This is a genomic window from uncultured Pseudomonas sp. (assembly GCF_943846705.1).
In the GTDB taxonomy this organism is placed as follows: Bacteria; Pseudomonadota; Gammaproteobacteria; order Pseudomonadales; family Pseudomonadaceae; genus Aquipseudomonas.
The window spans coordinates 56,612-112,158 of record NZ_OX044366.1 but is presented as its reverse complement, the minus strand read 5'-3'; the positions used below and the strand labels follow the sequence as shown (position 1 = coordinate 112,158).

General features: G+C 59.1%; 52 protein-coding genes (2 of these 52 running past the window's edge). 28 read left to right on the top strand and 24 right to left on the bottom strand.

All coding sequences use genetic code 11. From position 1 onward, the window contains the following. Positions 1-1,156, top strand: the 3' portion of a protein-coding gene (locus Q0V31_RS00545) for a pyridoxal phosphate-dependent aminotransferase (protein WP_298182994.1). 26 nt of this gene lie to the left of the window's left edge; the window shows 1,156 of its 1,182 coding nt (coding positions 27-1,182); the start codon falls outside the window, past its left edge; the stop codon is at positions 1,154-1,156. Further along, a complete protein-coding gene (gene sfsA, locus Q0V31_RS00540) occupies positions 1,146-1,853 on the top strand; it encodes a DNA/RNA nuclease SfsA (RefSeq protein ID WP_298182991.1) in 708 nt (235 codons plus the stop codon). The genes Q0V31_RS00545 and sfsA overlap by 11 nt, the downstream gene beginning before the upstream one ends. A 74-nt stretch (positions 1,854-1,927) precedes the next feature. On the opposite strand, the gene Q0V31_RS00535 is transcribed toward sfsA, so the two are convergent. Then, entirely contained in the window at positions 1,928-2,830 is a 903-nt protein-coding gene (locus Q0V31_RS00535) for a LysR family transcriptional regulator (protein WP_298182988.1), read from the bottom strand. Positions 2,831-2,913: 83 nt separating this feature from the next. On the opposite strand from Q0V31_RS00535, the gene Q0V31_RS00530 reads away from it, so the two are divergent. Further along, positions 2,914-4,035, top strand: a complete 1,122-nt coding sequence (locus tag Q0V31_RS00530; protein WP_298182984.1) for an SRPBCC family protein — start codon at positions 2,914-2,916, stop codon at positions 4,033-4,035. Between the two features lie 4 nt (positions 4,036-4,039). Here the strand turns inward: Q0V31_RS00530 and cysZ are convergent, their stop codons facing one another. Then, positions 4,040-4,792 carry a sulfate transporter CysZ gene (gene cysZ, locus Q0V31_RS00525; RefSeq protein ID WP_298182982.1) on the bottom strand — a complete coding sequence of 251 codons (753 nt, stop codon included), beginning with the start codon at positions 4,790-4,792 and terminating at the stop codon, positions 4,040-4,042. Positions 4,793-5,064: 272 nt separating this feature from the next. Here cysZ and trxB point away from each other — a divergent pair, with 272 nt between their 5' ends. Continuing rightward, positions 5,065-6,012, top strand: coding sequence for a thioredoxin-disulfide reductase (trxB, locus tag Q0V31_RS00520; protein ID WP_298182979.1), 948 nt, complete (start codon positions 5,065-5,067; stop codon positions 6,010-6,012). A gap of 88 nt (positions 6,013-6,100) precedes the next feature. On the opposite strand, the gene Q0V31_RS00515 is transcribed toward trxB, so the two are convergent. The 5 genes from Q0V31_RS00515 to folM all read right to left on the bottom strand — a co-directional run bounded on the left by Q0V31_RS00515 (position 6,101) and on the right by folM (position 8,530). Beyond that, positions 6,101-6,445 carry a HopJ type III effector protein gene (locus Q0V31_RS00515; protein ID WP_298182975.1) on the bottom strand — a complete coding sequence of 115 codons (345 nt, stop codon included), beginning with the start codon at positions 6,443-6,445 and terminating at the stop codon, positions 6,101-6,103. Next, positions 6,442-6,735, bottom strand: a complete 294-nt coding sequence (locus tag Q0V31_RS00510) for a DUF1244 domain-containing protein (RefSeq protein WP_298182972.1) — start codon at positions 6,733-6,735, stop codon at positions 6,442-6,444. Before Q0V31_RS00510 ends, Q0V31_RS00515 begins: the two co-directional genes overlap by 4 nt. 129 nt (positions 6,736-6,864) lie before the next feature. Then, positions 6,865-7,236, bottom strand: coding sequence for a dihydroneopterin triphosphate 2'-epimerase (gene folX / locus Q0V31_RS00505; protein ID WP_298182969.1), 372 nt, complete (start codon positions 7,234-7,236; stop codon positions 6,865-6,867). Continuing rightward, positions 7,236-7,796, bottom strand: coding sequence for a GTP cyclohydrolase I FolE (gene folE, locus Q0V31_RS00500; protein ID WP_298182965.1), 561 nt, complete (start codon positions 7,794-7,796; stop codon positions 7,236-7,238). The genes folX and folE overlap by 1 nt, the downstream gene beginning before the upstream one ends. A gap of 23 nt (positions 7,797-7,819) precedes the next feature. Then, the gene (folM, locus tag Q0V31_RS00495) at positions 7,820-8,530 is read right to left on the bottom strand and encodes a dihydromonapterin reductase (RefSeq protein ID WP_298182960.1); all 711 of its coding nucleotides are present in this window, start codon (positions 8,528-8,530) and stop codon (positions 7,820-7,822) included. 263 nt (positions 8,531-8,793) lie between these two features. On the opposite strand from folM, the gene Q0V31_RS00490 reads away from it, so the two are divergent. Beyond that, entirely contained in the window at positions 8,794-9,090 is a 297-nt protein-coding gene (locus Q0V31_RS00490) for a DUF6482 family protein (protein ID WP_298182957.1), read from the top strand. Between the two features lie 5 nt (positions 9,091-9,095). Here Q0V31_RS00490 and Q0V31_RS00485 read toward each other — a convergent pair whose 3' ends face one another. Next, on the bottom strand, positions 9,096-9,518 hold the full coding sequence (locus Q0V31_RS00485; protein ID WP_298182954.1) for a thiol-disulfide oxidoreductase DCC family protein: 423 nt from the start codon (positions 9,516-9,518) through the stop codon (positions 9,096-9,098). Positions 9,519-9,606: 88 nt separating this feature from the next. On the opposite strand from Q0V31_RS00485, the gene Q0V31_RS00480 reads away from it, so the two are divergent. Both Q0V31_RS00480 and Q0V31_RS00475 read left to right on the top strand, forming a co-directional pair. Continuing rightward, on the top strand, positions 9,607-10,560 hold the full coding sequence (locus tag Q0V31_RS00480; protein ID WP_298182951.1) for a MerR family transcriptional regulator: 954 nt from the start codon (positions 9,607-9,609) through the stop codon (positions 10,558-10,560). A 206-nt stretch (positions 10,561-10,766) separates the two neighbouring features. Continuing rightward, positions 10,767-12,545 (top strand): acyl-CoA dehydrogenase C-terminal domain-containing protein, encoded by a 1,779-nt coding sequence (locus tag Q0V31_RS00475; protein ID WP_298182948.1) that lies wholly within the window; start codon positions 10,767-10,769, stop codon positions 12,543-12,545. 147 nt (positions 12,546-12,692) lie between these two features. On the opposite strand, the gene Q0V31_RS00470 is transcribed toward Q0V31_RS00475, so the two are convergent. Beyond that, positions 12,693-13,301, bottom strand: coding sequence for a hypothetical protein (locus tag Q0V31_RS00470; RefSeq protein WP_298182946.1), 609 nt, complete (start codon positions 13,299-13,301; stop codon positions 12,693-12,695). A gap of 51 nt (positions 13,302-13,352) precedes the next feature. Next, positions 13,353-13,814: a PAS domain-containing protein gene (locus tag Q0V31_RS00465; RefSeq protein WP_298182944.1), complete on the bottom strand. Its 462-nt coding sequence runs from the start codon at positions 13,812-13,814 to the stop codon at positions 13,353-13,355. Between the two features lie 112 nt (positions 13,815-13,926). On the opposite strand from Q0V31_RS00465, the gene Q0V31_RS00460 reads away from it, so the two are divergent. The 7 genes from Q0V31_RS00460 (at position 13,927) to Q0V31_RS00430 (ending at position 24,773) form a co-directional block, all read left to right on the top strand. Next, positions 13,927-14,379 (top strand): flavodoxin, encoded by a 453-nt coding sequence (locus Q0V31_RS00460; RefSeq protein WP_298182942.1) that lies wholly within the window; start codon positions 13,927-13,929, stop codon positions 14,377-14,379. A gap of 148 nt (positions 14,380-14,527) precedes the next feature. Further along, positions 14,528-15,310 carry a class II aldolase/adducin family protein gene (locus Q0V31_RS00455; protein ID WP_298182939.1) on the top strand — a complete coding sequence of 261 codons (783 nt, stop codon included), beginning with the start codon at positions 14,528-14,530 and terminating at the stop codon, positions 15,308-15,310. Continuing rightward, on the top strand, positions 15,307-16,197 hold the full coding sequence (locus Q0V31_RS00450; RefSeq protein WP_298182935.1) for an alpha/beta hydrolase: 891 nt from the start codon (positions 15,307-15,309) through the stop codon (positions 16,195-16,197). The genes Q0V31_RS00455 and Q0V31_RS00450 overlap by 4 nt, the downstream gene beginning before the upstream one ends. A 189-nt stretch (positions 16,198-16,386) precedes the next feature. Further along, positions 16,387-17,298, top strand: a complete 912-nt coding sequence (locus tag Q0V31_RS00445; protein ID WP_298182932.1) for an SDR family oxidoreductase — start codon at positions 16,387-16,389, stop codon at positions 17,296-17,298. Between the two features lie 462 nt (positions 17,299-17,760). Beyond that, positions 17,761-21,096 carry a DUF2126 domain-containing protein gene (locus Q0V31_RS00440; protein ID WP_298182929.1) on the top strand — a complete coding sequence of 1,112 codons (3,336 nt, stop codon included), beginning with the start codon at positions 17,761-17,763 and terminating at the stop codon, positions 21,094-21,096. 195 nt (positions 21,097-21,291) lie between these two features. Then, the gene (locus tag Q0V31_RS00435; protein WP_298182926.1) at positions 21,292-23,847 is read left to right on the top strand and encodes a circularly permuted type 2 ATP-grasp protein; all 2,556 of its coding nucleotides are present in this window, start codon (positions 21,292-21,294) and stop codon (positions 23,845-23,847) included. Continuing rightward, complete coding sequence (locus tag Q0V31_RS00430; protein WP_298182923.1) at positions 23,844-24,773, top strand: transglutaminase family protein; 930 nt, start codon at positions 23,844-23,846, stop codon at positions 24,771-24,773. The genes Q0V31_RS00435 and Q0V31_RS00430 overlap by 4 nt, the downstream gene beginning before the upstream one ends. A gap of 9 nt (positions 24,774-24,782) precedes the next feature. On the opposite strand, the gene Q0V31_RS00425 is transcribed toward Q0V31_RS00430, so the two are convergent. From Q0V31_RS00425 to Q0V31_RS00405, 5 genes are all read right to left on the bottom strand, one after another. Then, positions 24,783-25,589, bottom strand: coding sequence for a transglutaminase family protein (locus tag Q0V31_RS00425; protein WP_298182920.1), 807 nt, complete (start codon positions 25,587-25,589; stop codon positions 24,783-24,785). Next, positions 25,586-26,536: an alpha-E domain-containing protein gene (locus Q0V31_RS00420; RefSeq protein WP_298182917.1), complete on the bottom strand. Its 951-nt coding sequence runs from the start codon at positions 26,534-26,536 to the stop codon at positions 25,586-25,588. The genes Q0V31_RS00425 and Q0V31_RS00420 overlap by 4 nt, the downstream gene beginning before the upstream one ends. Before the next feature lie 16 nt (positions 26,537-26,552). Then, positions 26,553-27,962, bottom strand: a complete 1,410-nt coding sequence (locus tag Q0V31_RS00415) for a circularly permuted type 2 ATP-grasp protein (RefSeq protein ID WP_298182914.1) — start codon at positions 27,960-27,962, stop codon at positions 26,553-26,555. Positions 27,963-28,407: 445 nt separating this feature from the next. Then, positions 28,408-29,946 (bottom strand): sigma-54-dependent transcriptional regulator, encoded by a 1,539-nt coding sequence (locus tag Q0V31_RS00410; protein ID WP_298182911.1) that lies wholly within the window; start codon positions 29,944-29,946, stop codon positions 28,408-28,410. 69 nt (positions 29,947-30,015) lie between these two features. Further along, a complete protein-coding gene (locus Q0V31_RS00405) occupies positions 30,016-30,315 on the bottom strand; it encodes an I78 family peptidase inhibitor (RefSeq protein WP_298182909.1) in 300 nt (99 codons plus the stop codon). 168 nt (positions 30,316-30,483) lie between these two features. Between Q0V31_RS00405 and Q0V31_RS00400 the strand changes: the two genes are divergently transcribed. The 7 genes from Q0V31_RS00400 (at position 30,484) to Q0V31_RS00370 (ending at position 36,686) form a co-directional block, all read left to right on the top strand. Further along, positions 30,484-31,413, top strand: coding sequence for an ABC transporter ATP-binding protein (locus tag Q0V31_RS00400; protein WP_298182906.1), 930 nt, complete (start codon positions 30,484-30,486; stop codon positions 31,411-31,413). Then, complete coding sequence (locus Q0V31_RS00395; RefSeq protein ID WP_298182904.1) at positions 31,410-32,171, top strand: ABC transporter permease; 762 nt, start codon at positions 31,410-31,412, stop codon at positions 32,169-32,171. Before Q0V31_RS00400 ends, Q0V31_RS00395 begins: the two co-directional genes overlap by 4 nt. A gap of 243 nt (positions 32,172-32,414) precedes the next feature. Next, complete coding sequence (locus Q0V31_RS00390) at positions 32,415-32,834, top strand: HPF/RaiA family ribosome-associated protein (RefSeq protein ID WP_298182902.1); 420 nt, start codon at positions 32,415-32,417, stop codon at positions 32,832-32,834. A 224-nt stretch (positions 32,835-33,058) separates the two neighbouring features. Then, positions 33,059-33,871 carry a CAP domain-containing protein gene (locus Q0V31_RS00385; protein ID WP_298190828.1) on the top strand — a complete coding sequence of 271 codons (813 nt, stop codon included), beginning with the start codon at positions 33,059-33,061 and terminating at the stop codon, positions 33,869-33,871. Positions 33,872-34,169: 298 nt separating this feature from the next. Further along, complete coding sequence (locus tag Q0V31_RS00380; protein ID WP_298182900.1) at positions 34,170-34,397, top strand: glycine zipper 2TM domain-containing protein; 228 nt, start codon at positions 34,170-34,172, stop codon at positions 34,395-34,397. 227 nt (positions 34,398-34,624) lie between these two features. Then, entirely contained in the window at positions 34,625-35,662 is a 1,038-nt protein-coding gene (locus Q0V31_RS00375; RefSeq protein WP_298182897.1) for a sterol desaturase family protein, read from the top strand. A gap of 103 nt (positions 35,663-35,765) precedes the next feature. Then, positions 35,766-36,686 (top strand): haloalkane dehalogenase, encoded by a 921-nt coding sequence (locus Q0V31_RS00370; protein ID WP_298182894.1) that lies wholly within the window; start codon positions 35,766-35,768, stop codon positions 36,684-36,686. Positions 36,687-36,739: 53 nt separating this feature from the next. Here the strand turns inward: Q0V31_RS00370 and Q0V31_RS00365 are convergent, their stop codons facing one another. Further along, positions 36,740-37,435 carry a GNAT family N-acetyltransferase gene (locus Q0V31_RS00365; RefSeq protein WP_298182891.1) on the bottom strand — a complete coding sequence of 232 codons (696 nt, stop codon included), beginning with the start codon at positions 37,433-37,435 and terminating at the stop codon, positions 36,740-36,742. A gap of 272 nt (positions 37,436-37,707) precedes the next feature. Between Q0V31_RS00365 and Q0V31_RS00360 the strand changes: the two genes are divergently transcribed. From Q0V31_RS00360 to Q0V31_RS00350, 3 genes are all read left to right on the top strand, one after another. Next, entirely contained in the window at positions 37,708-37,986 is a 279-nt protein-coding gene (locus tag Q0V31_RS00360) for an EF-hand domain-containing protein (protein WP_298182889.1), read from the top strand. Positions 37,987-38,207: 221 nt separating this feature from the next. Continuing rightward, the gene (locus Q0V31_RS00355) at positions 38,208-39,194 is read left to right on the top strand and encodes a YHYH protein (protein WP_298182886.1); all 987 of its coding nucleotides are present in this window, start codon (positions 38,208-38,210) and stop codon (positions 39,192-39,194) included. A 120-nt stretch (positions 39,195-39,314) separates the two neighbouring features. Then, positions 39,315-40,061, top strand: a complete 747-nt coding sequence (locus Q0V31_RS00350; RefSeq protein ID WP_298182883.1) for a class I SAM-dependent methyltransferase — start codon at positions 39,315-39,317, stop codon at positions 40,059-40,061. A 454-nt stretch (positions 40,062-40,515) separates the two neighbouring features. Here Q0V31_RS00350 and Q0V31_RS00345 read toward each other — a convergent pair whose 3' ends face one another. The 4 genes from Q0V31_RS00345 to Q0V31_RS00330 form a co-directional block, all read right to left on the bottom strand. After that, the gene (locus tag Q0V31_RS00345; RefSeq protein ID WP_298182879.1) at positions 40,516-40,962 is read right to left on the bottom strand and encodes an ASCH domain-containing protein; all 447 of its coding nucleotides are present in this window, start codon (positions 40,960-40,962) and stop codon (positions 40,516-40,518) included. After that, positions 40,955-43,123, bottom strand: a complete 2,169-nt coding sequence (locus Q0V31_RS00340) for a GNAT family N-acetyltransferase (RefSeq protein WP_298182876.1) — start codon at positions 43,121-43,123, stop codon at positions 40,955-40,957. Before Q0V31_RS00340 ends, Q0V31_RS00345 begins: the two co-directional genes overlap by 8 nt. Before the next feature lie 144 nt (positions 43,124-43,267). Then, positions 43,268-44,518, bottom strand: a complete 1,251-nt coding sequence (locus Q0V31_RS00335; protein WP_298182874.1) for a ribonucleotide-diphosphate reductase subunit beta — start codon at positions 44,516-44,518, stop codon at positions 43,268-43,270. Positions 44,519-44,896: 378 nt separating this feature from the next. Next, on the bottom strand, positions 44,897-47,806 hold the full coding sequence (locus tag Q0V31_RS00330) for a ribonucleoside-diphosphate reductase subunit alpha (RefSeq protein WP_298182871.1): 2,910 nt from the start codon (positions 47,804-47,806) through the stop codon (positions 44,897-44,899). 786 nt (positions 47,807-48,592) lie between these two features. Here Q0V31_RS00330 and Q0V31_RS00325 point away from each other — a divergent pair. Together Q0V31_RS00325 and Q0V31_RS00320 are read left to right on the top strand one after the other, a co-directional pair. Continuing rightward, on the top strand, positions 48,593-49,315 hold the full coding sequence (locus Q0V31_RS00325) for a response regulator (protein ID WP_298182868.1): 723 nt from the start codon (positions 48,593-48,595) through the stop codon (positions 49,313-49,315). A gap of 7 nt (positions 49,316-49,322) precedes the next feature. Beyond that, positions 49,323-50,927 carry an ATP-binding protein gene (locus Q0V31_RS00320; RefSeq protein WP_298182865.1) on the top strand — a complete coding sequence of 535 codons (1,605 nt, stop codon included), beginning with the start codon at positions 49,323-49,325 and terminating at the stop codon, positions 50,925-50,927. A gap of 229 nt (positions 50,928-51,156) precedes the next feature. Here the strand turns inward: Q0V31_RS00320 and Q0V31_RS00315 are convergent, their stop codons facing one another. The 4 genes from Q0V31_RS00315 to minC form a co-directional block, all read right to left on the bottom strand. Further along, the gene (locus Q0V31_RS00315) at positions 51,157-51,792 is read right to left on the bottom strand and encodes an RluA family pseudouridine synthase (protein WP_298182862.1); all 636 of its coding nucleotides are present in this window, start codon (positions 51,790-51,792) and stop codon (positions 51,157-51,159) included. A 56-nt stretch (positions 51,793-51,848) separates the two neighbouring features. Further along, entirely contained in the window at positions 51,849-52,103 is a 255-nt protein-coding gene (gene minE / locus Q0V31_RS00310; protein ID WP_025165363.1) for a cell division topological specificity factor MinE, read from the bottom strand. Then, positions 52,100-52,915: a septum site-determining protein MinD gene (minD, locus tag Q0V31_RS00305; protein ID WP_298182859.1), complete on the bottom strand. Its 816-nt coding sequence runs from the start codon at positions 52,913-52,915 to the stop codon at positions 52,100-52,102. The genes minE and minD overlap by 4 nt, the downstream gene beginning before the upstream one ends. A gap of 91 nt (positions 52,916-53,006) precedes the next feature. Continuing rightward, complete coding sequence (minC, locus tag Q0V31_RS00300; protein ID WP_298182856.1) at positions 53,007-53,732, bottom strand: septum site-determining protein MinC; 726 nt, start codon at positions 53,730-53,732, stop codon at positions 53,007-53,009. Between the two features lie 159 nt (positions 53,733-53,891). Between minC and Q0V31_RS00295 the strand changes: the two genes are divergently transcribed. Then, positions 53,892-54,818 (top strand): lipid A biosynthesis lauroyl acyltransferase, encoded by a 927-nt coding sequence (locus tag Q0V31_RS00295; RefSeq protein ID WP_298182854.1) that lies wholly within the window; start codon positions 53,892-53,894, stop codon positions 54,816-54,818. 124 nt (positions 54,819-54,942) lie between these two features. Beyond that, positions 54,943-55,547, top strand: partial view of a patatin-like phospholipase family protein gene (locus tag Q0V31_RS00290; RefSeq protein ID WP_298182851.1) — the 5' portion only. It continues 598 nt past the right edge of the window; only the first 605 of its 1,203 coding nucleotides appear in the window; it begins with the start codon at positions 54,943-54,945; its stop codon lies beyond the right edge, outside the window.

Here is a 55,547-nt window from a genome sequence, read left to right as displayed (position 1 = left end):
CCGCGCCATAGAACCTTTTCACGTGATGGCGCTGCTGGCTCGGGCCAATCAATTACAGGCCGACGGCCATGATGTGATTCATCTGGAAATCGGTGAGCCGGACTTCACCACGGCCGCGCCGATTGTCGCCGCCGGGCAGGCCGCGTTGGCCAATGGGCATACCCGTTACACCGCCGCACGCGGTTTGCCGGCCCTGCGCGAAGCGATTTCTGGCTTCTATGCCGAACGTTACCGCCTGGATATCGACCCGCAACGCATCCTGATCACGCCGGGCGGTTCGGGCGCGTTGCTGTTGGCCACCAGCTTGTTGGTCGACCCCGGTAAGCACTGGTTGCTGGCCGATCCGGGCTACCCCTGCAATCGGCACTTCCTGCGCTTGGTCGAAGGCGCCGCGCAGCTGGTGCCGGTCGGCCCGGAGGTGCGTTATCAGCTCACTCCAGATCTGCTGGCGCGGTATTGGGATCAGGGTAGCGTCGGCGCGCTGGTGGCTTCGCCGGCCAACCCGACTGGCACCTTGCTCAGTCGTGATGAGCTGGGCGGGCTGTCGCAGGCGCTGAAGGCCCGCGGCGGGCATTTGGTGGTGGATGAGATCTACCATGGCCTGACCTATGGCGTAGACGCGGCCAGTGTATTGGAAGTGGATAACGACGCCTTCGTGCTCAACAGCTTTTCTAAGTATTTCGGCATGACCGGCTGGCGTCTCGGCTGGCTGGTGGCACCGCCAGCCGCTGTGCCGGAGCTGGAAAAACTGGCGCAGAACCTTTATATCAGCGCGCCGAGCATGGCCCAGCACGCCGCACTGGCGTGCTTTGAGCCGCAGACCCTGGAAATTCTCGAACAGCGCCGTCATGAGTTCCAGCGCCGTCGCGACTTTTTACTGCCGGCACTGCGCGACTTGGGCTTCAAGATCGCCGTGGAGCCAGAAGGTGCCTTCTATTTATATGCCGATATCAGCGCTTTTGGCGGCGATGCCTTTGCCTTTTGTCAACACTTCCTGGAAACCGAGCACGTAGCCTTTACCCCGGGTCTGGATTTTGGCCGCCACCTGGCCGCTCAACATGTGCGCTTTGCCTACACCCAGGACCTGCCGCGCCTGCAGCAGGCGGTTGATCGGATCAAGCGTGGCCTGAACAGCTGGAAGCCCCATGCAGTTTGATCCGCCCCTGGAAGAAGGTCGGCTGCTGCGCCGCTATAAGCGCTTTCTCGCCGATATCGAGACCGCCAGTGGTGAGCTGCTGACCATTCACTGTGCCAATACCGGCTCGATGCTCAACTGCATGAGCGAAGGTGCGCGCATCTGGTTTAGTCGCAGCCATGACCCCAAGCGCAAGTTGCCGGGCACCTGGGAAATCGGGGAAACCCCGCACGGTCGCCTCGCGGTGATCAACACCGGGCGGGCCAATGCCTTGGTTGAAGAGGCGCTGCGCGCCGGGTTAATTGCCGAACTAAATGGCTTTACCGGGCTTAAGCGCGAGGTGCCTTATGGCCAGGAGCGCAGCCGTATCGATTTTCGCCTGGACTACCCAGAGGGCGCCGCGTTCGTTGAGGTCAAGAGCGTTACCCTGGGCTTTGCCGACACGCGGGTTGCCGCCTTTCCCGATGCGCGCACCGAGCGCGGCAGCAAGCATTTGCGCGAATTGGCCAGCTTGGCGCGCGCCGGCACCCGCGCGGTGCAGCTGTATTGCGTCAATCTGTCGGGGATCGAGGCGGTGCGCCCCGCCGAGGAAATCGATCCCGCCTATGCCGCCGCCCTGCGTGAGGCCTTCAGTGCCGGGGTTGAAGTGCTGGCCTATGGTGCAACTGTCAGTGCGCAGGGCGTGCGGTTGAGCAAACGCCTAGATGTGCTGCTCTAGCGCTGCCGCTGTTTGAATCGCTCGATAGTTCTGGCCAGCCCTGCTGGAGCCGGGTTGCACTTGCCTGATTAGCCTCACACAAGCAGTTCGATCAGTTGCTGACGCAGCCAGGCGTGCGCCGGGTCGAGTTGCTGTTGGCGATGCCAGATCAGGCTGACCTGTACCGGTGGCATATCGAAGGGCAGCGGCGCGGTCTCTAGGGCATGCGCCGGGGCGAACGCTTCGGCCAGGCGCGCAGGCACGGTGCCGAGCAGGTCGCTGTGGGCGACGATTGCGGGGATCGGCAGGTAGTTCGGCAGATGCAGGGCGGCCTGACGGCGTACCTTGGCCGAGCCGAGGACAATTTCCAGCGGCGAGCCGCGTCCGGCGCGCGGTGTCACCGTGACATGCCGGGCCTGCTGGTAGTCCTCCAGGCTCAGCCCGCCGGCAAAGGCCGGGTGCCCGGCGCGGCCGATTACCACCAGCGGCTCTTCACGCAAAGGCGTGTAGTGCAGGTCAGGCGAGTCAAAATGTAAATAGTCGATGGCCAGGTCCAGCGCACCGCTTTCCAGGCGCGGCACCAGGCTGTCGGCATCATCGCGCTGTACCAGCAGCTCGACCCTCGGCGCGATGCGCGACAAGTGCGCCTGCAACATCGGTAGCAGTGCGGCTTGGGCGTAATCGTTGAGCGCTAGGCTGAAAGCCTGTGGCGTCTGCGGGTCAAAGGGTTCCGCCGGGCCGAGGCCGGTCTGCAGTAGGCGCAAGGCTTGCTGCACGGGTATATACAGGGTTTGCGCACGGGCGGTGGGCGTCATGCCGCGGGCCGTGCGCTGGAACAGCTCCTCGCCCAGTTGTTGGCGCAGGCGGGCGAGGGCGTTGCTCACCGTCGACTGGCTCAGGTGCAGGCGTTCAGCGGCGCGGGTCAGGTTGCCTTCCTGCATCAGGGCGTCGAAGACCAGCAAGAGGTTGAGGTCGAGTTGGCGCAAATTCGTTATCAAGAATAATGCTCTTTTAAACTATCCATTATTCGAATGATCTGGCTGCACCTAGACTGCTGTCAATCCGCACAGGGAGAAACGCCGTGGCCTATAACAACGACAATGCCCAGGCTTTCCGCGCACGCTATCGGGACGCCATCCATCCGCTGTACAACCCTTGGCTGCATGCCGGCTTTGTGCTGGCCTACGGCCTGACCGGTATGGCCCTGCTGTGGCGTACGCTGGATGCAGTGGCGCTCTGGCAGTGGTTGCTGGTGCCGCTGAGCCTGGTGTTCTTCAGTTGGGGCGAGTACCAGGTGCACAAGCGCTTGGGGCACAACAAAACCCGCTTCGGTAAGTTGTTCTACCAGCGTCATACCGGCGACCACCACAGCTTCTTCGTTGAAGGCCAGATGCGCTACGAAACGCCACGCGACTGGCGGGTGATTCTCTTTCCGGCCTGGCTGATTGTGCTCTATAGCCTGCCGTTGCTGGGCATCTGGTGGTTGCTGGGCAAGCTCGATGGCAACCTGGCGGCACTGTTCACGGGCAGCATGTTGCTGGGCTACATGACCTACGAGGTGGCGCATGCCTGCGAACACCTGCCGGCCGAGCACCCGGTGGCGCGGCTGCCGTGGATTCGTCAGATGCGTCATCTGCATGCGTTACACCATCGTCGTGAGCTGATGCATTCGCGCAACTTCGGCATTGTCCATCCGCTGATGGACTGGCTCTACGGCACTCTGTATTGGCAGCCGCAGGCGACTCATCAGCAGAATCGTCAGCAACATCGTGTGTCTATCGCTCGCCCGGCCGACGCCGTGCTGAGTTATGCCGCCGCCCCGGCGCACTGGCCCGAGTGGCATCCGTCGTCGCGTCATATTTACGGCCGCGATGGCGCGCTACTCGCCGGCGAAGTGTTCGAGGAAGATATTCATGCCGCTGGCCGCTCCGGCCATTTGCGCTGGAGCGTGCTCGACTACCAGCCTGGGCGGCGCTGGCAGGCCAGCGCTCGGGGCGATCATGGCCTAGAGCTGTTGCTGACCTACGAGTGCTTAGAAGTGGCGGGCGGATGCGAGTTCCTGCGTACCTTGGAGTACGGCTTTGACGGCGTGTTGATGCGCCTGGCCAATTGCCTGTTACTGGAGCGGCGTATCGAGCGCGAGTCGCAGGCGTCCCTGCAGGCGCTGCGCGTGGTGTTTGAGCGCAGCGACCCTGCGGCGTGAGGGTTTAGGGAGCGGGTGTCCGCACTTGCTCCTGGCGTTCACGCACCCAGAACACGGTCGCCCCGGCCACCGCTGCCGGCATCATCAGGATATTCAGCCCTGGCACCAGCAAGGCGGCATAGGTGATGCCGCCAAAGCCCAGGCTCTGCCAGCGTTTGGCGCGCAGCCAGGCGAGCATGTCCTGCCAGCTCATTTTGTTGTTGTCGGCCGGGTAGTCAATATATTGGATGGCCATCATCCACACGCCGAACAACAGCCACAGCGGCGCGGCGATCAGGTTGAGCACCGGGATAAAAGTCAGGATCAGCAGGGCGATGGCACGCGGCAGAAAGTAGCCCAGCTTGCGCATCTCGCGGCCCAGGGTGCGCGGCACCATGGCCATCAATTCGGCCCAGCTGAACGGCGGAAAGTCGTCCTGGCCGCGCACGACGATTTCAACCTTCTCCGCGAGAAAGCCGTTAAACGGCGCGGCAATAATGTTGGCCAGCATGGTGAAGGTGAAGAACACCATCAGCAATACCAGCACCACGAACAGCGGCCACAGCACATATTCAAGAAAACTCAGCCAGCTCGGCAGGCTCGGCATAAAGGTATCGACCCAGCCACCAAACTGCTGCACGGCCACGCCGATCAGCGCAGTAAATAGCAGCAGGTTGATGCTCAGGGGCAGTAGCACGAACAGTCGCAAGCCAGGGCTCAGGACCAGTTTCAGGCCTTCACTTAAGTATTGCGGGCCGGTCAGCACAGGGGCGGACATGGGCGTGTCTCCGGTAGGTTGAAGTCGCGCCGACCTTACCGGCTTTGCGGGTCAGGGGAAAGCGTGGGCAATGCGCGCTAACAGATTGCCTGGCCAGCCATAGGACTTGTCTATGCCTTGCATTGGCAAAGCATATTTCCGCCGCGCGGCAGGCGGGCATAGGCTGCGCAGCACTGAGTTGTTATCCCTTTTGGGCTTCAGCGTTATTGCCTGGCTACAGGCATAAGCAAGCCCTTGTTGGTTTTTGCCGGCATTGCCGGGAGGAGTTGTTGATGTCTGCCAACCGTCATGCCCGCGTGATCATTCTGGGTTCCGGCCCTGCTGGCTACAGCGCGGCGGTGTATGCCGCACGGGCTAACCTCAAGCCGTTGTTGATCACCGGCTTGCAAGCCGGCGGCCAGCTGACCACCACCACCGAGGTGGATAACTGGCCCGGTGATGTGCACGGTCTGACCGGCCCGGCCCTGATGCAACGCATGCAGGAACATGCCGAACGCTTCGAGACCGAGATCGTCTATGACCATATCAATGCCGTGGACCTGGCCGGCAAGCCATTCACCCTGGTCGGTGACAGCGGCACCTACAACTGCGATGCCTTGATCATCGCCACCGGTGCCAGTGCGCGTTATCTGGGCCTGCCCAGTGAAGAGGCCTTTATGGGCAAGGGCGTCTCGGCTTGCGCCACCTGCGATGGGTTTTTCTACCGCAACCGCGAAGTGGCGGTGGTCGGTGGCGGTAACACCGCGGTAGAGGAGGCGCTGTACCTGGCCAATATCGCCAGCAAGGTCACCCTGGTGCACCGCCGCGAAAGCTTCCGCGCGGAAAAGATCCTCCAGGACAAGCTGCAGGCGCGGGTGGCCGAGGGCAAGATCGTGCTCAAACTCAATGCCGAGGTAGACGAGGTGTTGGGCGACAACATGGGCGTGACCGGCGTGCGCCTGAGAAATAACGATGGCAGTCATGCTGAGTTGACGGTCGACGGGCTGTTTGTGGCCATCGGGCATACGCCGAACACGGCGTTGTTCGAGGGCCAGTTAGCGCTCAAGGACGGTTACCTGGTGGTTAACGGCGGACGCGACGGCAATGCCACCGCCACCAGCGTGGCGGGGGTGTTTGCCGCCGGGGATGTGGCTGACCATGTGTATCGTCAGGCGATCACCTCGGCCGGCGCTGGCTGCATGGCGGCGTTGGATGTGGAGCGTTATCTCGACGGCCAATAAGCCTGAGGGCAATGCAAAAAGCCTCGATTTAATCGAGGCTTTTTGTTGTCCGACTGCGTCAGGTGCGGCGTTTCGCGGCGCGGCTGGCTTAGCTGTCGTTGCGCTGCAGCGAGGGTTGCTCGAAGCGTACGCCGGCCAGGCCGGTGTCCATCAGTGCGCGGATATTACCGTGGTCACTGCCGCTCGGGGTGGCCAGCACGCTGCGGTAGTGCTCGCCGAAACACTGCAGGGTTTCTTCCAGGCTCAGGCCTTCAAGCAGCGCCAGGCCGAGAGTTTTGCACGAGCCTTCGTTCTGCCCCGCGGGGTTTTCTACTGCGCCATTGCAAAAGGTACTGGGCTGGTAGTGGTAGTGCTCGGCAATAAACGCCAGGGTTTCGGCGAAGGTGAAGTGTTCGCTGCGCAGCTTGGCGCGAAACTCGCTCAGGGCAGTCATGCGTCTTTTCCTTTGGCGAAGGCCGCTTGCTGTTCGGCGCTGGCTTCCTTCTGATATTTGCTCTTCCACTCGGCATACGGCATGCCGTAAATCTCTGTGCGCGCTTCATCCATGGAGATGGCGACGCCGGTGTCATCGGCGGCGGCCTTGAACCACTTGGACAGGCAGTTACGGCAGAAGCCGGTGAGGTTCATCATGTCGATGTTCTGCACATCCGGGCGTGAGCGCAGATGATGAACCAGGCTGCGAAAAGCGGCGGCTTCAAGTTCGAGGCGTTCTTGATCGGTCATGGCGATGCTCTCTGTAAACAGGCAGGGGAGGCGTGTGGCGATGATAGAAGCCTGCCGGCCTGGCGGCAACGGCAACTGCCCCGGCGCAGGGCGCGCCGGGAAGTGTGCGAGTCGATGTTTAAAACGGCTCTAGCGGTGTCCGGCGAGGGTGATCGACACCGACTCGGCAAAGCGCAGGGCGTGTAGTTTGTCGACCTCCACTTCGGCGTAGCGCACCGCGGAGTTGGCCATCACCAGGTCAAGAATCTCCTGGGTCATGCGCTCCAGCAAGGCGAAGCGGTTTTCTTCGACGTGGTGAATCACCGCCTTGGTGATGGTGCGGTAATTCAGCGCGTGGTCGATGTCGTTGTCGCGCACGGCATCAGCGACGGGGTAGAGGATGGTCAGGTTGATCAGCACGTCTTGCTTGTTGTTGATCTCCTCTTCCTTGATGCCAATGTAGGTGCGCAGGCGCAGGTCTTTGACGCGGATGCGCGCCATCCCAGGTTCCAGTCGCGGCATTACTTGCTCCGTCCGATCAGTTGTAGGAATTCATGGCGAGTGTTGCAGGATTCACGGAAGGCTCCAAGCATGACCGAGGAGGTCATCACCGAATTCTGCTTTTCCACGCCACGCATCATCATGCACATGTGCTGGGCTTCGATGACCACCGCCACGCCAGCCGCGCTGGTGACCTGCTGGATCGCATCGGCGACTTGCTTGGTGAGGTTCTCCTGAATCTGCAGGCGGCGGGCGAACATGTCGACGATACGCGCGATCTTGGACAGGCCGAGCACCTTGCCGGTGGGAATGTAGGCCACGTGGGCCTTGCCGATAAACGGCAGCATGTGGTGCTCGCACAGCGAGTAGAGCTCGATATCGCGGACGATCACCATCTCGTCGTTGTCCGACTCGAACAGCGCGCCGTTGACCACTTCTTCCAGGCTCTTGTGGTAGCCGTTGCACAGGTACTGCATGGCTTTGGCGGCGCGCTTGGGCGTGTCCAGCAGGCCCTCGCGCTCTGGGTTTTCACCGACACCGAGAATAATTTCGCGGTAGTGATTATTCATTTCCTGGCTCATAGCAAAGGTCCTCGCGACCGGGTTCATTTGAGGTGGCGGCCGCCGTTGACAGTCAGTGTGGTGCCGGTGACGTAAGGGTTATCCAGCAGGTAGCGCAAGCTTTGGTATATCACCAGTGGCCCGGGTTCGATGCCCAGTGCCGATTTTTTCAGGGTTTTGCTGCGGTAGTCAGCGTCATCGTCCGGCTTGAACATGATCAGCGCGGGGGCAATGCCGTTGACCTTGATCCGCGGAGCGAAGCGGGCGGCAAACGACAGGGTCAGGCTGTCCAGCCCGGCTTTGCTGGCGCAATAGGCTGGGCGGTTGGCGCTGCCTTTGCGCGCGACGTCATCGCTGATGTGGATGATGTCGGCCGGTGTTGAGCGCTCAAGCAGCGCCTGGCAATGCAGGTTGATCAAGTACGGCGCGAGCATGTGCACATTGAACAGTTGGGTAAAGGCCTCGGCTTCAGCGCCCGGCGCTTCAACCAGCCAGTCGGAAGCGTTGTGTACGATGGCGCGCAGGCTGTCGGTGTGCTGTTTCAATTGTTGGATAAACGTCAGGATGCCGGCTTCGCTGGAAAAGTCCGCGGGCAGCGCCAGAGCGCCCCGTTGCTGGAGGCGCTGGATACCTTCGCGCTCGCTGCGGTAGGTGACGATCAGCGAGTGGCCGTCTTCGAGCAGACGTTCGGCGCAATACAGGCCGAGGCGCTGGCTGGCGCCGGTGATCAGAATGGGGGCGGCGCTGACGCTCATGGTCGACTCGCAGAATAATTAGGGTGGGTTCAGCGACGCTGCGCCGGGATACCTGACCAGTAAGGCGTGGCCTCGACTGAACCAGAATCAAAGTTATACCAGCAATGCGCTTTGTACAACCATGCGTCCCGTGCGGGTACTGGAGTATTTACCGGGTGTTGGCCTATTTCATTGAGCTGCATCGCTATTTTTTCGCAAGTCGCGCTGAATAAAATTGTTTTTATCGTGTACAAGAGAGGTTTTCTTGTACAAGTGTGGGCGCCATGAAACCTTGGCAATTGAGCATTGCAGTGCTGTGTGGGCGGGTAAGCCGTGTCGAGGTGCTGGCGCTGCGCTGCTGCGGGTACAAGGTGCAGGTGGTTACTCGTGCTGGTGGTTTGCGTACTGTGGAGTATGCGCCAGGGCGTGCGCTATGGCCTGAGCTGGCGCTGCTCAAAGCCCGCCTGCGCCGTTGCGGCGTGCGTCAGGTGTTATTGCTGCAAACGCAAAGCCACGATGAAATCATCGGCCGGCCACACCTGCTTGAACCTGACTCTGGGCAGTGGCTCGTGCTCAGGTGATGTGCTTAGCGCGGGTGCGGGTTGTCGCACTGCTTGTCGGTGCAGCGCTGGCTGCCATCTGGGTGCGGCAGCCAGTTGAGGTGTGGGCGCAAGTGGCAGAACAGTCGGTAACCCAGCTCCAGCAAGGGGCGCAGTGCCGGCCAGGTTAGCGGTGCAGTCCAGCGGTCAAGGCCGGCGGCGCGCCAACTCCACAACGTGGCATCCAGGCCGGTGACCCACTGGCCGTCGGCAAAGCGTGCGTGCAGGCGGTTTTGCAGTGTTTGTTTAGTGTGTCCGGTGGCGTCAGCCAGAAAGTCATTGCGGCTGATATCGATCAGGCTTAGTCGCTCGGTGCTGGCACGCTTGCGCAACAGTTGAATCTCCCGAGCGCAGAGTGGGCAGTCGCCATCGTAATAAAGGGTCAGGGGCCATTGCGGTTGCTTATTCATTGTCCATGTCTTTGTATAGGTATTGTACAAAGTATGCGCTAAATAGCTGAGTTACAATGCGCGCAACATTTTTCTGTGATAGCAGCCCATGTCCGATCTCGTTGGTGCGTCGTCTCTGGTTTCGAGTGCCCTCAAGCAGGAAGAGTTATTTCCTATTCGTGAGGTGGCGCGCCTGACGGGCGTCAACCCAGTAACCCTGCGGGCTTGGGAGCGACGCTATGGGCTGATCCAGCCAACCCGCACCGAGAGCGGTCATCGCCTGTATTCGCAGGTGGATATCGAGTCGGTGCGCAGCATCCTGGCGTGGATTGAGCGCGGCGTGGCAGTGAGCAAGGTTGGCAAGATTCTCGCCAAAAGCAGCTCGATCAAGTCTGCCAGTTCACCGGTGTATGAAGAAGTCAGCGCCAGCGAGTGGGGCGAGTGGCAAACTCAGCTACGCCGCGCCATCAGTGCCTTCGATGAGGTACGCCTGGATCGCCTGTACGGGCAGATTTTCTCCAGTTATCCGTTGCCCGTGGTGTTTCAAGACATCCTTATGCCGCTGTGGCAAGAGCTGTTACTGCGTCAGGACGAATACGGTCAGACCAGTGAGTGGTTGTTCTTCGACACTTTCCTGCGTGCCCGCACGTTACAGCGCCTGCAGGTGCTGCGTGCGCAAGTTGAAGAGCGGGTACTGCTGGCGGCATTGTCGGGCCATTGCCGTGAGCTGGAACTACTGGTGGCCGGGTTGCTGCTCAGCAGCGCAGACACCGCCGTCAGTGTGCTCGGGCTCGGTCAGCCACTCGAAGAACTGACCCTGATCTGTGAAAAAATGCAGCCCCAGGCCCTCGTGTTGTTCTCTAATCAGCCGCCCAGCGATGACTTGCCCAAGGTGCTGACGCGCCTGGCGCTGGCGCTGAATTGCCCGCTGGTGATGGCCGGTGATGGTGCGGATTTGGCCGAGGAAAGCCTCAGTGGTTCGCCGATTGCCTGCTTGGGTAATGAAGGACGCTTGATGCAGCGTCGTTTGCAGCAATTTCTGGCTGGGCATCTGGATACCTAGTTGCGCTGATTAATCCTCTCTGAATAGCGCCGCTGCGCATCTGCAGCGCGGGTTTTCGTGCGCCTGCGATTGGCTGTTGATTTCAATTAGTTGTACGGCCTGTACAGGAAAGGCTTGCTATCCGCAGCTTTTAGCTATACAAAAGTTATACATTTTAAGTTTGTGTATAGCTTGTATCCACTTGTATAGCTTGAGGACTCAGCCACATGACCCAATACCGCGCACCCCTTCGTGACATGCGTTTCGTTTTTGACGAGGTGCTCGACGCTTATGCCACCTTGCAGTCGCTGCCTAGTCAGCGCGAGTTCGGAGACGACCTCGGTGGCGCCATTTTGGAAGAGGCCGCCAAGTTGGCGGAGAACGTACTGGCTCCGTTGAACGGGCCAGGTGATCAGCAAGGCTGCAAGTACGACCCCGAGAGCAAATCGGTTAAGGCCCCAGACGGTTTTCGTGAGGCTTATAAGCAGTTTGCTGAAGGTGGTTGGACAGCCTTGGCCTGCACGCCTGCGTTTGGCGGCCAAGGCTTGCCCCATGTGCTGAATATGATGGTTGAAGAGATGGTCTGCTCGGCCAACCTGTCGCTCGGCATGTACCCAGGCCTGACCCACGGTGCAATTAATGCACTGACCGCCCACGGCGTCCGTGAGTTGCAGGAACGCTACTTGCCGAAGCTGATCAGTGGTGAATGGACCGGCACCATGTGCCTGACCGAGCCGCAGTGCGGCACTGATTTGGGTCTGATCCGCAGCCGTGCAGTGCCGCAGGCCGATGGCAGCTACGCCATTACGGGTACCAAAATTTGGATTACCGGCGGCGAGCACGATCTGGTCGACAATATTCTGCACTTGGTCCTGGCCAAGCTGCCGGATGCAGCGGACAGCGTCAAAGGCATCTCGCTGTTTCTGGTGCCGAAGTTCCTTGAAGACGGCAGCCGTAACCGCGTTTTCTGTGGCGGCCTGGAGCACAAGATGGGCATCAAGGGTTCGGCCACCTGTGTGATGAATTTCGAAGGTGCACAAGGCTGGTTGATCGGCGAGGCCAACAAGGGCCTGAAGTGCATGTTCACCATGATGAACTCGGCGCGTTTGATGGTCGGCATGCAGGGTCTCGGCATTGCCGAGAGCGCTTACCAGGTAAGCCTGGGGTTTGCCAAAGAACGCCTGCAAAGTCGCTCGTTGTCCGGGCCGAAAGCAGCTGACAAGCCGGCTGACCCGATCATCGTGCACCCCGATGTGCGGCGCATGCTGCTGCGCCAGAAAGTGATGATTGAGGGCGCGCGCGCCCTGGCCTACTTCACCGGTCTGCACGAAGACGTTGCCCATGATCATGAAGACGCTGCGGTACGTGAGCAGGCCGCTGACCTGGTGCAACTGCTGACCCCAGTGGTGAAATCCTTCCTCACTGATGAAGGGTTTAATTGCGCCAACGAAGGCCTGCAAGTGCTCGGCGGTTCGGGTTACACCGAGGACTGGGGCATCGAGCAACTGGTGCGTGATGCGCGGATTACCCGCATCTATGAAGGCACCAACGGTATTCAGGCGCTTGACCTGGTCGGTCGTAAGCTGGGCTTGGGTGGCGGTCGCGCGGTGCGCAATTACTTCACGTTGATTGAGCGCTGGCTCCAGGCCCATGCGGATAGCGAACACGCAGCTGCCGTTGGCGTGGCGCTCAAGCAGTTGCAGCAAGCCACCCTGTGGATTGTCAGCGAAGGGATTAAAGACCCTGAGCAAGCCGGCGCCGCTGCTACGCCTTACTTGCGCCTGTTCGCCCTGACCAGCCTGGCCTGGATGTGGGCGCGCATGGCCGCAGTGGCTAAAGCCAAGCTGGCGGCGGGCAGCACAGAAACCCTGTTTTACGGCGCCAAGTTGAAATCTGCGGATTTTTATATGGCGCGCATTTTGACTGAAACCGACAGCCTGCTGGCTGAGGTTAAGGCCGGCAAAGCCACGCTCATGGCGTTCAGTGAGGAGGAGTTTGCCGCCTGATACGACTGCGCAATCCGATAGCCAGCGTGTACCGCCCTTTCGGCTATCGGATTTTTTATCCCTGCTGCAGGTATCTTCCTGCACTTTAGGCCCGCGTTGATTGCGGGCCTTTTTTTGCTCGCGGGGTTGTACTGAGCCGTTGCCTGCTCAGCTGGCTGTGTTTAGCCGCTGTTCTTGCTGGATATGCTGCTGGTAGATGAACTGACGCAGCTGCTCGTCGCTTTGCGGATCCAGCGCGTGCAGTTGGTAGGCCAGCAAGCCGCTCTCGGTTTCACGGACAAACACCCCCGTCACGGCAATCGGTGTCTGTTCGTCCACCGGTATTACCAGCTGGAAGCGTTTCGGCGCTTTGCGCCGTGCCCGATGCTCGATCAGCGCGCCATTCATCGATAACTGGTGAATCCATAGGTCGCTGGGTTGCGCCTGCTGGGTGTGCAGCGGCAATGGTTCGGGCAGGGGCGAGCGCCAGGCGCGGTTGATTTCACCTTCGTCGAAAATTTGCGGGGCGCTGAGTTGCAGCTGGGGCGCGCGTCTGCCGCTCTGGCTGAGCTGCAGGTTAAAAGTCAGGAGTTGATTGGCGATGTGCGCATGCAGGCTCAAGGGTTCATTGACTGCGCAGTGCGCGAGTAACTCACTGAGCTGTTGGCCAATATCTGCCGCGAGGGGCGGCTGGCGGCGCTGCTCCGTCGTTGCGGGTTGATGCAACTGGCGAATAAACGCCAGTTCTTCTTCGGTCAGCAGTGCCTGTTCTTGCATGGTCGCGGTCTATATCAAGCTCAGTAGCTGCTATGACCGCGATGGCCGGGATTAGTTACTGCCGGTCGTCGCCTGCAGCCGGGCCAGCTCGGCCTTGAGTGTGGCCAGTTCGGCCTCCAGCAGCTTGACGCGCTCCTGCGCCTCGACCTGCTCGGTGACGTTTTTCTGGATGCCGATGTAGTAGGTCAGCTGGTCGGCGTCATTGACCACCGGGGTGATCGACAACTCGTTCCAGAACGGGCTGCCGTCCTTGCGGTAGTTACGGATGATCTGCCGGCACGGGCGCTGCGTTTTCACCGCTTCGCGGATGGCGTCCAGGCCTGCCTGGTCGCGGTCGCCGGCCTGGAGGAAGCGGCAATCCTGATAAAGAATGTCCTCACTGGTATAGCCGGTGAGCTTCTCAAAGGCGGGGTTGGCATAGATCAGGATGTTGTCGTCACCTTCCTGTTCGGCAACCACGATGCCGTCGTTGGAGGCGTTGATCACCAGTTGCAGCAGTTTGGCGTTGATCATGAGGCGATTTCCCAGTCTATGTGCGCTGCATTCTAAAACATCCGGGCGGGCTGTCTACTTGCGGCATAATGCCGGGCTTATCGACTTGCTTCTGTCTGTTTCGGAGTTTTGCATGAAAATCGCCGTCTTTTCCGGCTCGGTATACGGCACCGCCGAAGAAGTTGCTCGCCACGCCGAGCGTCTGTTGAATGCTGCGGGCCTTGAGGCCTGGCACAACCCGCGGGCCAGTCTGGCCGAGATTCAGGCCTTTGCCCCCGAGGCGTTTCTTGCGGTGACCTCGACCACCGGTATGGGCGAGTTGCCCGATAACCTGCAGCCGCTGTACTACGCCTTGCGTGACCATATGCCCGCCTGGAGCGGCCTGCCGGGTGGGGTGATTGCCCTGGGCGACGCCAGTTATGGTGACACTTTCTGTGGTGGCGGCGAGCTGGTGAGCGAGTTGTTTGCCGAGTTGGGCATTACTGCCGTACAGCCGATGCTGCGCCTGGACAGCAGTGAAAGCGTAACCCCGGAAACCGACGCCGAGCCGTGGCTGGCCGAGTTTATTCAGGCGTTACAAGGCTAATTCGGCGGCCCACGCAGCGCTGCGTGGGCCGCGCCTCGCTGAATATGACCCGTAAGGTCAGCACGCTGGCCGCTAGAGCGACTCATCTTTACCGGGGCGCTCGCTAGACTCCTTGGCATGTCTAATAAGAACTGCCGAGGAATCCGTCATGACCGCCGCCCACGCTTTGCCTGTTGTTAGCCTCAAGGATCAAGTCTCTGCCGCCGAGTGGCAGACCCGCGTCGACCTGGCGGCTTGTTACCGATTGATTGCCATGCACGGCTGGGATGACCTGATCTTCACCCATATTTCGGCGAAGATTCCCGGCTGCGAAGAGTTTCTGATCAACCCCTTCGGCCTGATGTTCCATGAAATCAGCGCGTCCAGCCTAGTGAAGATCGATCTCGCCGGCAGCAAGCTGATGGACAGCCCTTACAACATCAACCCAGCCGGTTACACCATCCACAGCGCGGTGCACGAGGTGCGTCACGAGGTGGCCTGCGTGGCGCACATCCATACCGCCGCGGGGATTGCCGTCTCGGCGCAAAAGCAGGGTTTGCTGCCGTTGTCGCAGCAGTCGCTGTTTGTCTTGTCTAGCCTGGCCTATCACGGCTATGAAGGCGTGGCGCTGCATCATGAAGAAAAGGCCCGCCTGCAGGCCGACCTCGGCGACAAGAACTTTATGATCCTGCCCAACCACGGCCTGCTCACTGCGGGCAACAGCATCGCCGATACCTTCCTGATGCTGTTCACCTTGCAACGCGCCTGCGAGATTCAAGTCATGGCCCAGAGCGGCGGTGCTGAGCTGATCCATATTCCGCAGCAGATTCTCGACGGCGCTCAGGCGATGATCGCGGGGGTGATGAAAACCGCGCAAGGCATGGGCGGCTCGCTGGCCTGGCCGGCATTGCTGCGCAAACTTGATCAGCAGATGCCGGGGTACGCCGAATGAGTGCCTTGCCTGGTATTCCACTGGCAGATTGGCGCGCCCAGGGGCTGGGTTTCAGCTTTCAAGGGCATGCCATGCGCTACTGGGTGGCGGGCGACGAGCACGCCGAACCGCTGCTGTTGATCCATGGTTTCCCCACCGCCAGCTGGGATTGGCATTACCTGTGGGCACCGCTGGCGGCGCGTTACCGGGTGATTGCCTGCGACATGCTCGGTTTTGGTGACTCGGCCAAACCGCGCGGGCATGCCTACAGCCTACTGGAGCAGGCGGATCTGCAGCAGGCACTGCTGGAGCATTTGCACATCAGGGGGGCGGTGCACGTGCTGGCCCATGACTATGGCGACAGCGTGGCTCAAGAGTTGCTGGCGCGGCACCATGAGCAGCGCTTGAAACTGGCCAGCTGTGTGTTTCTCAATGGCGGTTTGTTCCCGGAAACCCATCGTCCGGTGCTGGTGCAGAAGCTGCTGCTCAGCCCCATTGGTCCGCTGGTTGGCAGTTTGTTCAGCCGTAACAAGCTGGCCGCCAGTTTCGCCAAAGTGTTCGGCCCGCACACCCAGCCGAGCGCCAGTGAGTTGGACGACTTCTGGAGCCTGATCGCCGAAAACAATGGGCCTGGCGTGATGCATCGGCTGATTCGCTATATGCCAGAGCGCCGTGTGCAGCGCGAGCGTTGGGTGGCGGCGATGCAAAAAGCCGGGGTGCCGCTACGGGTGATTGATGGCGCAGTCGACCCGATCTCCGGTGCGCATATGGTGGCGCGCTATCGTGAGTTAATCGCCGATGCCGACACAGTGCTGCTTGCAGGCATTGGTCACTACCCCCAGACCGAGGCACCAGAGCAGGTTTTGCAGCATTACCTGGCCTTTCGCGAGGCCCTGGAGCCGCAGTAAGCAAGCGACGCGTGGTGCCCAAGCCACGGCGCTGTGGCGGTGGCCGCTGCTGTTGTTTACGTGCAAGCAAGGCCAATGGTGATTATCCCGCTGCTTTATTGCGCACTATTCAGCGCGGGTCGTATCTATTGTGACCAGAGCGCGCCTGCTGGACACTCGAGGCATTGTTAATCTGCTGAGGAATGCTGCATGAGCGACGCCATCCGTTTTCAAGACCAGGTTGTAATCGTCACCGGCGCAGGTGGCGGCCTGGGTCGCGCCCATGCACTGCTGTTCGCCAAACACGGCGCCAAAGTGGTGGTTAACGATCTCGGCGGCAGCACCCATGGCGAAGGCGCTAACGCCTCGGCGGCGGACAAAGTGGTTGAGGAAATTCGCGCGGCTGGCGGTACGGCGGTGGCCAACCATGATTCGGTGACCGACGGTGAGAAGATTGTGCAGTGCGCGTTGGACACCTACGGCCGCATCGATGTGGTGGTCAATAACGCCGGCATCCTGCGTGACAAAACCTTCCACAAGATGGACGACGCCGACTGGGACCTGGTCTACAAGGTTCACGTCGAGGGTGCTTATAAGGTTACCCGCGCCGCCTGGCCGCATATGCGCGAGCAGGGCTACGGGCGCATCATCTTCACCGCGTCCACTTCAGGCATCTATGGCAACTTCGGCCAGTCCAACTATGGCATGGCCAAGCTTGGCTTGTATGGCCTGACCCGTACCCTGGCCATCGAAGGCCGCAAGAACAATATCCTGGTCAATGCCATCGCCCCAACCGGCGGCACGCGCATGACCGAAGGGCTGATTCCGCCGCAGGTGTTCGAGCAGCTTAAGCCAGAGCTGGTAAGCCCGTTGGTGGTGTACCTGGCCAGTAATGCCTGCGAAGAAACCTCCGGTTTGTTCGAAGTCGGCGGCGGCTGGATGGGCAAAGTGCGCTGGGAGCGCAGCCTGGGTGCCGGTTTCGACCCGCGTGCTGGTTACAGCCCGGAAGATGTGGCAGCCAACTTCGCGCAGATTTGCGATTTCGAGGGTGCCGCCCATCCGAAAGACAATATCGAAGCGATGAAAGAGATGATGGCCAACCTGCAGAAGTTCGCCCTCTGATACCGCCGCTGTAACGAAGAGATAGACCCGCAGGTCGATCTCTTCCCAACAAGCCACATAGTAAAAGCTCGGCTAAATGCCGACCTTTTACTATGTGGCTTGTTGGCATTTATTGGTTGCTTTGATGGGCGCGGTTTTTTGGCGGAGTTGCTGACGCCTTGCTGCTCATATCGACATGACAGCATGGTGTGATCAGAACACTGCCGTGGGTATACTGGCCTGAGCCCGCTAGTAACAACTCTTCAATCGCGCCATTGCGGGGCGTTCATCTTTCGTATGCACAATGGGCATGCGGTCTATAACTTGTTACTCACTGCGCTGCGGTCTAAATCACCCGAGTAGTTTTCTCGAGCTGACCTGCGCGTGAAGGCATGAAACCTGCTTTGTTTCTTTAACAAAGCATTGTGATATGGCAGGGCCGATCCCGCCGAAGTGCAATCCTTTAAATCAAAGGTGTTTTCTATGGCTATTCGCGTCGCCCTGCATCACAAGACCACGTACCACTATGATCGCCGCGTGGGGCTGTCACCTCACGAAGTACGCCTGCGTCCGGCTCCCCATGCGCGCACGCCGATCCTCTCTTACTCTTTGAACGTCACGCCAGAAAAGCACTTCATTAACTGGCAGCAAGACCCCTATGGCAACTACATTGGCCGTTTTGTCTTTCCGGAAAAAACTGACGTTTTAGAGTTCACTGTCGACTTAATCGCCGATATGACGGTGATCAACCCGTTTGATTTTTTTGTCGAAAAATACGCTGAGCAGTTTCCCTTCAGCTACCCGGCGCAACTGAATCACGAGCTGGCGGCGTACCTGAAAGCGGGCGAAGTGGGTCCATTGGTTAAGCAATGGCTGAAGGAGTCGCGGGCTGAACTGTTGAAAAAGCCGCTGCCCGTCAACGATTTCCTGGTTGCGGTGAATCAACGCCTGCAGGGTGATATCGCCTACACCTTGCGCATGGAGCCCGGTGTACAAACACCCGAGGAAACCCTGGAAAAGCGCTCCGGCTCATGCCGCGACACCGCGTGGCTACTGGTGCAGATACTGCGCGAGTTTGGCTTGGCGGCGCGTTTTGTCTCTGGCTATTTGATCCAGCTCCGGGCCGACCAAGAGGCGCTCGATGGCCCTAGCGGAACTGAGCAAGATTTCACCGATCTGCACGCCTGGACTGAGGTGTTCATTCCTGGCGCTGGCTGGATTGGCCTCGACCCGACCTCAGGCATGCTGGCCAGCGAAGGGCATATTCCTCTTGCGTGCACCGCCATGCCCTCATCGGCAGCCCCCATAAGCGGTCTGTCCGACAAAGCCGAAGTCACCTTTGCTCACAAGATGACCATCACCCGCATCCATGAAGATCCGCGGGTGAGCAAGCCATACAGCGAAGAAGACTGGCAGCTGATCGAGCAACTTGGCCATCAGGTTGATCGCGATTTAAAGCAGCAGGATGTACGCCTGACTCAAGGTGGCGAGCCGACCTTTGTCTCGATTGATGATATGGACGGCGCGCAATGGAACACGGAAGCCCACGGTAAGGAAAAGCGCGAGCTGGCAGGGCAGTTGACCCATCGCCTGAAAAATCACTTCGCCCCTGGCGGTATGCTGCATTACGGTCAAGGCAAGTGGTACCCGGGTGAGCCGTTGCCGCGCTGGTCGTTGAACATCTACTGGCGTGTAGACGGTCTGCCGATGTGGCTGGATGAAACCTTGTTTTCAGCCGACGACGGCAAAGACGGTTACACCGATGAGCAGGCCAAAGCATTCACTCAGCAGCTGCTGCGTAATCTGAGCTTGCCTGAAGGCTCGGCCATTGCCGCCTATGAAGATGTCGTGCTGCAGGCGCAGCGCGAGGACCAGTTACCTAACAACCTCGACCCACTCAAGCTCGATCTGGCCGCAGCAGAAGAGCGCCAACGCCTGGCGCGCTTGCTCGGTAAAGGCTTGGGTGCGGTGGCGGGCTATGTCATCCCGCTGGCAGCGCAAGCCACTGACCCTAAAATTGCTTTGGGCACTGCCTGGCGCACATCAGCGTGGCCACTCAAGCGTGAGCACCTGTATTTAACTGAAGGTGACTCACCGCTGGGCCTGCGTTTACCGCTGAACAGTCTGCCGTGGGTTATGCCCGAGGAGCGGCCTGTCGAGGTTGAGGTTGACCCCTTTGCGCCGCGTTCGCCACTGGCCAGCACGCTTGCAGCGCCAAGTGGTACCAGCAAAAACATCACCGTGACGCGGAAGAAAAGCGCCGAAAACGCGGCTAAAAAGCAGGCCCCCAAGGATGTTATCCATACCGCCCTGTGTGTCGAGGTGCGTGATGGCCGTTTGCATGTGTTTATGCCGCCTTTGCAGCGCATCGAAGATTATCTAGCGCTGGTCACAGCTGTTGAGCATGCCGCCAGTAAGCTGCGACTGAAAATTCGTTTGGAAGGCTACCAGCCGCCACGTGATCCGCGGATCAAGTTGCTCAGCGTAACCCCAGACCCCGGTGTGATTGAGGTCAACATTCACCCCGCCGCAAGTTGGGACGAACTGGTCTACAACGTTTCTACTCTTTATGAGGAAGCGCGCCTGACTCGTCTGGGCACCGAGAAATTCATGCTCGATGGCCGGCACACCGGTACTGGCGGTGGTAACCATGCCACCCTCGGCGCTGCGACGGCTGAAGACAGCCCGATGTTGCGTCGCCCCGATTTGCTGAAAAGCTTAATCACCTACTGGCAGAACCATCCGGCCTTGTCCTACCTGTTCTCTGGCACCTTTATCGGCCCTACCAGCCAGGCGCCACGAGTTGATGAAGCTCGGGATGACAACCTGTATGAGCTGGCGATTGCTTTCCAGCAGATGGAGCAAATCCTGCCAACCATGCAACCGGGTGATAAGCCTTGGATGGTGGACCGGTTGTTGCGTAACTTGCTGGTGGACCTGACCGGCAACACCCACCGTAGCGAATTTTCTATCGACAAGTTGTATTCCCCTGACGGCCCTACAGGGCGTTTGGGGCTTGTTGAGTTTCGTGCTTTTGAGATGCCGCCGCATGCGCGCATGAGCCTGCTGCAAATGCTCTTGTTACGTGCCTTGGTTGCGCGTTTCTGGCGCGAGCCGTATCAAGCCAAGCTGGTCAACTGGGGCACTGCGCTGCATGACCGCTGGATGCTGCCGCACTTTATTACTCAAGATATCCGTGATGTGGTGCAAGACCTGCGCGCCCATGGTTATGCCTTCGAAGAGCGCTGGTTTGACCCTTTCATCGAGTTCCGTTTCCCACGTTTTGGCACTGTGGTCTATGCCGGGGTTGAGATGGAAATACGCCAAGCTATCGAGCCTTGGCATGTGCTGGGTGAAGAAATGAGTGCTGGCGGTACTGCGCGTTATGTCGATTCTTCGGTTGAGCGTTTACAACTGCGAGTGCGCGGGCTTACCGATGGGCGTCATGAAATCGCCTGTAACGGTCGTCGCGTGCCGTTACACCCAACCGGCGTGCCGGGCGAATATGTTGCGGGCATTCGCTTCCGCGCTTGGAGTCCATGGTCGGCGTTGCACCCGACCATTAAAGTGCAGGCGCCGCTGACCTTTGATCTGGTCGATAACTGGAGTGGTCGGGCGATCGGCGGTTGCACTTATCATGTGGTGCATCCAGGTGGTCGCAGCGAGGAAAGCTCACCGGTCAATGCCAATGCTGCAGAGGCGCGGCGGTTTGCTCGTTTCTGGTCTCACGGCCATACACCGGGGCCGATGCGCATATTTGAAGAGGCACTGAATCCCAACTTCCCGCTGACCCTTGATTTGCGCTGGATGCCTTTCTAGACACCGGTTCAAGCGCTGCCGTTGAAGTCAGCCACGTGTGCTCAGTGACCTAGGGGCAATAGAGCCGCTGCGGCTGTTTTGTTTTGCTTCACCCTAGCTTGTGCGATGGTGCGCAGGTTCCAAATCCGCCAATGGCATCTGCCGGGTGCGGCTCTGCGCACTGCCGCATCACTCGCGAAGACAAGAATTTAACCTATGTTAGACAAGTTTCTAGCTGACTACCGAGTAGCCTCTGGCAGCTATGATGAACTGCTGGATAGCCAGCACCAGCCCCGAGCTCACTGGCGCGGTATGCTCGGCAGCCTTGCGCAAGAGTCGGCGCTGAGCATGAATCAACGGCTCGATGCCGTCACCCAGCAGATTCGTGAAAACGGTGTGACCTATAACGTCTATACCGATACCAAGGGTATACAGCGGCCATGGGACCTGAACCTGCTCCCACTGATTTTGCCCGATGACGAGTGGGCCGGAATCGAAGCGGCTGTTATCCAGCGCGCCGGTTTACTCAACCAGATTTTGGGCGATGTTTATGGCGACCAACGCCTGTTAAAAGAAGGGCTGTTGCCGGCCGCATTGGTGCACGGCAATGCAGGCTTTCTGCGTCCTGCCCACGGCATCAAGCATCCCGATCAGGTGGCCTTGCACTTTTATGCCGCAGACTTGGCCCGCGCGCCCGATGGCAAGTGGTGGGTTGTGGCTGACCGGACTCAAGCGCCTTCCGGTGCAGGGTATGCTCTGGAGAACCGCAGTGTTCTCTCGCGCAGCTATCCGGATTTAATGCGCGAACTCAAAGTGCAGGACCTCGGTGACTTTTTCTCCAGCATGCGCAACAGCATGGTGCATTGGGGCCGGCAGTGTGCCGAGCGCAGCGGCGCGTCCTTGCGCGCCAGTGAGGCCCCTTTGGTCGTGCTGCTAACGCCCGGCCCCTACAACGAAACCTATTATGAGCAAGCCTATTTGGCGCGCCACCTGGGCTTTCCGTTAGTGGAGGGTAGCGATCTCACTGTGCGGGACGGCATTGTTTGCTTGAAAACCTTGTCTGGACTGCAGCGGGTGCACGTGATCATGCGCCGGGTCGATGATGATTTTTGTGACCCCTTAGAACTGCTCACAGAGTCAGCGCTTGGGGTGGCGGGCCTGACGGAGGCAGCACGGCAGGGGAATGTGCTGATTGCCAACAGTCTGGGTTCCAATTTGCTCGAGTCGGGTGCATTGCTCGGTTTTCTACCCGGCCTGTGCCAGCGACTGCTCGGTGAAGAGTTGCTTATGCCTTCGGTAGCCACTTGGTGGTGTGGCGAGCCGGCTGCGTTAGAAGAGGTGCTGGACAAGTTCGATCAACTGGTGATCAAACCGAGTTTCGCTCAACTGCGACAGCGCTCCGTTTTCGGCAAGGATGTACAGGGCCTCGCCCGTGACAAACTGATCGCCAAGATGCGCGCTACCCCGCGCAATTATGTCGCGCAGGAGCTGGTGCGCTTATCCCATGCACCAATCTGGAGCGCCTCCGCTCCACAAGGGCTCGCTTCCAGTGCAATTGGTCTGCGTGTTTATGCGTGTGCCACGCCAAATGGCTATTGTGTAATGCCTGGTGGCCTGACTCGGGTCGCAACGGGTGTCGACTCCCGAATCATCTCCATGCAGCGTGGTGGGGGCAGTAAAGACACCTGGGTGCTGGGCCGTAGTGCCCATACGGCGCCGCGGCAAATCAGCAGAACCACACGTGGCAAAGACCTGATCCGCGATAACGCTCACCTGTCCAGTCGACTGGCGGAGAATCTGCTTTGGCTGGGGCGCAATACCGAGCGCTGCGACAACGTTGCCCGTCTGACGCGTCTAGCACTCAACCAGTTGTTCACGCCGCAGGAACGGGGCGAAGAGTGGGATGCCGTGAAAGCTCTGTGTTACTGGAGTTACTTAATCCAGCCAACATTCAGGGAAGAGCAGGTTGAGGGCGCGGCAGATGAGGTCGAGGCCAGTCAAAACGAGCCTGTGCCACTCACCGATGAGCAAATTGAGGCTGCATTGTTGTTGGGGGTGGTGTCGCCGCGCACACCTGGTTTGGCTAGGCAGCAGCAGAGTTTGTACTTTAGTGCGGGGCAGCTGCGGGAACGGCTATCCGCTGACAACTGGCGTGCGCTCAACCATATGCTGAATCACCATGTGGAAGATGACACGCCCTTGTCTCAGGCTGAAAGCATGCACCGCTTGGATGAGGCCACCGCCACGTTGATGGGCCTGTCCGGTTTCGCCCTCGACGGTATGACGCGCGATTTGGGCTGGAGCTTTATGTCCATCGGGCGGCGTTTGGAGCGCTTGCAGTTTCAAGCTCAAGCCATTATCCAGGCCCTGCAAATGCCTGAAGAAAGCGACTTGGATTGGTTGCTGGAACTGTCCGACAGCATCGTCACTTACCGCTCTCGCTATCGGGCACAAGCCGAATGGCTGCCCGTGTTGGATCTGTTGTTACTCGATCAGGGCAATCCGCGCTCGTTACTGTTCCAGCTAGACGGCTTGAACAAGAATCTCAATAAACTTGCTCAGCGCTATGACAGCGCGGGGGAAACGCTGTTGTTGCCGGTGCAGCATGCTCTGCAGGCACTCGACCCCGACCGAGATCTCTATTGTGGCAACAGTGCTTTGCTCGACCTGCTGCAGCAAATTAAAACAGCCAGCGAGCAGCTGTCCGAGCAACTCAGCGCTCGCTTCTTTAGTTACACCGCAGGCTTTGATGGCAAACAGGGGGCGTTATGAGCAGTAACCATGAGGACGCAACCGCGCCCATCGCTTACCGCGTGCTCCATGAAACGCACTATACCTATGCGTATCAGGTGAGCCTTTCGCAGCAGTATCTGCATTTAAGCCCGCGCGACTTTCCTTACCAGCAGTGTGAGTCTCAGCATATTCAGATCGATCCGCAGCCTGAGCATGAACAATCACGGCTGGATTATTTTGGCAACCTGACCCGTCATGTCACGCTCACCGAACCCCACCACACGCTGAGCGTGCTGTCTGACTTTCGAGTGACAGTCAGCCCACGCCCCGGACTTGAGCAGATACAAGGCAGCCAAGCGTGGGAAAGTCTGGCGCAGAGCATGCAGCTTGCACCTGAGCCAGAGTCCCTCGAGGCGCTGCCCTTTCTTTTCGACTCGCCACATATTCTGTGTGATACCGCGTTGGCCGACTATGCCCGGCAAAGCTTTACCCCGGGCCGCCCCCACCTAGAGGCGACACTGGCATTAACTCAGCAGATCTTCGACGAGTTTGAATTCGACCCCAGCGCCACGGATATCGCCACCCCACTCCTTGAGGTGCTGGCCGGGCGGCGTGGCGTTTGCCAGGATTTTGCCCAGTTAATGATTGGTTGCTTGCGCAGTTTGGGCCTACCGGCGCGCTACATCTCAGGCTACATCCTGACCCACCCGGCACCGGGGCAGCCGCGCTTGATTGGCGCCGATGCCTCCCACGCATGGGTGTCGGTATTCTGCCCTAATTTGGGCTGGGTCGATTTCGACCCCACTAACCGTTGCTTGGTTAAGCATGAGCACATCACCTTAGGCTGGGGCCGCGACTTCAGTGATGTCACCCCGCTGCGCGGGGTGGTACTGGGTGGCGGCGAGCAGACCCTAGAGGTCAAGGTGACGGTCCTCCCGGCGGACGAAGCGCTACCTGAAGCCTAGCTCGCAGACTTACTGAGTCTGCGACTGCATCTGCATGTTCAGCTCGCTGACTTGCACGCGCGCATGCATTTGCTCACCGCCACCACCACGGCGCATGCCTCTTACCGGGCAAGCGTCGAGGTAGTCCATTCCCACCGCCAACTTCAAGTGACGCTCGGGGCGTGATAAGCCATTGGTGACATCGAAGCTGTACCACACGCCGTCAAGCCAGACCTCTGCCCACGCGTGGCTGGCCAAGTGCGCACTGTCCTCGCTGCACAGGTAGCCCGACACATAGCGCGCCGCAAGTCCCAGGCTGCGCACACACGCCAAGAACGCATGGGCATGGTCCTGACAAACGCCAGCGCCGCGTGCAAAGGCCTCTGCAGCCGTGCTGTCGACCTCGGTAGAGCCCGGTTGGTAGGGCATCGATTGAGCCAGTGCATGCATTAACGTGATCAGCGCCTCACGGTCTCGGCGCTCGCCACAGTGCTGCAGTGCAAACGCTCGCAGTGCGGCATCGGCCTCGGTTAGGGGCGTGCTGCGCATAAAAGGTTGTGGCGCTTGCGTGTCATGCTCGCCGTCAAAGCTGGTGTCAATTTCCACCTGGCCACTGGCGTGAATCACCAGCGAGTCATGGGGCTCCTCTAGGCTCAGTACATGCAAAATATTGCCGTAAGGATCACGCTGCGCCCGGACCGCGCCGGGCAACTCCAGTGTCCATTCGATGACTTTTTGCCGCTCGCTGTTTTGCGGCGTTAGGCGCAGGTATTGAACGCTTGAACGCACCTTTTGCTCATAGCTGTAGGTGGTGTCGTGGCTGATGGATAGCTTCATGCAACCTCCAGATAAGCCGTATTGATAGCGCGCGCTAACTCACGCACTTGCATGATCGACTCTGACAGCCATGGGTGAAGCCCACCGCTGAGAATCTTACTGATGCCGATATGGCGAAGACGCTCTTCCATTTCATCGGCTTTGTATTGCGCAGGACGGCCACTGCGCTCGGGCAGTTCATCAAGGATCTGCTTGATCTCGACGACGCAGGCACGTAATGAGCGTGGTACGTCTTCATGCAAAATCAGTAATTCGGCCACTTTACGTTTGCCTGGCGAGCCACGGTAGATCTCAATAAAGGCCTCGAACGCCGACAGTGCGCGCAACAATGCACTCCATTGATAGTAGTCGTAGGCCGAGCCGTCGGTGATGTTGTCGGCGTCTTCGCCAAGCATCTCGTAGCGCGAGTCGAGCAAGCGCAGGGTGTTGTCCGCGCGCTCGATGCAAATCCCCAGACGCATAAAGCGGAACGCGTCATTGCGTAAACTGGTGCCATAGGCAGAGCCGCGGAAGAGGTTTGAGCGGCGCTTAACCCACTCGCAAAACGGCCCGATGCCATAGGTGCATAGGCCCTGGTCGGCAATTTCTCGAACCTCTAGCCAGCTGGCATTGATGTTTTCCCACATCTCCAAAGTGATGCGCCCGCGGACCGCATGGGCATTGCTGCGCGCCTCTCGCAGGCAACAATAGATGCTGCCTGGGTTGCCGCCGTCCAAGGCAAAAAAATGCAACAAGCGTTCTGCATCCAAATCACCATGCAGTTCTTGATACTGCTCAAATGTGCCGGTGATTTTCAGCGACATGGCCAGTTCGTCTAACCCTGCGCCGTGCTGATCATGGGGCATCAAGGACAATGAATAACTGACATCCAGCATGCGCGCCAAGTTTTCTGCGCGCTCCAAATAGCGGGACATCCAGTACAGTGAAGCGGCTGTGCGACTTAACATGCCATGCACTCCCTTATTATTCTTCAACTACCCAAGTGTCTTTAGTACCGCCACCTTGGGACGAGTTGACCACTAGCGAACCCTCGCGCAGTGCCACTCTGGTCAGGCCGCCAGGAACCAGGCGGGTTTCACGTCCCGACATTACAAACGGACGCAAGTCGATATGCCGTGGCGCGATGCCTTGTTCGACAAAGGTTGGGCACGTAGAGAGCGATAGGGTCGGCTGGGCGATATAGGCCGCGGGGTTGGCGATCAAGCGCGCGCGAAAGTCTTCGATCTCCGCTTTACTCGCTGCCGGGCCTACTAACATGCCGTAGCCACCCGAACCTTGGGTTTCTTTGACGACCAGCTCCGGCAAATTCGCCAGCACATGGGACAAGTCGGCGGTTTTTCGGCATTGCCAGGTCGGCACGTTGGCCAAAATTGGCTCTTCCGACAGATAGAAACGAATCATCTCCGGAACGTAGGGGTAGATCGATTTGTCATCAGCAACGCCGGTACCAAGGGCATTAGCCAGGGATACGTTGCCGCAACGATAAGCAGACAAAAGCCCGGGTACACCGAGCATTGACTGCGGATTGAACGCCAGTGGGTCCATGAACGCATCGTCCAGCCGCCGGTAGATCACATCGACCTGCTTTGGCCCTGCGGTGGTGCGCATAAACACCTTGTCGTCACGTACAAACAGGTCCGCACCTTCGACCAGTTCGACCCCCATTTCCCTGGCGAGAAATGCATGTTCAAAGTAGGCGCTGTTGAAGTGCCCTGGCGTCAACACCACAACATAAGGATCATCAACCGGGCTTGAGCTTTTCAAGGTTGAGAGCAGCATGCTGGGGTAGTGATCAATCGGCGCTATACGTTGCGAGGCGAACAGCTCCGGGAATAAGCGCATCATCATCTTGCGGTCTTCCAGCATGTAGCTGACGCCGCTCGGTGTACGCAAATTATCTTCCAGTACGTAGTAGGTGCCATCGCCGTCGCGCACCAAGTCTACGCCGGCAATGTGCGCGTAGAGGTTGCGGTGCAGGTCCAGGCCCTGCATCGCCATCTGATAGCCTTCGTTGGCCAGGATCTGCTCGGGGGGGATGATGCCGGCTTTGATAATGCGTTGATCGTGATACAGATCGGTGAGGAACATGTTCAGCGCTTGCACGCGCTGAATACAGCCGCTCTCAATGATCTTCCATTCGCTGCGTGGAATGCTGCGTGGAATGGTGTCAAAGGGGATCAGGCGTTCAGTGCCCTGATCATCGCCATAAAGCGTGAAGGTTATACCTGCGCGGTGAAACAAGAGATCTGCTTCACGGCGGCGCTGTGCCAAAAGCTCTGGTGGCGTATTCGCCAGCCAGCGAGAGAAGCTTTCGTAATGGGCGCGTGGGTCACCCTTGTTGTCGTACATCTCATCATAAAAACTTTTGGGCATTTTTCACTCCTTCCTAAGGCGCACCCTTGCTTTACCTAGCAAACGCCATGCCATGAGCATGATCCTTAATTTTCAATCAAATAAACTTACCCTGACTCGTCAATCTCATCACTTGGCATTCAGCCTTGCCTGAGCTGGGCTCAATAGGCGTTGCAGTAATAGATGCAGGCACAACAATCCAAGGTTCTGCCAGCCCTAGGCGGATCAATGCACCATTAGCCTTCGATGTTTATAACCTCGGTTTCTCACGCGTAGCTGCCTTGGAATACGCACTGCGTCCCCATTCAATATATACAGGTATGTTGACCAGGCTCGGATTTCTTCCGCGACTGTGACCAATGAGTCCGTCGCGGTAGGTGGGTAATTATCTGTGGCGAATGCTGGCTGGAGCATTGCTCGCGCTATGGTCTCGGGCGTTGGCGCACGCAATTAGCGCGCCCATCCGTTAACCGTTGCCGGGTATGCCGTATTTGCGCAGGCGCATGGCGATGGCGCTGTGCGAGGTGTGCAGGCGCGTGGCCAGCTGCCGGGTCGAGGGGTGGCTGGGGTAGAGTTTGGCCAGCAAGGCTTTCTCGAACTCAGCCACGGCGGCTTCCAGGCTGTGTATGTCGCCTTCGTTTTGTTGCGCGGCGACTGCGGTGCTGGCGATATCCAGGTCATCGATCTGCACCAGATTGCTTTCGCAAATGGCCGCCGCGCGGAAAATCACGTTCTGCAACTGGCGCACATTGCCCGGCCAGCGGTTACTCAGCAGGGCCGGGTAGGTGTCCGGCGTCAGCCGGCAGGGCAGGCGTTGGATCTGCGCGCAGGCCTGCTGCATAAAATGCCGCGCCAGCAGCAGAATATCCTGGCCGCGCTCGCGCAGCGGCGGCACTTCCAGGTTGAGTACATTGAGGCGGTAGAACAGGTCTTCGCGGAACGCGCCTTCGTTGACCATCTGCTCCAGGTCGCGGTGGGTGGCACTGAGAATGCGCACATTGACCTTTACCTCGCGCTCGCCGCCGACCCGGCGGAAGGTGCCGTCGCTGAGAAAGCGCAGCAGCTTGGCTTGCAGGTAAGGCGACATTTCGCCGATTTCGTCGAGGAATACCGTGCCCTGGTTGGCCAGCTCCAACAGCCCCGGCTTGCCGCCGCGCTGGGCACCGGTGAAGGCGCCGGGGGCGTAGCCGAATAGCTCGCTTTCGGCGAGGTTCTCCGGCAATGCCGCACAGTTCAACGCCAGAAACGGCGCAGTACGTCGCGTGCTCATGGCGTGACAGCCGCGTGCCACCAGTTCCTTGCCGGTGCCGGTTTCGCCTTGGATCAGCAGCGGCGCATCCAGAGTCGCAACGCGCTGAGCGCGGGTTTTCAGGCTGCGGATCGGCGCAGAATCACCGAGCAGCGAATCAAATCCTTCGGCGTGGTCATGGTGCAGCGCCGCCAGGCGTTCGCCGATGCGGCTCGGCGCATACAGGCTGAGCAGGCCGCCGGCCAGGTGCCGCGCACCGCCGTCGACACTTTCGCTAATCGGTTGTGCATCCAGCAGCAGGGCCTGACCGTTGAGGGTGATTTCGCGCATGGGCAGGCGAAAGCCCTGCGCTAGCATCTCGGTCTGCAACTGCGGGTCGGCAAACAACTCGCCAATCCCCAGCCCCTCAGGCTGCTGGCCGCACAGTTCGAGCAACGCCGGGTTGGCCAGCAGCACACGGCCCTGGCTGTCGACTGCCAGCACCGGATCGGTCATGGCGGCGAGTAGGGCGTCGAGTTGCAGATGGCGGCGCTGGCCGGGGAGGATGTCGACAATACTCACGGCTTTTACGCCATGCACCTTGAACAGCGCCTCGCGCAGCTCGTCGAGCACCTCGGGGCTGAGGGTCGGCGCGTCGATGTAGACGTTGGGCGGCACCATCTCCACCGCATCCAGGTTGAGGTTGCGCCCACCGAGCAGGGCCAGCACTTCCTGGGTGATACCAACGCGGTCGATAAAGGTGACGTGAATACGCATGGAGGCAGGCGGCCAGCTGGGTTACAGGTGCGTCAGTATGCCCGGTCTGTCTGGCTTAGTTAACCACGCCTAGCCGCAGGTCAGGCGAGTGATGGTTTCGCTTTCATCGATATAAATATTCAGGCGCTGCAGGTTGTAGTCCAGGGTGGCGGCGTCGCCGGGTGCCAGTACGCGTACAAATTTGGCGTTGGCCTTGAGCTGTAGCTCCTCGATCTGTTTGGCGCTGGCCTGTTGTCCGCGCATGCCTTGCAGTTGCTCGACCGTGCAGTCCCCGCTGATTTCCGCCACGGACTGTGCTGGCTGCTGCGAGCTGCAACCGGCCAGTAGGGCGAGCAGGCTAAGGCTGGCGAGCGCGTGACGAAGAGCCATGGTGCATTCCTTGTATGAGTAAAACTTGCGCCAGCCTAGCAGCCGTGTCCGCTGCTGCTCAACGCTGCTGAATGAATTAGCCGCGGCATGCCGATTAAACCATCAGCAAGTGCGCAAGCCTGGGGCAACTTCCTTACAATTGATCTTTTCCCCAGAGAAGGCGGTCCTGTGCAAGCGGTGATCTCGATTCAACAACTGAGCAAAACCTACGCCAGTGGTCATCCGGCGCTGCAGAACATCAACCTGGATATTCGCCAGGGCGAGATTTTTGCCTTGCTCGGGCCCAATGGCGCGGGCAAGACCACCTTGATCAGCATCATCTGCGGCATCGTCAATCCGGGCAGCGGGCGCGTGCTGGTGGGCGGTCAGGACATCATCAAGAACTACCGAGCGGCGCGTTCCCAGATCGGCCTGGTGCCGCAGGAACTGGTCAGCGATGTGTTTGAAAGCGTCTGGGCGACAGTGACGTTCAGCCGTGGCCTATTTGGCAAAAAGCCTAACCCGGCCTACCTGGAGCAACTGCTCAAGGACCTGTCGCTGTGGGATAAGCGCGACGCGAAGATTTTCGAGCTGTCGGGCGGCATGAAGCGCCGGGTGATGATCGCCAAGGCGCTGAGCCACGAGCCGCAGATTGTGTTTCTCGACGAGCCCACCGCCGGCGTCGATGTGGAGCTGCGCCGTGATATGTGGAACATGGTGCGCGGCCTGCGCGAGCGCGGCGTCACCATCATCCTCACCACCCATTACATCGAAGAGGCCGAGGAAATGGCCGACCGCATCGGGGTGATCAGCAAAGGCCAAATCATTCTGGTGGAAGACAAGCAGGCGCTGATGCACCAGCTCGGTAAAAAACAGCTGACCCTGCACCTGCAACAACCGCTGGCGAGCGTCCCGGCCGAGCTGGCGCGTTACGCGCTGGAACTGGCGGACGACGGCCACGCCTTGGTGTTTACCTTCGATGCGCAGAGCGAGCACACCGGGATTGCCGAACTGCTCAAGGACCTGGCCCAGCACGGCATCGACTTCAAGGATTTACAGTCCAGCCAGAGTTCGCTGGAAGATATTTTCGTCAACCTTGTGCAGGAATCGCGTCGATGAATTTCTATGCAATCCGCGCCATCTACCTGTTCGAGCTGGCGCGCACCTGGCGCACCTTGCTGCAAAGCATCGCCACCCCGGTGATCAGCACCTCGCTGTATTTCGTGGTGTTCGGTTCGGCCATCGGTTCCAGCATGACCCAGGTGCAGGGCGTCAGTTACGGCGCGTTTATCGTGCCGGGGCTGATCATGCTGGCGCTGCTCACCGAGAGCATTTCGAACGCCTCGTTCGGCATCTACATGCCCAAGTATTCGGGGAGTATTTACGAGCTGCTGTCGGCGCCGGTGTCCTACCTGGAAATCCTCATTGGCTATGTCGGCGCGGCGGCCACCAAGTCGATCATTCTCGGCCTGGTGATCTTGTTTACCGCGCGCTTGTTTGTCGACTTCGAGATTCTCCACCCGTTCTGGATGTTGGCGTTTCTGGTACTCACCGCGCTGACCTTCAGCCTGTTTGGTTTCATCATCGGCGTCTGGGCGGACGGGTGGGAAAAGCTGCAGATCGTCCCGGCCTTGATCGTCACGCCACTGACCTTCCTCGGCGGCGCGTTCTACTCGATCAGCATGCTGCCGCCGACCTGGCAGACGGTGACCCTGTTCAACCCGGTGGTGTATCTGATCAGCGCATTTCGCTGGAGCTTCTACGGCGTCTCCGACGTTAACGTCGGCCTGAGCCTGGCGATGATTCTCGGCTTTCTGCTGCTGTGCATCCTGGCGGTGGGCTTGATTTTCAAAACCGGTTATCGGCTCAAGAGTTAAATACGGCAACGGCTCGCCTGGGACGTGGCAAATCAGCCCGCGGATAAACTTTGTTTGATTTGCCGCCCCGGGCTGAAATGCACAGCGCACAAGGCTTACAGCGAGTTGAGTGGGGCGTGCGCGCCGATTTGTAGCTAAGACCAACGTCTTAGGGCTTGCCTAAAGGGGGGCGCAATGGCGTAGTCTGGAGTTGTCGCCCTGGTAGGCGACGCTATTCGCGAACAGTTGAAGAAGGAAAGCTTTATGCAAATCCAAGTTCACAGCGATAAACACATCGAAGGCAATGCCCGTTTGGTTGAGTGGGTGAGCGCCAGTGTTGCCAGCAAGCTGGAGCGTTTCGATGACGAAGTGACGCGTATTGTTGTCCACCTGCATGACGACAACGGTGCCAAAGCCGGTGCGCATGACAAGCGCTGCCAGATCGAAGCACGGCCAAAGGGCCTGCAGCCGCTGTCTGTTACCCACAAGTCGGAGTCTCTGGAACAGTCCATCGATGGTGCCATCGAGAAACTGCATCACGCCCTTGAGCACCAGTTCGGCAAATTGCGCAGCAAGCGCGCCACCCCGCTGCAGGCCGATGATGAGGCCCTTGATATTCCGGGTCAGGATGCCTTGCTGCGTGAAGACTTCCTCGCCGAGGAGCAATTGCGCGCCTTGCCGTAGTAAGCAGCACAGCCGGCCGCACAGCAGGCTGCCTTAAACCCTTATCCATGCGCCCCCGCAGTTTCTGCGGGGGCGCTGTCGTTTCAGGGGCGTTGTCGCGCTGGTTTCCGCGCGCGAGGTGCGCCAAGATCAGTGCGTGATTGTCATAGGCACGCCGTATCGGCATCGTCAGGTCGAGGGATTTTATGGGTAGCAGGTTATTCAGGCGGGCGTTTGTCGCCCTGATGCTGGGGCTGTTGATGGTCACGGGCGCGCAGGCCGCTGATGAGGCGCAGCTGCTCGAACTGATCAACAGCTACCGCAGTGAAGTGCAGCGCTGTGGCGCTCAGGCCTCTGCCGAGTTACCACCCCTGACGGCCGACCCACGCCTGGTGCAGTCCATCGGTCGCGCTGGGGACTTGCAGCAGGCGATGAGTGCGGCGGGCTACCCGATGGTCAATGTGCAGGCGATTAGCCTGTCTGGCCCACGCGATGCGGCGGCTGCGCTAGAGGTACTGCAGCAGAGTTTCTGCAAAATCGTCCTGGACCCGCAGTTTGTCGACATCGGCATCCATCAGCAGGGCCGCGACTGGCGCATTCTCCTGGCTCGCCCGCTCCTCACCGCCCGCCTGGGCGACTGGCAGGCAGAAGGGCAGCAGCTGCTCGCCCAACTCAATAGCGCACGCGGGCACACGCGCCAGTGTGGCAACCAGACTTATGCCGCCGCCGCACCGCTGCAGTGGAATGCCACGCTGGGCAGCACCGCCGAAGCTCACAGCCGCGCCATGGCCAACCTTAATTTCTTCGATCATCAAGACCCCGACGGCCGCACCCCTGGCGACCGCGCGGAACTGGCCGGCTACAGCGGCCAGCGCATCGGCGAGAACATCGCCGCCGGGCTGGACACGGCGAGCAAGGTGATCGACGGCTGGCTGGCCAGCCCTGGCCATTGCGCCACCCTGATGAACCCACAGTTCAGTGAACTGGGTGCGGCCTACGCCAACGACCCGAAAAGCGATGCCGGGATTTACTGGACGGCCATGTTTGGCGCGCCCTAAGCCTCAGCGCGGATCACTCTGTCGCTAATCCAGACACGCCTGCTTATGGCCCCGCCGACCGGTGGAGCATGTCGCCTTTACGCGCAAGCAGTGCGTGATGTGCGATTAAGCGCAGGCCACGGCTCAGGTAAATGAGTCGCCTTCGCCAGCAACCCTCGCAGGCTTAAACCGACCGCACATTTTCCAGTACGACGATATCCCGGTGAGCGCGCTTAACTAAGCGTACAGTGAAGCGTTGCCCGCGCGTGAGAAGGTCGAGCGCGAGGGTTTTTCACCTGTTGTACACCGAGGTACTGATATGAACATTTTCAAGCTTGTCTCCACCGGCATTCTGCTTTCCGCCTTAGGGCTGAGCGGTTGCTCCAATATGACCCATCAAGAGAAGAGTACTGCCGCCGGGGCCGCTGTTGGCGGCGTGGCGGGTAACTTGCTCTGTGGTGGCGTGCTCTGCACCGGTGCGGGTGCTGTGGTGGGCGGCGTGATTGGTCACGAGATGAGCAAAGATAAGGACAACGACAAAAAGTAACCCCAGCTGATTTACGCCTGACGCCGTTCTGGGTGTCAGGCTTGCGGCGTGCCTACGCCAGCGCTAGCCCCCCTAATACGCGGAACATGCACCAGCCTTGAGCGGCAGGTACGGGCAAATGTGTCTGTTTAGCCAGGTTATTAAAATAATTTAGATAAGCGTTCGCATTTACGAGGGGCGCGTGCCTGCCTATAATTTGCGCCCTTCTTGACCGAGGCCAGCCTGCCGTGGGTGTTCTCTCGACCAGTTATGAGCGCCTGAACGAGCTGCTGATAGAGCCTGCTATCGCTCAGTTTGCCGGCATTTTCGACCTCAACGGCCGCTTCGGCGTGCTGTTTCTGTGTATCTCTTATGCCGTCGGCTATGCCTTGTTTCGCTACCGGGCGCAGCGCCAGCTGACCGACGCGCGCTCGTTCTGGCAGTTCATCGGCGGCAGCCGGGTGAATTTCCACCGCTCGGCGTTGCTGGATTACCGCTACTACTTGGTGCGGGCCATTCTTAAAGTCGCCCTGGTAGTGCCCATCGTCGGCCTGGTTGACCCTTATATCCTGCACGCCGGCGATTACATGGCCTTTTTTAACAACCTCTGGGGCGCGCGTCCGCAACTGGGGCAGAACCTGGCGCTGTCGCTGTACTACGGCCTGGGCGTGTTTTTGCTGCTGGACTTCACCCATTACTGGGTTCACCGCGCGTTTCATTGCCGTTGGTTGTGGGTGTTCCACAAGGTCCATCACTCGGCACCGGTGTTGGTGCCGGTGACCGCGAGCCGGGTGCATTTTGTCGAGAAAATCATCGGCCAACTGGCCAGTGCCATCAGCCTCGGGCTGTATGCCGGGATCTTTTGGTACTTCTGCGGCGGCGAAATCAGCCGTTACACCCTGTTTGGCGTGACCTACCTGGTGTTTATCTGCAACGCGCTGGCGGCCAACTTGCGCCACAGCCATGTCTGGCTGTCCTTCGGGCCACACATCGAGCATGTGTTGAACAGCCCGGCGCAGCACCAGATCCACCACAGTGACGCCCCCCGGCACTTCCATAAGAATTTTGCGACCAACCTGTCACTCTGGGATTGGCTGTTCGGCACGCTCTACGTCACCCGCGCCAAGCCGGAGGTCATCAGCTTCGGTACAGGGGAGGGCGACCATGAGCGCTACCTGAGCCTCTACGGCTTGATCGTCACGCCCTTCGTTGATATCGCCCGTAGCGTGAGCGCCGCCGCCCGCCGTTTAAGCGTAAGCAGCAGGGCACCCACCGGCGAAACCTGAGCTGTGTGCGGTTAATAGCGCAGTATTCACGTTAAACCTGTGGTTGAACGCTGCGGGGGGCGAGTCCATGCTGGACTTTACCCCCACCGCCAGAGGCTCATCTATGGACGTCCTTCGCACCCCAGACAGTCGCTTCGCCAACCTGCCAGGCTACGCATTCGAGGCCCACTACCTCACGGTCGATGACGGCGAAGGCGGCCAGTTGCGCGTGCATTATCTGGATGAAGGCCCGGCAGATGCGCCGCCGGTGTTACTCCTGCATGGCGAGCCGTCCTGGAGTTACCTGTACCGCAAAATGATCCCGATTCTGGTTGCCGCCGGCCACCGGGTGATCGCCCCTGATCTGGTTGGCTTCGGCCGATCCGACAAGCCGAGCAAGCGCAGCGACTACACCTACCAACGTCATGTCGACTGGATGCAGGCCGTGCTCGACCAGCTCAGCCTTGAGCGCATCACCCTAGTCTGCCAAGACTGGGGCGGTTTGATTGGCCTGCGCCTGGTGGCGGAAAATCCACAGCGTTTCGACCGCGTCGTCGCTGCCAACACCATGTTGCCCACTGGCGATCACAACCCCGGTGACGCCTTCAAAAGCTGGCAGGACTACTCACAGAAAGTCCCGGAGTTTCCGGCGGGGGCGATCATCAGCCGCGCCACCACCAGCGAACTGCCACAAGCGGTGATCGATGCCTACGACGCGCCTTATCCGGATGAGTCGTATAAAGAAGGCGCACGGCAATTCCCCCTGCTGGTGCCCATCACCCCCACGGACCCAGCCTCCGACAAAAACCGCGCCGCCTGGGCGGTGTTGATGAAGTGGGATAAGCCCTTCCTCACCGCCTTCAGTGACTCCGACCCGATCACCGCCGGGGGCGACAAAGTCATGCAGAAATTGATCCCCGGCACCCAGGGTCAAGCTCACACCACCATCGTCAATGGCGGGCACTTCTTGCAAGAAGACCAAGGCGAAGTGCTGGCTGAGGTGGTGAACCGCTTTATTGCCGCCAATCCACTCGCCGCAGGCTGATGGCGCCGATTTGACCTAGCGTCACTGGGTTGGTAATCCATGCCCGGTTGGCGTCAGTGCACGGAGCCCGAAGCGCGGCGTTGGTGTAGCAGCGCCAGGGCGCGCTGGGTCATCTGGTCGAGCAGGCGGTCGCGTTGTTTCTCCGCGTCGCCCATGGCTTTTTTGCCGTACTGCTTGAGCAGGTAAGCGTGGATCTGCTGGACTTCCTTGGAGTGGAAAATCCGCTCTAGGTCCTGCACCGCAACCAGGCCGTCCGAGCGATAGGCACGGGTGCTCATCAATACCTGCGGCCCCTGCGCCGCCAGCACGCGAAAGCCCATGGCCTCGAAGGTCGGCACTTTACTGGCCACACAGGCCAGTTCGGCATGCGGGTGACGGCCGACCATGTGCTGCAGCATGGCCCGGGCAATGCCACGCCGGCGCTGGCTGCTCTGCACAGCCATATAGGCCAGGGTGCACGCCTCGGGGGCATCCTGGGCCGGCAGGTACAGGGCAAAACCCAGCACCTGGGAGGGGTCGCGGTCGTCCAGCGCCAGCACCAACTGCGCGCTGCCCGCCACGTCGCTGTCCATGGCCTGCAGGTACAGGTGCACCTCGTAACCAATCACATATTGGTACAGCTGGTACAGCGGGTTGCTGGGCGTCAGCGACACCGGGCTGATGTCACTGAGGTAGTCCACCACCATTTGCAGCACCTGGCTTTTCAGTGATTCGGGTGGCGGGGTGTCCAGGTGGGCGAGGGTGAACATCGTGAGGCGGGCTCCGGGCGTGAGCAACAGGTCAGTCGGCGTGGGCGGCATTGTAACGCCTGTGTGGTTTGAGCGTGTCCGTGGGGCGTCACCAATAGCCGCAGGCAGGCCCAATTACGCAGTGTCGGTCGATGGCGATGGTTTTTTGCCAGCGACCCATGCCGGGCGGAAATGCTTACATTTACTTTACCCAGGCTTACCCTTCACTGACGGCACACCGCGCTGTGCGCCGGCACACTATGCGTTCTGTTAATCACGTTGGGTAAAGGTTTATGAAGCAGGTATTGCTAGCGGTTGCTGTATTGAGTGCTGCAGTGTTGATGGCGGGTTGCGCGGCTGATGCTTCGGATAAGCATGGCCACAAAGGCGGTCATCCTCCAAGCCCGGAGCGGCTGATCAACGAGCTAGATAGCAACAAAGACGGCGTTTTATCCCGGGGCGAAGTTAAAGGGCCGCTGGCGGATCAGTTTGCCAAGATCGATGTTAATCACGACGGTGTTCTCTCGCTTTCAGAGCTACAACGCATGCCGAAGCCAAAAGGTCGTCCATAGGCAGCACGCGCCGCAATCACCGGTTGTGGCATTCAGCACCACCCGTTATCCAGTGCCCGTATGCTAAGTGCCGTAGTCCCCGTTTTGCGGGGTGACTGCGGCTGCCGCTGTTGTTCAACACGGCAGTTTGCGGCGAATACCTGGTGATGTTGGGCCAGGGCTGGAAAACGCTTCTAGGCTTAGAAGCATGCGCCGAACCGGCGAGGCATACAGGACAAAAAATGAATATCAAGAATGGCGCGATAGCCTGTTTCAAACCGTTAGCACTTCTGCTGCTGGCCATACTGGTGACGTCCTGTGCATGGCTCAATGAAACCAAAAAACAGACCGTCGAGGCCGCAAACGCTCACGCCATCCCAGTGGATCCGGCGCACTTTATCCGCGAAGCACTGGTCGGCGAGATTGTTCAGGAAGAACGCACACAGGCCGATGGCACAAAGGCCATGTTTTACCTGATTCGTACCTACTCCGAGCCGCATGAGCACGCGATGGGCCCGTGGTCGCCAAAGTCCATCAGCGACGGCAAGGAAGCCGGTGGTATCTGGCTGCACGACGGTCAGGTCTATGACGTTGACGGTGCCTTTATCAAGAACATGGCCGAGTTTTACGACGATGGCGAATGGCAGTTGTACCGTGACGACGGCTCGGTGCGTGTGACCGACACCAAAGAGGCTTTTGAGGCTGCTGCTCGGCCCGATGTTGACCCGCGCTACAACAATTACGTTGTGGAGGGGCGTCCCGAATGGTTCGGCCGCCACGTTACGACCTACGTGATTCCGGTTAACCCGGTCTATCAGGGCCGTCCGACTCGGCTGCAGCACGACGCCGTCGCTGTTGCCTTCAACGGTGTCAACTTTGACCCGCCTGCGCCTATCCACGCGATTCTCGATGCCCACACCGTTGCGCCGTTCGACCATGCCGGCGGCCACATCAACCCCCATGCCGGCTATCACTACCACGCCGCTACCGGCCAGACCAAAGAGATCGCCCAGGCAGACGGCCACGCCCCCATGATTGGCTACGCCCTCGATGGTTTCGGCCTCTTCGCCCATCTTGATGCTGACGGCAATGCAGCCACCACGCTCGATGAATGCGGTGGCCATGTCGACACCGTTCGCGGCTACCACTACCACGCGGGTGCCCCCGGCAGTAACCAGATCATCCAGGCGTTCTGCGGCCAACCCGGCTCCATGACCGTGGCCGAGTGAGTGCTTAATTGCGGCATGCTGCATGGGCCAGCAGCCGTCCGCGCTAAACAAACGCTGTAGTACCGGGGCTTCGGCTATGATGCGCGCCCGCAAATGCCGCGCGCTCAGCCCCAGGTCACTATGTCCGTTAATGCCCTCTATACCGACCTGTCTGATTATTACGATCTGATGTGCGCCGATATCGACTACCAGGCGCAAAGCCACTGCGTGCACAGGTTGCAGCAGCTGTTTGGCAACGCCGGCAGCCGCCACCTGGATCTGGCCTGCGGGACGGGGCCGCATGTGCGCTATTTCAGTGAGGCCGGCTATACCAGCAGTGGCCTGGATATCAACCAGCCGATGCTGGAAAAGGCCGCTATACGCTGCCCGCAGGCGCGCTTCGCCTTGCAGGACATGTGCAGCTTTACCGTGAGCGAGCCGCAGGACCTGATCACCTGCTTCCTTTATTCCATCCACTACAGCGCCGGCATTGAGCGGCTAAAAGCCTGCATCGCCAGTGTGCATGCGGCACTCGCCGCCAATGGGTTGTTCTGCTTTAACGTGGTCGATAAGGGCAAAATCGACAACCGCTTGTTTACCGCGCATAGCGCGCAACATGCCGACGGCTTATTCACCTTCAGCTCTGGCTGGCATTACGCCGGCGAGGGTGAGCAGCAGTTGTTGCGGCTGCGGATTGAGCGGTCGGTGGCGGGGCAAGCCGAGGTATGGCACGACGAACACCCGATGGTCGCGCTGAGTTTTGTCGAGTTGCAGGCGCTGTTGCAGCCGTATTTTGAGGTGCATGTGCTTGAGCACGATTACCAGAAGCTCATCCCCTGGGATGGGGCGTCTGGCAATGCCTTATTTGCCTGCGTGAAGCTTGGTTGAGCATTCTCACGCACTAGGTACGGCCACCGCCTGATTCGTAGGATGGGTGGAGCAGCGCGATAGCCATGCGGTTGACGGTTGCCTGGTTGATGGGTATCGCTGCGCTCAATCCATCCTACGAGTCTGTCGCTCCGCTTTTGCCTTTCGCTCTGGCCACCACAAATCGCCCAAACAACGCGGTCCCCGAATCCCGTCAGGAGGCCGAGCGCAGGTGCTGTGGAGAGGGGCGTTTGGCATGGATGCCAAACGAGGAACGATGGGCCAGGGATGGCCCACCGTGACGACCCTCGGAACAGCACCGGAGCGAGGGGAGTTGAGCGCAGCGAAACCCGGATGTCGGGCGCGCTTTCTCTTTGGTTACTTTCTCTTTGCGCGCGCAAAGAGAAAGTGACTCGCCGTAAGGGCGAAAAGGATAAGTAAGGTTGCCGATAAAACGTGGTCTGTCCCCTATTGCCTATTTCCCCTGACTAATTTCTGCAGTTATTGCTTTAAGTACAGGGCTTTTATCTGTAAGGCGTGTGAAGAACTGTGGTGGTTGGAAGTTTTCTACGGTTTTCCTAAGGTGCTTTAGTGAAAGAGGGGTTTGTAATGTATGTGGTGATTCTAGCTCAAGGGCGGTTCCCTTAGTGATGCCACTAAAATAGTCAAAGAATTCACTCTTGGATAATCCGCTGACTTTACTGAAGCGCCGCCAAAGAGTTGTTGGTGATAAGGAATGTACGGCTTTAACTTGGATGTTCCCAATAATGGCGCCGACAGGAAGCTTTACGTATATCCAGGCTGTTGTTCCTGGCGCAATGTGCATTGTTCTACGTCTCAGCTCAACTGTTTTTGAGCCAGCAAATATATTTGCTGCATGGCGTGGGGTAAGTGATATAAGAATGTGATCTTCATTACCCATTACGAAAGGCCTCTAGGAGGATTTCTTGCAGCTGGATTTCTGTGATGGGTTTCGTTGTGATTAGATCATTTGGTCGGCCGCAACCTATTCGTTGCAAAGTACTAAGAGGGACCGGGTGTGGAAGGGGGAATATGTTGTCAAATACTGTAACGGTTTTCATTTTTGACTTTCCAATTCGCGCAATACTTTCCGTGCTAAGTACAGACTGCTCAAGGTCACTGTCATCAAGTGAGTCACTTGGTTTTAGATAGGCTTGGCGTACTCTGGCTATTGCAACAATTTCGCTGCTGCCTCGTTGCTTTGCTGATTCATAGAAGAGGATTAATGTTCCTCTTTTGAAGTGTTTTAGAGTGCTGCTACTGCTTACATAATGACGATCTTGGAATAGGGATGCGGTACAGGATGGCAGAAGTGAACCTTGTGGTGAATGGCCAAGAAGAGGTTCTGAAAAGCTACGTTGTACTGGTGTTATAACTGCAGGCCGGCCAGGAAGGCAAAGTAGTGCCGGCGATAATGCAGACTCAAGTATGTCTAGCGGAAGGTGCTCACGATTTCCAGCGGGTGTCAGTATAGGAATGTACTGATCTGGCCCTTTGTACGTAGGCGCATTCGCCGGAATTTTAAGGCCGCTTTTTGTGGCGAGCTCATTTTGTTGTGTAGGCCAGGTTGAAATGGTTAAAACTTTTCCAAGGATTAATTTTACTAAGCAGTTTGGGTCTTGTGTCCCTTTAAATCCAAACCCGACAGCTATTTCTCGTACATGTGATTGTTGTGCTGGGAATTCAAGTGTTACTTGGCGTGGGCCGAAAGAAATTAACTGCTCAAGAAGATGGATTAATAGAATGCGTGCCGAGCTCAATGCCTGCTGGTTCGTTTCATCTACTGCAATACGCGCTGTTGTAACGCCAGCAGTTCCTCGCGTTGACCAAGTTAAATAACCAATGAGAGTTTCTTCGCACCAGACTGCTCGACGAATCGCAACTCGCTCATGATCTTCTGTGGGTAGCCATCCATTGGCAATTGTAGAGCCAGATAGCTTTAGTTTTGACAAAAGTGCGTGCACATCTGAGTTGTTTTTACTTGATATTTCTTTAAGGTTTAATGTCGAGTTTTTTAATGTTTCGAAAGAGCCGCTAGTGCTTGTGGTGGTGTCATTTATTTCGAAGGCTGCAGTTGAGGTTATCTCTATGCCGTATTTTTCTTCAATTGTGTTTGCAGCATCTAATACGGCTTGATCATTTGTAATTAGACCTGCCAAATCATGCTGGATGACAGTGGCTACGTGACGTATGTCAGATAGGTCGTTGGCAGTTAATTCCTCAATATTTTTGCTTGGAAAAATTAACTGCGCGAGCTCGTTTAGAAGGCCTGAAAGTTCTTTTAATTGTAAGAGGGGGACTGATGGAAATATATCAATATATCCCTCCATTGGGTCCGTCTTTCCTGGCAGTCTTGTTCTTTGGAGTTCTGCTCTTATTTCGTTGCTGATAGCTAGGCGGCAGAAGTTCATTCGTTCGGCTTGAAATAAGCTTTTGGCTTCTGCGTGGCGTGGTCGACGCGGACCAGCTACATCAAATAACACATTTAGATCTAGCAAGAAGAAGGGGGTGATATTTGTTGTAGTGGTTTTTAGGCCTAGAGGGTTTTCTGAGTTTATGCCGCTGGTGGGGAACAATTGAGGCGACTCAAGCTCCAAGCAGCGGACAAGAATTTGCCTATTTCGAGATGTGCCACCTTTTTCGACTCTCTGGATATAAAAACATTGTTTCTCCCAGAATTTATTTGAGTCGGTTAAGTCTTCTGCGACCCGGGCATAAACGGAAGTGAACCCCATTTGTGTTAAAGCATTGCGAAAATGGTTGAGTAGTTTTGTTGCTATTCCACTGCGCCGAAAATCAGGGTGAGTGAACATTTGCCTTATTTTGGCGCGCGGGAACCTGCCGTCGAATAATATATGGCCAGCATATTTCGGATTTTCTGTTGACCTGTCTATGCAAATAAATAACCGGTCGTTTTTAGCAAAGTCTTCATAAACACTGCTTGGGAAGAAACCTAAGGCAGAGCGATGTGCGTCCGCAGCCTCCTGTACTTGGGATAGAAACGGTTTTGTATTTTTATATCCGCTAATTATTTCAAACTGTCCCAGTATCCTTTCTGTCATAGGTTTAGCTTCCGTTCATTTTTTATGTGTAGAGAAAGATTTGTATGTGCCCATATATGAAAAAGGATCATCGATTTGATGATCCTTCTCTATTATGCGCGCTTTAATAGCTTTACCATTTGGTAAAGCTATTGTTGGGTACTCTTAATCCCAGCTCAACGCCCCACCAGTCTGATACTCAATAACCCGCGTCTCGAAGAAGTTCTTCTCTTTCTTCAAGTCCATGATTTCGCTCATCCATGGGAACGGGTTAGTGGTACCTGGGTACTCTTCCTTCAAACCGATCTGGGTCAGACGACGGTTGGCGATGAACTTGAGGTAGTCCTCCATCATCGCCGCGTTCATGCCCAGTACGCCGCGCGGCATGGTGTCGCGTGCGTATTCGATTTCCAGCTGGGTGCCCTGCAGAATCATCTGGGTGGCTTCGTCTTTGAGCTGGGCATCCCACAGGTGCGGGTTTTCGATCTTGATCTGGTTGATCACGTCGATGCCGAAGTTCAAGTGCATGGACTCGTCACGCAGGATGTACTGGAACTGCTCGGCGACGCCGGTCATCTTGTTACGGCGACCCATGGAGAGGATCTGGGTGAAGCCGCAATAGAAGAAGATGCCTTCCAGTACGCAGTAGTAGGCGATCAGGTTGCGCAGCAGTTCTTTGTCGGTCTCAACGGTGCCGGTGTTGAAGGTCGGGTCGGAGATCGAGCGGGTGTACTTGAGGCCCCAGCTGGCTTTCTTCGCGACCGACGGAATCTCGTGGTACATGTTGAAGATCGCGCCTTCGTCCATGCCCAGCGATTCGATGCAGTACTGGTAGGCGTGGGTGTGGATCGCCTCTTCGAAGGTCTGGCGCAGGATGTACTGACGGCACTCCGGGTTGGTGATCAGGCGGTACACGGCCAGGGCCAGGTTGTTGGCGACCAGGCTGTCGGCGGTGGAGAAGAAGCCGAGGTTGCGCATAACAATGCGGCGCTCGTCGTCGGTCAGGCCGTCCGGGGTTTTCCACAACGCGATGTCCGCGTTCATGTTCACTTCCTGCGGCATCCAGTGGTTGGCGCAACCATCCAGATATTTCTGCCAGGCCCAGTCGTACTTGAAGGGTACGAGCTGGTTGAGGTCGGCGCGGCAGTTGATCATGCGCTTTTCATCGACGGCAACGCGCGCGGCGGTGCCTTCCAGCTCGGCCAGGCCTTCGGCGATGTCGAGTTGGTCGAGCGAGGCTTTGGCGCGGGCGACGGCGGCGCTGTCATCAGCGGCCACGGCGCGGGCTTCAACAGCGGCGGCACCGCCGACCTGGTCGAGCTTGTCGATGCCCATGTCAGCCACTGGGGCCGTGGTGGTGTTGGCTACAACGGTGTCTTCACCGTCGTCTTTGTCGAATTCGTCCCAGCTCAGCATGGCTTGGCTCCTGCTTGCGGGCCGGTGAAATAACCGACCTGTGTGGATATACAAATTAAGTGTTGCGTTGCGAACAGCGCGCAAGGGCAAAACGGTTCCGCTGGTCGCGGTGGGCGGCCCTGTCGGGCCTGTCCTCTACCGCCGTGCTGCACGCCGAGGGCGTGCAGCGGTAATAAGTGGGGAGGGCGGTGTTGCTTGTTGCCCTCTCCCTAGGTATTGCTTCAACGCTGTGCTTTAGCTTTTTGCTCGACGTCCGAGCGTGCAGCTGAGCGAGTAGTCGCAAGGCACCTGCTGGAGTGGAGCCCCTGAGCGTACGCCTGTACGTGATGGGGGCCGCTCCGGCAGGTAACGCCGCGAATGCCGCTCAGATCCGCGCGCTTATTGACACGCCTCGCAGTCTGGCTCGTCGATGGCGCAGGCCTTTGGCACCGGTGCCGGGCCGGCGCTCATTTCCACTTCCGGAGCCTTGGCCGGTGCTGCGCTCAGGCCATCGTTGCCACCACTGGACACCGCGTTGAGCTTGCTGGTGCTGATGGTGGACTTCTCGGTGCTGGTCGCGGCCAGGGCACGGAGGTAGTAGGTGGTTTTCAGGCCACGGTACCAAGCCATGCGGTAGGTCACGTCGAGCTTCTTGCCCGATGCACCGGCGATGTACAGGTTCAGCGACTGCGCCTGGTCGATCCACTTCTGGCGACGGCTGGCGGCATCGACGATCCACTTGGTGTCGACTTCAAACGCGGTGGCGTAGAGGTCTTTCAGCTCTTGCGGAATACGCTCGATCTGCTGCACGGAACCGTCGTAGTACTTGAGGTCGTTGATCATGACCGAGTCCCACAGGCCGCGGGCTTTGAGGTCGCGAACCAGGTACGGGTTGATCACGGTGAATTCGCCCGAGAGGTTCGACTTCACGTAGAGGTTCTGGTAGGTCGGTTCGATCGACTGCGACACGCCGGTGATGTTGGCGATGGTCGCGGTCGGGGCGATGGCCATGATGTTGGAGTTACGAATACCTTTCTGTACACGGGCACGGACCGGCGCCCAGTCCAGGGTTTCGTTGAGGTCAACGTCGATGTACTTCTGGCCGCGCTGCTCGATCAGAATCTGCTGCGAGTCGAGCGGCAGAATGCCTTTGCTCCACAGCGAGCCCTGGAAGGTCTCGTAGCTGCCGCGCTCGTCGGCCAGGTCACAGGAGGCCTGGATGGCGTAGTAGCTGACCGCTTCCATCGACTTGTCGGCGAACTCGACCGCGGCATCGGAGCCGTACGGGATGTGCTGCAGGTACAGGGCGTCCTGGAAGCCCATGATGCCCAGGCCCACCGGACGGTGCTTGAAGTTGGAGTTACGCGCCTGCGGTACCGAGTAGTAGTTGATGTCGATAACGTTATCGAGCATGCGCACGGCGACCTTGATGGTCTTTTCCAGCTTGGCGGTGTCCAGCTTGCCGTCAACGATGTGGTTCGGCAGGTTGACCGAGCCGAGGTTGCACACGGCGATCTCATCCTTGTTGGTGTTCAAGGTGATCTCGGTGCACAGGTTCGAGCTGTGCACGACGCCCACGTGCTGCTGCGGGCTGCGCAGGTTGCATGGGTCTTTGAAGGTCAGCCATGGGTGGCCGGTTTCAAACAGCATGGAGAGCATCTTGCGCCACAGGTCTTTGGCCTGGATGGTCTTGAACAGTTTGATCTTGCCGCCGTACTGGGTCAGGGCTTCGTAGTACTCGTAGCGCTCTTCGAAGGCCTTGCCGGTGAGGTCGTGCAGGTCGGGTACTTCGGACGGGCTGAACAGGGTCCACTGGCCGTCGTCGAACACGCGCTTCATGAACAGGTCCGGGATCCAGTTGGCGGTGTTCATGTCGTGGGTGCGGCGACGGTCGTCACCGGTGTTCTTACGCAGCTCGATGAACTCTTCGATGTCCATGTGCCAGGTTTCCAGGTAGGCGCAGACCGCGCCCTTGCGCTTGCCGCCCTGGTTAACTGCAACAGCGGTGTCGTTGACCACTTTGAGGAACGGCACAACGCCCTGGGATTTGCCGTTGGTGCCCTTGATGTAAGCGCCCAGCGAACGTACTGGGGTCCAGTCGTTGCCCAGACCGCCAGCAAACTTGGAGAGCATGGCGTTGTCGTGGATGGCGTGGTAGATGCCCGAGAGGTCGTCCGGCACGGTGGTCAGGTAGCACGAGCTCAGCTGCGGACGCAGGGTGCCGGCGTTGAACAGGGTCGGCGTGGACGACATGTAGTCGAACGACGACAGCAGGTTGTAGAACTCGATGGCGCGGTCTTCTTTCTGCTCTTCTTCGATGGCCAGGCCCATGGCCACGCGCATGAAGAACACCTGTGGCAGCTCGATGCGTACGCCATCCTTGTGGATGAAGTAACGGTCGTAGAGGGTCTGCAGGCCCAGGTAGGTGAACTGCTGGTCGCGCTCGTGGTTGATCGCCTTGCCGAGTTTTTCCAGGTCGAAGGTGCCCAGTACCGGGTTGAGCAGTTCCAGCTCGATACCTTTGGCGATGTAAGCCGGCAGCGCCTTGGCGTAGAAATCGACCATCTCGTGATGGGTGGCGCTGATCGCGACGCCGAGGTAGTTCAGCGCTTCGGCGCGGATGTTGTCCATCAGCAGGCGGGCGGTGACGTAGCTGTAGTTCGGCTCACGCTCAACCAGGGTGCGGGCGGTCATCACCAGGGCGGTGCTGACGTCGCTCTGGGCAACGCCGTCGTAGAGGTTCTTCAGGGTTTCTTTCTGGATCAGTGCGCCATCGACTTCCGCCAGGCCTTCGCAGGCTTCACGGATGATGGTGTCCAGGCGGCCCATGTCCAGCGGCGCAACGCTGCCGTCGAGGTGGGTGACGCGAATGCTTGGGTGCGGCTGCGCGGGGCTTTCGATGTGCTCGCGCTTGCGCTCCTGCGAGCGCGACTCACGGTAGATCACGTAGTCGCGGGCGACTTTCTGCTCACCGGAACGCATCAGGGCCAGTTCAACCTGGTCCTGGATTTCTTCGATGTGGATGGTGCCGCCGGACGGCATGCGACGCTTGAAGGTCGCGGTGACCTGCTCGGTCAGGCGCTCAACGGTTTCATGAATACGCGACGAGGCAGCAGCGGTGCCGCCTTCAACAGCGAGAAAGGCCTTGGTGATGGCAACGGTGATTTTGTCATCGGTGTAAGGCACCACAGTGCCGTTACGCTTGATCACACGCAGCTGGCCCGGCGCGGTGGCGCTCAGGCTCTGGTTGTCATCGGTGGCCTGCGGCGCGGTGGCCTGCGAGTTCTCGCGGGAGGTGTCGGTGTGCATGAAAGTCTCCGTTTCTCTTGATTTTAGAAGGCGCTGAGCAGTTGATCCGTGCGCCGTACCGTCGTTCATTCCATTTCAACAACACCGCGCGAACAGCGATGACACCGTTCGTTCGGGACTTGCAAACTGGGCTGGGAAGGTACGACTAAGTGCCTTCCTGGCTCTTCAAGTCTTGTACAGGCGCTTGACCTGTACCACTAGATGTTGTGGCCGGTCGCGTAATACGCCCTGCGCTGATCAATATGCCTTCGCTCTTCTGGCGGTTCAGGCTGCTGATCTGGATCGGTGAAGCTCAAACGCCAATCTAAGCTGTATTTTGCACTTTTTCAGTCCAGCGTCTGGACTGTTTTGGGGCAAATGTGCTTGTGTGATTCTGTGTGCTAAAACCCAATATGTAGGTGTTTGTCGCGCTGGGGATACAAGATAGAGCGGTGTAGGGGTGAAGGCAAGTCGATAAATTCAATCAGCCTGTGGATAAGCCTGTGGGTTACTTTGGGGTAACTTTCGCAAGGCCGCGCAGTTGCTGGGGTTGTCCCCTGCGCGCCGTTCGTCGTCATGGCTCAGGCTTTTTTAGCCATTCTCAACGGGTTTTTTTAGTCAATACGATAAACACAATATGTAGTTTTTTTGTCGATGTGGGCGGCCTGCGCTATCTCGGCTGTCGGGGCGGGTTTTGTGGTGTGTCGCAGCCATGTTCACATGCATGCGTGAGGGCGGCGCTGCTCAGGCGGCGTTGCTACAATGCCGACGCCATTGTGGCCAGGTGAAACGTTCTAGGAGTTAGTTGTGGAGCAGCAGTCGTGGCACATTCTTATTGTCGAAGACGACCAGCGCCTGGCCGAGTTGACCCGTGAGTACTTGCAGGGCAATGGTCTTAACGTGTCCATCGAGATGGACGGCGCGCAGGCGGCTGCGCGCATTTTGCAGGAGCAGCCGGATCTGGTGATTCTCGACCTGATGCTGCCCGGCGAGGACGGTTTGTCGATCTGCCGCAAGGTGCGCGGGCACTACGAGGGGCCGATCCTGATGCTCACCGCGCGTACCGATGATATGGACCAGGTGCTCGGCCTGGAGATGGGCGCGGACGATTATGTCTGCAAGCCGGTGCGCCCGCGCGTGCTGCTGGCGCGTATCCGCGCGCTGCTGCGTCGCCATGAAAGCAGTGAGGCGCAAGAACCAGCCGAGCGTCGGCGGTTGCAGTTCGGTCAGCTGGTGATCGACAGCGCCATGCGCGAAGCCTGGCTGGGCGAGCAGGGCATCGAGCTGACCAGTGCTGAATTCGATTTGCTGTGGCTGCTGACCTCCAATGCTGGGCGGATCCTCTCGCGCGAGGAGATTTTCAACGCCCTGCGCGGCATTGAATACGACGGCCAGGATCGCTCCATCGATGTGCGCATTTCGCGCATCCGCCCGAAGATCGGTGACGACCCGATGCATCCGCGCCTGATCAAAACCGTGCGCAGCAAGGGCTATCTGTTTGTCGCCGAAGCGGCCGAGGCCATGCTGTGAGCCGCCGATGAACTCGATCTTTCTGCGCATCTATGCCGGCATGCTGGCCGTGCTGGTGTTGGTGGCATTGCTCGGCGTTGGCGCGCTGCAGTTACTCAATGACATGCGCGTGGATCAATACCGCGAGCGCCTGGCGCAGGGCACCTTCCGCCTGATGGCCGATAACCTCACGCCGATGGTGGAAATCGAGCGGCGTCGGGCGGTGGCGGTGTGGGGGCGCTTACTTGGGGTGCCCATGCAGGTGACGCCACTGGCTGAGGCCGGCCTCGACAGCAGTTCGCGCAACAACCTGCGCCGTGGTCAGGTGCTGGTGCAGCAAACCGGCCCGCACGAGGCGCGCATTTACAGTCAGCTGGGTGAGCAGCCGCTGCTGTTGGTGGCCGATGTGCAGCAGGTCAGTGAGCAGCTTGCGCGGGCGACCAGCTTTTTGTTGATTGATGAGCTGGTGCGCTATCCCTGGGATGAGCAGCCAAAGCGGCTGGCAGCGCTCAAGCGCGACAAACAGTTCGGCTTTGATCTGCGACTGGTGCGCCTCGATCAGGCGGCCCTCGACCCAGACCAGCGCCGCCGGGTGGATGAAGGCGACACGGTGATGGCCTTGGGCCGGGGCGGTGACAGCATTTATGTGTTCTCCGGCATCGTCGACACGCCCTGGGTGCTGGAGATCGGTCCGCTGTACCAGATGGACCCGTATCCGGCGCAGTGGCTGGTACTGATTGGGGCGCTGAGCCTGAGCCTGATCGGCATGATGGTCTATCTGCTGGTGCGGCCGCTGGAGCAGCGCTTGAGTGATCTAGAGGAGGCGGCCACGCGGATTGCCAGTGGTCGCCTGGACGCTCGGGTGCCGACCACGCGTGGCAGTGACTCGGTGGGGCGCTTGGCGGCGGCCTTCAACGCCATGGCCGAGCACTTGCAACGCTCCTTGAGCACTCAGCGCGAGATGGTCCGGGCGGTGTCGCATGAGCTGCGCACCCCGGTGGCACGCCTGCGTTTCGGTCTGGAGATGATCGGCGATGCGCAAACCGAGACGGCGCGGCGTAAATATATGGAGGGCATGGACAACGATATTCAGGACCTCGACAAGCTGGTCGACGAGATGCTCACCTACGCGCGCCTGGAGCAGGGCGCGCCGGCGCTGAACTTCCAACAGGTCGACCTGAGCGACCTGATCGACCAGGTGATCACCGAGCTGGCCCCGCTGCGCGCCAGCGTGCGGGTTGAATACGGCCCCTCCCGTGATGCCTTGGATGGCGGCGGAGCCTGTGTTGAGGCCGAGTTGCGCTACCTGCACCGCGCCCTGCAAAACCTGGTGAGCAACGCCATGCGCCATGCCGAGTCGCGGGTGCGGGTGAGTTACCAGATCGGCTCGCAGCGTTGCCGGGTGGATGTCGAGGATGACGGCCCCGGTGTGCCGGAAGAGGCCTGGGAGCATATCTTTACGCCCTTCCTGCGCCTGGACGACAGCCGCACCCGCGCCTCGGGCAGGCACGGCCTGGGGTTGTCCATCGTGCGCCGGATCACCTACTGGCACAGCGGCCGCGCGCAAATCAGCCGCAGCGAAAGCCTGGGCGGGGCGTGCTTTACCCTGATTTGGCCGCGTAAGCAGGGCTAAGGGGTAGTCCACGATCTGCTGCGCGTCGGCCCTGCGGCGTTAAAAACCGGCTCGACAAGTCGCTTGCGGCTAACGCGCTTTAGCGCGGCCCGAAGGGCGAGTGACGCGAGTAGTGCTCATGTACAAAAGTACACTCCACTTCCTCGCCGGCTTTTACCTTGCAGGGCTCTAGCTCGCGAGAGCTTGAGTGAATTATAAGCGCGCGACCTACTTGTCTTTGCTGAGGTGCTTAAAACGGGGCCGGGCACTCGAAACGCATGCGCTCGCCGGTCTGCGGGTGCGTCAGGCTGAGCATGCTGGCGTGCAGGCACAGGCGCGGGTAGGCAGCCAGCGCTTGTTCGTGGGCATACAGGCCGTCACCCAGCAGTGGGTGGCCAATGGAGAGCATGTGCACGCGCAACTGGTGCGAGCGACCGGTGATGGGCGTCAGCTCAACGCGGCAATGTTCGGCGTGGCGCTCCAGCACTTTCCAATAGGTCAGCGCATGTTTGCCTTGCTCATGGTCGACCACGTGGCGTGGCTTGGTCGGCGGGTCGTAGCGCAGGGGCAGGTCGATGCTGCCGCTGTCCAGCTCGGGTTGGCCCCAGCACAGAGCGGTGTAGGCCTTCTCGGTCTCACGGTCGTGAAACTGCCGGGACAGTTCGCGGTGGCTGTCGGCGTCACGCGCGAGGACGATGATTCCCGAGGTTTCCCAGTCCAGGCGATGGACGATGCGCGCTTCCGGGTAACCGTTTTCCTGCAGGCGAGTGACCAGGCAATCACGGTTGTCTTCCGCGCGGCCGGGCACCGAGAGCAGCAGGGTGGGTTTGTTGATCACCAGCAGGGCAGCGTCCTGGTGAAGAATTACGACATTCGACAGCGGCATGAGTTTTCCACAAATAGAAACGGCGGCCATGGCCGCCGTTTCGGGGTGTTAGACAATCAACGATCAGGCAGGGTGATGTTGAGTTCCAGAATGGAACAGCTGCCTTGGTTTTCCAGGGCGACCTGGACCTGGTCCGAGTCGATATTCACGTACTTGCGGATCACCTCGACCAGTTCTTGCTGCAGGGCCGGCAGGTAGTCCGGCTGGCTGCGCTGGCCGCGCTCGTGGGCGACGATGATTTGTAGGCGCTCTTTCGCGATGGACGCTGTGGTTTCTTTTTTGCGTTCACGAAAGAAGTCAAAAATGTTCATTCACGACCTCCAAACAGGCGTTGCATGAATCCCTTCTTTTGCACATCGAGGAACCGATGCGCCACTTCCTTGCCCAGCAGGCGGTCAACCGCATCGCTGTAGGCCTGGCCTGCATCACTCTGGTCATCGAGGATCACCGGTACGCCCTGGTTCGAAGCCTTGAGTACGGCTTGCGATTCAGGGATCACGCCGAGTAGGCGGATCGCGAGGATTTCCTCAACGTCTTCAACGCCGAGCATTTCGCCTTTGATCACGCGCTCCGGGTTGTAGCGGGTCAGCAGCAGGTGTTCCTTGATTGGCTCTTCGCCTTTTTCGGCGCGGCGCGATTTGCTCGCCAGCAGGCCGAGCATGCGGTCGGAGTCACGTACCGAAGACACTTCAGGGTTGGTCACGACGATCGCTTCATCGGCGAAGTACATGGCCAGGTGTGCGCCTTTTTCGATGCCGGCTGGCGAGTCGCAGACCACGTATTCGAAGTTTTTGCGCAGTTCTTCGAGGACTTTTTCTACGCCTTCTTCGGTCAACGCGTCTTTGTCACGTGTTTGGCTGGCGGCCAGGACGAAGAGGTTTTCCAGGCGCTTGTCTTTGATCAGCGCCTGCGTCAGGGTGGCTTCGCCGTTGACCACGTTGACGAAGTCATACACCACGCGGCGTTCGCAGCCCATGATCAAGTCAAGGTTACGCAGGCCGACGTCGAAGTCGACGATGACAGTCTTGTGCCCGCGCAGGGCAAGGCCGGTACCGATGGCAGCGCTGGTGGTGGTTTTACCGACGCCACCTTTGCCGGACGTAACTACGAGGATCTTGGCCAAGGTGATTCACCCTAAAATGTAGAGATAACGCAGGTTCCGTGGCCTATTTCAGGCTTCCGGCTGCCCTGTTAGAAAGTGCCGGCAGTATCCGTTAAAGGCGGGTGATGTTCAACACGTCACCCGACAGGCAGACATGCACCGCTTCGCCCCAGAGAGGGTCGCGTCGCAAGTCTTCGGCGACCTTGTACTGCCCCGCGATGGAGAACAGTTCAGCACCCATTTGCTGGCAGAAAATCCGCGCCTTGAGGTTGCCCTTGATGCCGGCTAACGCACGGCCGCGCATCGGGGCGTACACATGGATGTTGCCATCGGCGAGAAGTTCCGCGCCGGCGCTGACTGGGGCCAGGACGATCAGGTCGCCGCCCTGGGCGTAAATTTGTTGGCCGCCACGCACTGGGCTGGTGATGATTTTGCTCGGTTTGAACTCCGGCTCAGCCGGTTTTTGCGGCTTGGCGGGGGCCAGCTCAATCGGTCGCTCACGCGCACCGGAGGGCGGCAGTACGGGCAGGTCCAGCGCTTCAGCGGCCTTGATATCCGCCTCGCGGTTGGCGCGAATGGCCAGGGTGCGCAGGCCGTGCTTGCGACAGACGGCCATCAGCTCGGCCAGGTCGAGGTTGCCTTCGCTTTCCGGCAGCTTGTCGAGGGCCAGAACGAGTGGGGTATTGCTGAAAAAGGCCGGGGCCTGGGCGACTTTTTCGCCCAGTTGCAGGTCGAGGCGGGTGAGGTCGTTGTGCGCCAACTCCATCACGGTGATGGCCAGCATGCTGCCTTTTAGCTGGAATACGGGGTCTTGTGCGAGAAGATCAGCTTGGCTCATGGTCTGCCTGATACGGCCCTTGTTTAGAAACTGGGGGGGAAAGTAAGCCGGTCTTATAGCGAGAACGCCGCGTGCTCGCAAGTTGCATGCGCTGAAACCAAGGCTTGGGGAAAGTCCTGATAGAATGCCGGGCTTTCTCGCGTGCCTCGGACCTGCTTTATGGATCGCCCTGTTTTCCGTGCTTATTTCCTGCATCCGCGTTTCTGGCTGTTGTGGCTGGGTTTGGGCTTGCTGTGGCTGGTCGCTCAGCTGCCTTATAAGGTGCTGCTGTGGCTGGGGCGTGGTCTTGGCGCGTTGATGTACCGGCTGGCCAGCGCGCGGCGCAAGATCGCTGCACGCAACCTGGAGCTGTGTTTTCCGCAGATGACGGCGGCCGAGCGTGAAGCGCTGGTAAAGGAAAACTTCGCCTCGACCGGGATCACCTTCTTTGAAATGGCCATCGCCTGGTGGTGGCCGGCCGAGCGCTTGCGCCGCCTGGGCAGCATCGAAGGTCTGGAGCATCTGCGTCAGGCCGAGGCGGACGGTCAGGGGGTGATCCTGATGGCGCTGCATTTCACCACCCTGGAGATGGGCGGTGGCCTGCTTGGCATGGCGCAAAACATGTACGGCATGTACCGCCCGCACAAGAATCCGCTGTTTGACTATGTGCAGCGCCGTGGCCGCGAACAGCGCTTGCTGGGGGTGATCGGCCGTGATGATGTGCGTGGCATGCTCAAGCTGCTACGCGCCGGCGGGGTGGTGTGGTACGCGCCGGATCAGGACTACGGTGCGCAGCGCAGCGTATTTGTGCCGCTGTTCGGCGTGCCGGCGGCCACCGTCACCGCCACCAGCAAGTTCGCGCGCATGGGGCGCGCCCAAGTCATCCCGTTTACCCAGCAGCGTTTGCCTGATGGCCAGGGCTATCGCCTGGTGATTCATCCGCCGTTGGCGGACTTCCCCACGCAGAGTGAGGAGGCCGATTGCCTGCGGGTTAATCAGTGGATTGAGCAAGCCATCAGCGTTTGCCCAGAACAGTACCTGTGGGCGCACCGGCGTTTTAAAACCCGGCCAGCGGGTGAGCCAAAGTTGTATAGAAAGAAGCGCTAATTGCGCGCCTGAGCCACCCCGCGATTGGCGTATTAAACGGCTAGCGTGGGGTTTCTTGGTGTTGGACGGTTCCGTGCGCGCCTGCCTGGCTCCTATACTGGCTAAAAACAGTAGGGACTCGCCAATGCCGCACACTGCTCCAACCAATCAGCCGGTCACCGGGCTGATTCTCTCCGGCGGTGGCGCGCGGGCGGCCTATCAAGTGGGCGTGCTAGCGGCCATTGCTGACCTGTTACCGAATGCGGCGCACAACCCTTTCCCGGTGATAGTTGGCACCTCGGCCGGGGCGATCAACGCGGTAAGCCTGGCCTGCGGGGCCTTGCACTTCAGTGAGGCGGTGCGTCGACTGACCGGTGTTTGGCAGGGCTTTCATACCCATCATGTGTATCGCAGTGACTGGCCGGGCGTGTTGCGCCAAGCCAGCCGTTTTATTGGCCATAGCCTACTCGGCTTGGGTGGCGAGATTCCGGTGGCGCTGCTCGACAGTTCGCCGCTGGCTAAGCTATTGGCGCGTGAGTTGGATTTCACCGGCATATCCGCCGCCGTGCGCCATCGCCAGTTGCGGGCTGTGGCCGTCACCGCCTTTGGTTACGAAAGCGGTCAAGCGGTGACCTTCTATCAAGGTCGCGGCAACATCGATCCCTGGTTTCGTCATCGCCGTGTCGGCGTGCCAACCCGTCTGGCGCTGGAGCATTTGTTGGCCAGTGCGGCGATTCCGCTGATTTTTCC

What these genes read in the sequence shown, in the direction of transcription:
- Q0V31_RS00370 (WP_298182894.1), top strand. Translation starts at nt 35,766, where the DNA reads ATGGACGTCCTTCGCACCCCAGACAGTCGCTTCGCCAACCTGCCAGGC.
- Q0V31_RS00445 (WP_298182932.1), top strand. Translation starts at nt 16,387, where the DNA reads ATGAGCGACGCCATCCGTTTTCAAGACCAGGTTGTAATCGTCACCGGC.
- Q0V31_RS00420 (WP_298182917.1), bottom strand. Translation starts at nt 26,536, where the DNA reads ATGTTAAGTCGCACAGCCGCTTCACTGTACTGGATGTCCCGCTATTTG.
- Q0V31_RS00515 (WP_298182975.1), bottom strand. Translation starts at nt 6,445, where the DNA reads ATGACTGCCCTGAGCGAGTTTCGCGCCAAGCTGCGCAGCGAACACTTC.
- Q0V31_RS00510 (WP_298182972.1), bottom strand. Translation starts at nt 6,735, where the DNA reads ATGACCGATCAAGAACGCCTCGAACTTGAAGCCGCCGCTTTTCGCAGC.
- trxB (WP_298182979.1), top strand. Translation starts at nt 5,065, where the DNA reads ATGTCTGCCAACCGTCATGCCCGCGTGATCATTCTGGGTTCCGGCCCT.
- Q0V31_RS00440 (WP_298182929.1), top strand. Translation starts at nt 17,761, where the DNA reads ATGGCTATTCGCGTCGCCCTGCATCACAAGACCACGTACCACTATGAT.
- Q0V31_RS00430 (WP_298182923.1), top strand. Translation starts at nt 23,844, where the DNA reads ATGAGCAGTAACCATGAGGACGCAACCGCGCCCATCGCTTACCGCGTG.
- cysZ (WP_298182982.1), bottom strand. Translation starts at nt 4,792, where the DNA reads ATGTCCGCCCCTGTGCTGACCGGCCCGCAATACTTAAGTGAAGGCCTG.
- Q0V31_RS00405 (WP_298182909.1), bottom strand. Translation starts at nt 30,315, where the DNA reads ATGGCTCTTCGTCACGCGCTCGCCAGCCTTAGCCTGCTCGCCCTACTG.
- Q0V31_RS00350 (WP_298182883.1), top strand. Translation starts at nt 39,315, where the DNA reads ATGTCCGTTAATGCCCTCTATACCGACCTGTCTGATTATTACGATCTG.
- Q0V31_RS00345 (WP_298182879.1), bottom strand. Translation starts at nt 40,962, where the DNA reads ATGGGTAATGAAGATCACATTCTTATATCACTTACCCCACGCCATGCA.
- Q0V31_RS00470 (WP_298182946.1), bottom strand. Translation starts at nt 13,301, where the DNA reads ATGCAAGAACAGGCACTGCTGACCGAAGAAGAACTGGCGTTTATTCGC.
- Q0V31_RS00455 (WP_298182939.1), top strand. Translation starts at nt 14,528, where the DNA reads ATGACCGCCGCCCACGCTTTGCCTGTTGTTAGCCTCAAGGATCAAGTC.
- sfsA (WP_298182991.1), top strand. Translation starts at nt 1,146, where the DNA reads ATGCAGTTTGATCCGCCCCTGGAAGAAGGTCGGCTGCTGCGCCGCTAT.
- Q0V31_RS00490 (WP_298182957.1), top strand. Translation starts at nt 8,794, where the DNA reads ATGAAACCTTGGCAATTGAGCATTGCAGTGCTGTGTGGGCGGGTAAGC.
- Q0V31_RS00330 (WP_298182871.1), bottom strand. Translation starts at nt 47,806, where the DNA reads ATGCACACCGACACCTCCCGCGAGAACTCGCAGGCCACCGCGCCGCAG.
- Q0V31_RS00415 (WP_298182914.1), bottom strand. Translation starts at nt 27,962, where the DNA reads ATGCCCAAAAGTTTTTATGATGAGATGTACGACAACAAGGGTGACCCA.
- folX (WP_298182969.1), bottom strand. Translation starts at nt 7,236, where the DNA reads ATGCCGCGACTGGAACCTGGGATGGCGCGCATCCGCGTCAAAGACCTG.
- Q0V31_RS00295 (WP_298182854.1), top strand. Translation starts at nt 53,892, where the DNA reads ATGGATCGCCCTGTTTTCCGTGCTTATTTCCTGCATCCGCGTTTCTGG.
- Q0V31_RS00450 (WP_298182935.1), top strand. Translation starts at nt 15,307, where the DNA reads ATGAGTGCCTTGCCTGGTATTCCACTGGCAGATTGGCGCGCCCAGGGG.
- Q0V31_RS00390 (WP_298182902.1), top strand. Translation starts at nt 32,415, where the DNA reads ATGCAAATCCAAGTTCACAGCGATAAACACATCGAAGGCAATGCCCGT.
- folM (WP_298182960.1), bottom strand. Translation starts at nt 8,530, where the DNA reads ATGAGCGTCAGCGCCGCCCCCATTCTGATCACCGGCGCCAGCCAGCGC.
- Q0V31_RS00360 (WP_298182889.1), top strand. Translation starts at nt 37,708, where the DNA reads ATGAAGCAGGTATTGCTAGCGGTTGCTGTATTGAGTGCTGCAGTGTTG.
- Q0V31_RS00320 (WP_298182865.1), top strand. Translation starts at nt 49,323, where the DNA reads ATGAACTCGATCTTTCTGCGCATCTATGCCGGCATGCTGGCCGTGCTG.
- Q0V31_RS00475 (WP_298182948.1), top strand. Translation starts at nt 10,767, where the DNA reads ATGACCCAATACCGCGCACCCCTTCGTGACATGCGTTTCGTTTTTGAC.
- minC (WP_298182856.1), bottom strand. Translation starts at nt 53,732, where the DNA reads ATGAGCCAAGCTGATCTTCTCGCACAAGACCCCGTATTCCAGCTAAAA.
- Q0V31_RS00340 (WP_298182876.1), bottom strand. Translation starts at nt 43,123, where the DNA reads ATGACAGAAAGGATACTGGGACAGTTTGAAATAATTAGCGGATATAAA.
- Q0V31_RS00365 (WP_298182891.1), bottom strand. Translation starts at nt 37,435, where the DNA reads ATGTTCACCCTCGCCCACCTGGACACCCCGCCACCCGAATCACTGAAA.
- Q0V31_RS00315 (WP_298182862.1), bottom strand. Translation starts at nt 51,792, where the DNA reads ATGCCGCTGTCGAATGTCGTAATTCTTCACCAGGACGCTGCCCTGCTG.
- Q0V31_RS00460 (WP_298182942.1), top strand. Translation starts at nt 13,927, where the DNA reads ATGAAAATCGCCGTCTTTTCCGGCTCGGTATACGGCACCGCCGAAGAA.
- Q0V31_RS00465 (WP_298182944.1), bottom strand. Translation starts at nt 13,814, where the DNA reads ATGATCAACGCCAAACTGCTGCAACTGGTGATCAACGCCTCCAACGAC.
- Q0V31_RS00355 (WP_298182886.1), top strand. Translation starts at nt 38,208, where the DNA reads ATGAATATCAAGAATGGCGCGATAGCCTGTTTCAAACCGTTAGCACTT.
- minE (WP_025165363.1), bottom strand. Translation starts at nt 52,103, where the DNA reads ATGAACATTTTTGACTTCTTTCGTGAACGCAAAAAAGAAACCACAGCG.
- Q0V31_RS00480 (WP_298182951.1), top strand. Translation starts at nt 9,607, where the DNA reads ATGTCCGATCTCGTTGGTGCGTCGTCTCTGGTTTCGAGTGCCCTCAAG.
- Q0V31_RS00385 (WP_298190828.1), top strand. Translation starts at nt 33,059, where the DNA reads ATGCTGGGGCTGTTGATGGTCACGGGCGCGCAGGCCGCTGATGAGGCG.
- Q0V31_RS00410 (WP_298182911.1), bottom strand. Translation starts at nt 29,946, where the DNA reads ATGCGTATTCACGTCACCTTTATCGACCGCGTTGGTATCACCCAGGAA.
- Q0V31_RS00395 (WP_298182904.1), top strand. Translation starts at nt 31,410, where the DNA reads ATGAATTTCTATGCAATCCGCGCCATCTACCTGTTCGAGCTGGCGCGC.
- folE (WP_298182965.1), bottom strand. Translation starts at nt 7,796, where the DNA reads ATGAGCCAGGAAATGAATAATCACTACCGCGAAATTATTCTCGGTGTC.
- Q0V31_RS00335 (WP_298182874.1), bottom strand. Translation starts at nt 44,518, where the DNA reads ATGCTGAGCTGGGACGAATTCGACAAAGACGACGGTGAAGACACCGTT.
- Q0V31_RS00380 (WP_298182900.1), top strand. Translation starts at nt 34,170, where the DNA reads ATGAACATTTTCAAGCTTGTCTCCACCGGCATTCTGCTTTCCGCCTTA.
- Q0V31_RS00485 (WP_298182954.1), bottom strand. Translation starts at nt 9,518, where the DNA reads ATGAATAAGCAACCGCAATGGCCCCTGACCCTTTATTACGATGGCGAC.
- Q0V31_RS00425 (WP_298182920.1), bottom strand. Translation starts at nt 25,589, where the DNA reads ATGAAGCTATCCATCAGCCACGACACCACCTACAGCTATGAGCAAAAG.
- Q0V31_RS00435 (WP_298182926.1), top strand. Translation starts at nt 21,292, where the DNA reads ATGTTAGACAAGTTTCTAGCTGACTACCGAGTAGCCTCTGGCAGCTAT.